This is a genomic window from Sediminispirochaeta bajacaliforniensis DSM 16054, assembly GCF_000378205.1.
GTDB classification, from domain to species: Bacteria; Spirochaetota; Spirochaetia; order DSM-16054; family Sediminispirochaetaceae; genus Sediminispirochaeta; species Sediminispirochaeta bajacaliforniensis.
The window spans coordinates 1-57,671 of record NZ_KB899419.1 but is presented as its reverse complement, the minus strand read 5'-3'; the positions used below and the strand labels follow the sequence as shown (position 1 = coordinate 57,671).

General features: G+C 47.9%; 55 protein-coding genes, 2 tRNA genes, 1 other RNA gene and 1 pseudogene (1 of these 59 running past the window's edge). 42 read left to right on the top strand and 17 right to left on the bottom strand.

What is annotated here, in order from left to right; genetic code table 11:
* On the top strand, positions 1–296 hold the 3' end of the coding sequence (locus F459_RS0114070; protein WP_020613356.1) for a hypothetical protein. It extends 373 nt beyond the left edge of the window; 296 of the gene's 669 nt are visible here — the last part of the coding sequence; its start codon lies off the left edge, out of view; its stop codon occupies positions 294–296.
* Here F459_RS0114070 and F459_RS0114065 read toward each other — a convergent pair.
* On the bottom strand, positions 293–1,942 hold the full coding sequence (locus F459_RS0114065; protein ID WP_020613355.1) for a putative bifunctional diguanylate cyclase/phosphodiesterase: 1,650 nt from the start codon (positions 1,940–1,942) through the stop codon (positions 293–295). The genes F459_RS0114070 and F459_RS0114065 overlap by 4 nt on opposite strands.
* A gap of 134 nt (positions 1,943–2,076) precedes the next feature.
* On the opposite strand from F459_RS0114065, the gene F459_RS0114060 reads away from it, so the two are divergent.
* From F459_RS0114060 to fusA (F459_RS0114045), 4 genes are all read left to right on the top strand, one after another.
* Positions 2,077–2,406 carry a thioredoxin family protein gene (locus tag F459_RS0114060; RefSeq protein WP_020613354.1) on the top strand — a complete coding sequence of 110 codons (330 nt, stop codon included), beginning with the start codon at positions 2,077–2,079 and terminating at the stop codon, positions 2,404–2,406.
* Between the two features lie 61 nt (positions 2,407–2,467).
* On the top strand, positions 2,468–4,504 hold the full coding sequence (fusA, locus tag F459_RS0114055; RefSeq protein ID WP_020613353.1) for an elongation factor G: 2,037 nt from the start codon (positions 2,468–2,470) through the stop codon (positions 4,502–4,504).
* A 12-nt stretch (positions 4,505–4,516) separates the two neighbouring features.
* Entirely contained in the window at positions 4,517–5,479 is a 963-nt protein-coding gene (locus tag F459_RS0114050) for an AEC family transporter (RefSeq protein ID WP_020613352.1), read from the top strand.
* 95 nt (positions 5,480–5,574) lie between these two features.
* Positions 5,575–7,656, top strand: coding sequence for an elongation factor G (fusA, locus tag F459_RS0114045; RefSeq protein WP_020613351.1), 2,082 nt, complete (start codon positions 5,575–5,577; stop codon positions 7,654–7,656).
* Between the two features lie 47 nt (positions 7,657–7,703).
* Here fusA (F459_RS0114045) and F459_RS0114040 read toward each other — a convergent pair whose 3' ends face one another.
* The 4 genes from F459_RS0114040 to mfd form a co-directional block, all read right to left on the bottom strand.
* Complete coding sequence (locus F459_RS0114040) at positions 7,704–9,056, bottom strand: citrate/2-methylcitrate synthase (RefSeq protein WP_020613350.1); 1,353 nt, start codon at positions 9,054–9,056, stop codon at positions 7,704–7,706.
* A gap of 84 nt (positions 9,057–9,140) precedes the next feature.
* Positions 9,141–9,818 (bottom strand): tRNA (guanosine(46)-N7)-methyltransferase TrmB, encoded by a 678-nt coding sequence (gene trmB, locus F459_RS0114035; RefSeq protein ID WP_020613349.1) that lies wholly within the window; start codon positions 9,816–9,818, stop codon positions 9,141–9,143.
* A gap of 13 nt (positions 9,819–9,831) precedes the next feature.
* A complete protein-coding gene (ptsP, locus tag F459_RS0114030) occupies positions 9,832–12,036 on the bottom strand; it encodes a phosphoenolpyruvate--protein phosphotransferase (protein WP_020613348.1) in 2,205 nt (734 codons plus the stop codon).
* Positions 12,037–12,052: 16 nt separating this feature from the next.
* Positions 12,053–15,439, bottom strand: coding sequence for a transcription-repair coupling factor (gene mfd, locus F459_RS0114025; protein WP_020613347.1), 3,387 nt, complete (start codon positions 15,437–15,439; stop codon positions 12,053–12,055).
* A gap of 41 nt (positions 15,440–15,480) precedes the next feature.
* On the opposite strand from mfd, the gene F459_RS0114020 reads away from it, so the two are divergent.
* The 12 genes from F459_RS0114020 to F459_RS0113965 all read left to right on the top strand — a co-directional run bounded on the left by F459_RS0114020 (position 15,481) and on the right by F459_RS0113965 (position 25,452).
* A complete protein-coding gene (locus tag F459_RS0114020) occupies positions 15,481–16,422 on the top strand; it encodes a hypothetical protein (RefSeq protein ID WP_020613346.1) in 942 nt (313 codons plus the stop codon).
* 1 nt (position 16,423) lies between these two features.
* Positions 16,424–17,155 (top strand): PilZ domain-containing protein, encoded by a 732-nt coding sequence (locus tag F459_RS0114015; protein ID WP_020613345.1) that lies wholly within the window; start codon positions 16,424–16,426, stop codon positions 17,153–17,155.
* Positions 17,156–17,217: 62 nt separating this feature from the next.
* Positions 17,218–17,598: a hypothetical protein gene (locus F459_RS0114010; protein WP_020613344.1), complete on the top strand. Its 381-nt coding sequence runs from the start codon at positions 17,218–17,220 to the stop codon at positions 17,596–17,598.
* A complete protein-coding gene (gene amrS, locus F459_RS0114005; RefSeq protein WP_020613343.1) occupies positions 17,582–18,601 on the top strand; it encodes an AmmeMemoRadiSam system radical SAM enzyme in 1,020 nt (339 codons plus the stop codon). Before F459_RS0114010 ends, amrS begins: the two co-directional genes overlap by 17 nt.
* Before the next feature lie 58 nt (positions 18,602–18,659).
* A tRNA-Asn gene (locus tag F459_RS0114000) sits at positions 18,660–18,732 on the top strand.
* A 12-nt stretch (positions 18,733–18,744) separates the two neighbouring features.
* Positions 18,745–18,816 (top strand) — tRNA-Val (locus tag F459_RS0113995).
* 338 nt (positions 18,817–19,154) lie between these two features.
* Complete coding sequence (locus F459_RS0113990) at positions 19,155–20,375, top strand: ROK family transcriptional regulator (protein WP_020613342.1); 1,221 nt, start codon at positions 19,155–19,157, stop codon at positions 20,373–20,375.
* Positions 20,376–20,551: 176 nt separating this feature from the next.
* On the top strand, positions 20,552–21,565 hold the full coding sequence (locus tag F459_RS0113985; protein WP_020613341.1) for a Gfo/Idh/MocA family protein: 1,014 nt from the start codon (positions 20,552–20,554) through the stop codon (positions 21,563–21,565).
* Positions 21,566–21,579: 14 nt separating this feature from the next.
* Positions 21,580–22,833 (top strand): ABC transporter substrate-binding protein, encoded by a 1,254-nt coding sequence (locus tag F459_RS0113980; RefSeq protein WP_020613340.1) that lies wholly within the window; start codon positions 21,580–21,582, stop codon positions 22,831–22,833.
* A gap of 73 nt (positions 22,834–22,906) precedes the next feature.
* Entirely contained in the window at positions 22,907–23,785 is an 879-nt protein-coding gene (locus F459_RS0113975) for a carbohydrate ABC transporter permease (protein WP_020613339.1), read from the top strand.
* A gap of 77 nt (positions 23,786–23,862) precedes the next feature.
* Positions 23,863–24,612 (top strand): carbohydrate ABC transporter permease, encoded by a 750-nt coding sequence (locus tag F459_RS0113970; protein WP_081623743.1) that lies wholly within the window; start codon positions 23,863–23,865, stop codon positions 24,610–24,612.
* An 18-nt stretch (positions 24,613–24,630) separates the two neighbouring features.
* Positions 24,631–25,452, top strand: a complete 822-nt coding sequence (locus F459_RS0113965; protein ID WP_020613337.1) for a sugar phosphate isomerase/epimerase family protein — start codon at positions 24,631–24,633, stop codon at positions 25,450–25,452.
* A 138-nt stretch (positions 25,453–25,590) separates the two neighbouring features.
* On the opposite strand, the gene F459_RS0113960 is transcribed toward F459_RS0113965, so the two are convergent.
* Both F459_RS0113960 and F459_RS0113955 read right to left on the bottom strand, forming a co-directional pair.
* The gene (locus tag F459_RS0113960; protein WP_020613336.1) at positions 25,591–26,601 is read right to left on the bottom strand and encodes a Gfo/Idh/MocA family protein; all 1,011 of its coding nucleotides are present in this window, start codon (positions 26,599–26,601) and stop codon (positions 25,591–25,593) included.
* Between the two features lies 1 nt (position 26,602).
* Entirely contained in the window at positions 26,603–27,400 is a 798-nt protein-coding gene (locus F459_RS0113955) for a TIM barrel protein (protein ID WP_020613335.1), read from the bottom strand.
* A gap of 284 nt (positions 27,401–27,684) precedes the next feature.
* Between F459_RS0113955 and F459_RS0113950 the strand changes: the two genes are divergently transcribed.
* The 3 genes from F459_RS0113950 (at position 27,685) to F459_RS0113930 (ending at position 30,961) form a co-directional block, all read left to right on the top strand.
* Positions 27,685–28,698 carry a LacI family DNA-binding transcriptional regulator gene (locus F459_RS0113950; protein ID WP_020613334.1) on the top strand — a complete coding sequence of 338 codons (1,014 nt, stop codon included), beginning with the start codon at positions 27,685–27,687 and terminating at the stop codon, positions 28,696–28,698.
* Between the two features lies 1 nt (position 28,699).
* Entirely contained in the window at positions 28,700–29,635 is a 936-nt protein-coding gene (locus tag F459_RS0113945) for a DMT family transporter (protein ID WP_020613333.1), read from the top strand.
* Positions 29,636–30,100: 465 nt separating this feature from the next.
* Entirely contained in the window at positions 30,101–30,961 is an 861-nt protein-coding gene (locus F459_RS0113930) for a sensor histidine kinase (RefSeq protein WP_020613332.1), read from the top strand.
* Positions 30,962–31,028: 67 nt separating this feature from the next.
* Here the strand turns inward: F459_RS0113930 and F459_RS0113925 are convergent, their stop codons facing one another.
* The 3 genes from F459_RS0113925 to F459_RS0113915 all read right to left on the bottom strand — a co-directional run bounded on the left by F459_RS0113925 (position 31,029) and on the right by F459_RS0113915 (position 33,794).
* Positions 31,029–32,183 (bottom strand): OmpA family protein, encoded by a 1,155-nt coding sequence (locus F459_RS0113925; protein WP_020613331.1) that lies wholly within the window; start codon positions 32,181–32,183, stop codon positions 31,029–31,031.
* A 133-nt stretch (positions 32,184–32,316) separates the two neighbouring features.
* The gene (locus tag F459_RS0113920) at positions 32,317–33,060 is read right to left on the bottom strand and encodes a flagellar filament outer layer protein FlaA (protein ID WP_020613330.1); all 744 of its coding nucleotides are present in this window, start codon (positions 33,058–33,060) and stop codon (positions 32,317–32,319) included.
* A 2-nt stretch (positions 33,061–33,062) separates the two neighbouring features.
* Entirely contained in the window at positions 33,063–33,794 is a 732-nt protein-coding gene (locus F459_RS0113915) for a flagellar filament outer layer protein FlaA (RefSeq protein ID WP_020613329.1), read from the bottom strand.
* 207 nt (positions 33,795–34,001) lie between these two features.
* Here F459_RS0113915 and F459_RS0113910 point away from each other — a divergent pair, with 207 nt between their 5' ends.
* Complete coding sequence (locus F459_RS0113910; protein ID WP_020613328.1) at positions 34,002–35,000, top strand: class II fructose-bisphosphate aldolase; 999 nt, start codon at positions 34,002–34,004, stop codon at positions 34,998–35,000.
* Positions 35,001–35,112: 112 nt separating this feature from the next.
* On the opposite strand, the gene F459_RS0113905 is transcribed toward F459_RS0113910, so the two are convergent.
* Positions 35,113–35,808, bottom strand: coding sequence for a hypothetical protein (locus F459_RS0113905; protein ID WP_245540178.1), 696 nt, complete (start codon positions 35,806–35,808; stop codon positions 35,113–35,115).
* Between the two features lie 176 nt (positions 35,809–35,984).
* Here F459_RS0113905 and infC point away from each other — a divergent pair, with 176 nt between their 5' ends.
* The 18 genes from infC (at position 35,985) to F459_RS0113815 (ending at position 49,240) form a co-directional block, all read left to right on the top strand.
* A complete protein-coding gene (gene infC / locus F459_RS0113900) occupies positions 35,985–36,515 on the top strand; it encodes a translation initiation factor IF-3 (RefSeq protein WP_020613326.1) in 531 nt (176 codons plus the stop codon).
* Between the two features lie 23 nt (positions 36,516–36,538).
* The gene (gene rpmI, locus F459_RS0113895; protein ID WP_013255163.1) at positions 36,539–36,739 is read left to right on the top strand and encodes a 50S ribosomal protein L35; all 201 of its coding nucleotides are present in this window, start codon (positions 36,539–36,541) and stop codon (positions 36,737–36,739) included.
* 14 nt (positions 36,740–36,753) lie between these two features.
* Positions 36,754–37,113, top strand: coding sequence for a 50S ribosomal protein L20 (gene rplT / locus F459_RS0113890; protein ID WP_020613325.1), 360 nt, complete (start codon positions 36,754–36,756; stop codon positions 37,111–37,113).
* A 3-nt stretch (positions 37,114–37,116) separates the two neighbouring features.
* Positions 37,117–37,515, top strand: coding sequence for a cell division protein ZapB (gene zapB / locus F459_RS0113885; RefSeq protein WP_020613324.1), 399 nt, complete (start codon positions 37,117–37,119; stop codon positions 37,513–37,515).
* Between the two features lie 7 nt (positions 37,516–37,522).
* The gene (locus F459_RS0113880; RefSeq protein ID WP_245540177.1) at positions 37,523–37,795 is read left to right on the top strand and encodes a cell division protein ZapA; all 273 of its coding nucleotides are present in this window, start codon (positions 37,523–37,525) and stop codon (positions 37,793–37,795) included.
* A gap of 9 nt (positions 37,796–37,804) precedes the next feature.
* A non-coding RNA gene (gene ssrS / locus F459_RS23470) (6S RNA) lies at positions 37,805–37,985 on the top strand.
* Positions 37,986–38,014: 29 nt separating this feature from the next.
* A complete protein-coding gene (locus F459_RS0113875; protein WP_245540176.1) occupies positions 38,015–38,839 on the top strand; it encodes a PilZ domain-containing protein in 825 nt (274 codons plus the stop codon).
* The gene (locus tag F459_RS0113870) at positions 38,840–39,949 is read left to right on the top strand and encodes a tetratricopeptide repeat protein (RefSeq protein WP_020613321.1); all 1,110 of its coding nucleotides are present in this window, start codon (positions 38,840–38,842) and stop codon (positions 39,947–39,949) included.
* A gap of 290 nt (positions 39,950–40,239) precedes the next feature.
* A complete protein-coding gene (locus tag F459_RS0113865) occupies positions 40,240–41,100 on the top strand; it encodes a flagellin N-terminal helical domain-containing protein (RefSeq protein ID WP_013255169.1) in 861 nt (286 codons plus the stop codon).
* Positions 41,101–41,338: 238 nt separating this feature from the next.
* Positions 41,339–42,184: a flagellin N-terminal helical domain-containing protein gene (locus tag F459_RS0113855; RefSeq protein ID WP_020613319.1), complete on the top strand. Its 846-nt coding sequence runs from the start codon at positions 41,339–41,341 to the stop codon at positions 42,182–42,184.
* A gap of 107 nt (positions 42,185–42,291) precedes the next feature.
* Positions 42,292–42,669, top strand: a complete 378-nt coding sequence (locus F459_RS0113850; protein WP_020613318.1) for a flagellar protein FlaG — start codon at positions 42,292–42,294, stop codon at positions 42,667–42,669.
* A 34-nt stretch (positions 42,670–42,703) separates the two neighbouring features.
* On the top strand, positions 42,704–44,641 hold the full coding sequence (fliD, locus tag F459_RS0113845; protein ID WP_026295034.1) for a flagellar filament capping protein FliD: 1,938 nt from the start codon (positions 42,704–42,706) through the stop codon (positions 44,639–44,641).
* A 25-nt stretch (positions 44,642–44,666) separates the two neighbouring features.
* The gene (locus tag F459_RS0113840) at positions 44,667–45,578 is read left to right on the top strand and encodes a hypothetical protein (protein WP_020613316.1); all 912 of its coding nucleotides are present in this window, start codon (positions 44,667–44,669) and stop codon (positions 45,576–45,578) included.
* Positions 45,575–46,693, top strand: coding sequence for a PilZ domain-containing protein (locus tag F459_RS0113835; protein ID WP_020613315.1), 1,119 nt, complete (start codon positions 45,575–45,577; stop codon positions 46,691–46,693). Before F459_RS0113840 ends, F459_RS0113835 begins: the two co-directional genes overlap by 4 nt.
* A gap of 45 nt (positions 46,694–46,738) precedes the next feature.
* A complete protein-coding gene (locus F459_RS0113830) occupies positions 46,739–47,002 on the top strand; it encodes a hypothetical protein (RefSeq protein ID WP_013255175.1) in 264 nt (87 codons plus the stop codon).
* A 12-nt stretch (positions 47,003–47,014) separates the two neighbouring features.
* On the top strand, positions 47,015–47,443 hold the full coding sequence (tsaE, locus tag F459_RS0113825; protein ID WP_020613314.1) for a tRNA (adenosine(37)-N6)-threonylcarbamoyltransferase complex ATPase subunit type 1 TsaE: 429 nt from the start codon (positions 47,015–47,017) through the stop codon (positions 47,441–47,443).
* A complete protein-coding gene (gene tsaB, locus F459_RS0113820; protein WP_020613313.1) occupies positions 47,440–48,117 on the top strand; it encodes a tRNA (adenosine(37)-N6)-threonylcarbamoyltransferase complex dimerization subunit type 1 TsaB in 678 nt (225 codons plus the stop codon). Before tsaE ends, tsaB begins: the two co-directional genes overlap by 4 nt.
* A complete protein-coding gene (locus tag F459_RS0113815) occupies positions 48,089–49,240 on the top strand; it encodes an HD-GYP domain-containing protein (RefSeq protein ID WP_020613312.1) in 1,152 nt (383 codons plus the stop codon). Before tsaB ends, F459_RS0113815 begins: the two co-directional genes overlap by 29 nt.
* On the opposite strand, the gene csrA is transcribed toward F459_RS0113815, so the two are convergent.
* The 5 genes from csrA to F459_RS0113790 are packed head-to-tail and all read right to left on the bottom strand — an operon-like array spanning position 49,237 to position 53,615.
* On the bottom strand, positions 49,237–49,488 hold the full coding sequence (gene csrA, locus F459_RS0113810; protein WP_013255179.1) for a carbon storage regulator CsrA: 252 nt from the start codon (positions 49,486–49,488) through the stop codon (positions 49,237–49,239). The genes F459_RS0113815 and csrA overlap by 4 nt on opposite strands.
* Positions 49,482–49,940: a flagellar assembly protein FliW gene (locus F459_RS0113805; protein ID WP_020613311.1), complete on the bottom strand. Its 459-nt coding sequence runs from the start codon at positions 49,938–49,940 to the stop codon at positions 49,482–49,484. The genes csrA and F459_RS0113805 overlap by 7 nt, the downstream gene beginning before the upstream one ends.
* Positions 49,941–49,971: 31 nt before the next feature.
* Entirely contained in the window at positions 49,972–51,216 is a 1,245-nt protein-coding gene (locus tag F459_RS0113800; RefSeq protein ID WP_020613310.1) for a flagellar hook-associated protein 3, read from the bottom strand.
* Between the two features lie 11 nt (positions 51,217–51,227).
* On the bottom strand, positions 51,228–53,111 hold the full coding sequence (flgK, locus tag F459_RS0113795; protein WP_020613309.1) for a flagellar hook-associated protein FlgK: 1,884 nt from the start codon (positions 53,109–53,111) through the stop codon (positions 51,228–51,230).
* Positions 53,112–53,120: 9 nt separating this feature from the next.
* Positions 53,121–53,615, bottom strand: coding sequence for a hypothetical protein (locus F459_RS0113790; RefSeq protein ID WP_020613308.1), 495 nt, complete (start codon positions 53,613–53,615; stop codon positions 53,121–53,123).
* Positions 53,616–53,767: 152 nt separating this feature from the next.
* Here F459_RS0113790 and trxB point away from each other — a divergent pair, with 152 nt between their 5' ends.
* The 3 genes from trxB to F459_RS0113775 are packed head-to-tail and all read left to right on the top strand — an operon-like array spanning position 53,768 to position 57,311.
* Positions 53,768–54,733: a thioredoxin-disulfide reductase gene (gene trxB / locus F459_RS0113785; RefSeq protein WP_081623741.1), complete on the top strand. Its 966-nt coding sequence runs from the start codon at positions 53,768–53,770 to the stop codon at positions 54,731–54,733.
* 5 nt (positions 54,734–54,738) lie between these two features.
* Positions 54,739–56,415 (top strand): glycoside hydrolase family 3 protein, encoded by a 1,677-nt coding sequence (locus F459_RS0113780; protein ID WP_020613306.1) that lies wholly within the window; start codon positions 54,739–54,741, stop codon positions 56,413–56,415.
* Positions 56,412–57,311, top strand: coding sequence for a GNAT family N-acetyltransferase (locus F459_RS0113775; RefSeq protein WP_020613305.1), 900 nt, complete (start codon positions 56,412–56,414; stop codon positions 57,309–57,311). Before F459_RS0113780 ends, F459_RS0113775 begins: the two co-directional genes overlap by 4 nt.
* Positions 57,312–57,348: 37 nt before the next feature.
* Here F459_RS0113775 and F459_RS24160 read toward each other — a convergent pair.
* Positions 57,349–57,671, bottom strand: a pseudogene (locus F459_RS24160) (hypothetical protein); the annotation flags it as partial.

Below are 57,671 nucleotides of genomic sequence, written 5' to 3'. Positions count from 1 at the left end.
AACCTCAGTTATTCTCCGTATGTGTAAGAAAGGGATCTTCATATAGGATTTTCTGGGAAGACAGCTGGCAGTCAAGTTCGGATGCCTGTTTTAATGGAGCCATAGAGATATCCGCTTATAAAGCTGACAAAGAACATGCCTATTTTACATCGGTCGACAGCAGAAAAAAGCGACCGCAATTCGTTGTTGCAATAGGAAATAGTATCTATTTTATCATTCATCCCCTCTTTCTGCTCAACGCCTATACAGGAACATACGCTCTTACGATTACGGAAACGGAGTCTACTCAGGCTTAGGATTCCGAGCACATATAGACTCCGTTACATCTCTCATACCAGCTTCTGAACGCATCAGGCGCCAAGGGCTGCGTAATGGCATATCCCTGAGCCATATCGCAGCCTATTGAATGAAGAAATGCATAAACCTTTTCATCCTCCACTCCTTCTGCAATTGCTTTTATCCCCATTTTATGGGCCAGATCAACCGCCACTTCAAGGATAACAGCGGCTCCCTTGTCAGCCGGGGAACGCATAACAAAAGATTGATCGATTTTTATGAAAGAGATGGGAAGTTTATGCAAGTATTGTAACGATGAATAGCCGGTTCCGAAGTCATCAACAGACATGATGATCTTCAAACCGGCAAGTTTCATCATCTCGGCAACCGTCTGCTCCATATCCACCATTAATGATCCTTCCGTTACCTCCAGTTCCAGCAATTCGGCACGTATACCGTATTGATCGATAAGCTTCGCAATAAAGTCGCTAAAATCGGGCTGAAGGAGGTTCCTGGTCGATATGTTTACCGCTATCGGAATCTGAATGCCACAGCGCTCCCATACGACGATCTGTTCCATCGTCTGCTTCAGAGCAAATTCCGTAATCATTTGAATTAATGTGCTTTGCTCTGCACGGGGGATAAACATGCCAGGAGGAATATTCCCGCGTGTGGGATGCGTCCATCGCATCAAGGCCTCGGCACCACAGACCATTCCGTCGGCAATACGAACCTTCGGTTGATAATGTAAAGAAAGCTCACAATGCTCAATTGCCTTCTTCAGTTCTCCAAGGGTGACAAGATTTTCCGTCGTGGCTGCCATAATCTCCGGGCTGTATGGGACGCTATCTTGCAACTTCTCTTCCGCAATGGTCAAAGCGGCCTCAGCCTCCTGGAGGTAGCGCTCCGGTGGTTCAAACACATTTTCACCTATTTCGGTAATCCCCATCCGGGAATCAACATGAATGGAAATCCCATTATATAGTATAGGTTCCCGTGAGGCAGAGATCAGGGTTCGCAGTGCCGCATCTTTATCCTCCATGTCCCCTGGAAACAGAAGAATTGCAAGCTGCCTCGTCTCAATTCGAAAGAGTTCTTTCCCCATGTCCATTTTCGAAAAACGAGACGCCAACTGCCGTACCGCCTCATCGATAACCGAAAAACCCAGGGTAGATTTCAGTTCCATGACATTTTCCAATGAGATAACGATAAGCAGAGCATTGGGTTCCAGTCGATCGAGCAATGCCTTGCGATTAGGTAATTTCGTTGAACAATCATGCAGAGAAAGCCATCGGAGATGCTTGATATAGGACGTTGCACTATCAGCGGCCAAGCCGCTAAGAATCCCAAACAAGAGGAAGAATCCACTTCGATAAAGCCAGTTTATCGCCAGCTGCTGTTCCCCTGTCGCCACCTCAATCGGCATAAAGGGACCGAGAGCAAGCCCTCCGACAAGAGCCGTTACAATCCCCCCTTTGATTCCGAAAACGAAACCGGCAATCAGTATAGGTAGGTACATAGAGTGTGAATACACGAATTTTATTCCACCGGTAACATAGACGAGTAAATACACCGATGCAACAAGCATTGCCAAGATCGGAACCATCCAAATCTTTATTGCATGCTGCCGTTTTTCAATCCATTCAAACAGGCATTTCATATCCATTACATACCACAAGAATCTAGTATAATGGTTCCGGAGGCCATCGCAAGCTTTCCCACCAGATCAAATAAAAAAGTAAATTTGCCATAGTATATATATTTTTATATATTACAGTACATTCAAAGATGGAGATGCAGATGCTTGAATCAGTTACGACACTCACGGAGTATTCGAAGCGAGTCGAAACCTCCCCCCTTTTCCTCGCCTATTTTACCGCCCCCGGTTGTGGCGTTTGCACCTCCATACGACCTAAAATCGAAGGATTACTGGCAGCACATCCCTCAATCGAATCCTGTATCATAGATATCTCGACTCAACAGAAAATTTCGGCCCAGCTTTCCGTCTTTTCCATCCCCGCCGTCCTTTTTTATGCCCAGGGTAAAGAAACGATCAGAGAGGCCCGCTATTTCAGCGTCGAGCAACTTGAAGAAAAGATAGAGCGTTATCAGGCCCTTTTAGAAGAATAAGTCTCATTGAATCCGATTCCCGTTTTATGGTATTATTGTCCATCGAATAGGATGGAGACGTATGGAAACAAGGCAAATGCGCAATATCGGCATCATGGCACATATCGATGCGGGAAAGACAACAACCACCGAAAGGATCTTGTTTTATACCGGGAAAAGCCACAAGATCGGCGAGGTCGACGACGGCGAAGCCATCATGGACTGGATGGAACAGGAGCAGGACCGCGGAATCACCATCACGTCCGCGGCAACCACGTGTTTCTGGAAAGAAACCCAGATCAACATCATTGATACACCGGGACATGTCGACTTCACAGCCGAAGTCGAACGCTCTTTACGTGTTCTCGATTCTGCCATTGCCATCTTCTGTGCAGTAGGGGGGGTGGAACCTCAGTCCGAAACGGTCTGGCACCAGGCCGATCATTATAAAATCCCAAGAATCGCTTATATCAATAAAATGGATCGCCTCGGAGCCGACTTTTTCGGTGTCATTGAAGAGATTAAAGAAAAATTAAAGGCAAACCCTGTCCCTCTCTATCTTCCTATCGGTAAGGAATCCGATTTCACCGGTATCATCGATCTCATTGAAGAGCAGGAAATAAGCTTCGAGCCGACGAACTACGGAAGTGAAATGCACCATAGTCCACTCTCGGAGGAGCACAAGGAACTCTGTGCACAGTGGAGGGAACACCTGATTGATCAGCTCTCCGCTTTTTCCGATGAAATAACAGAGCGCTATCTCGAGGGTGAAGATGTTCCCAAAGAAATGATCAAAGCGGCCATTAGGAAGGGAACTATCTCCAGAGAGATCATTCCCATTTTCGTCGGTGCGTCACTAAAGAATGTGGGTGTTCAGCCCCTTCTCGACGGCGTCGTTGATTATCTGCCCTCTCCCTGGGAAGCGCCTCCTATCGAAGGGCTCCATCTGAAACACGATAAAATGGTGACCGTTGCGATCGACGAGCAACAGCAGCCCCTGGGTTTGGTCTTTAAGATTCAATTCGATCGCGAAATGGGAGCTCTCAGCTTTGTCAGAATGTACAGCGGAACCCTGAAAAAGGGGCAGACCGTGTATAACATCACAAAACGAAAACGGGAACGAATTAATCGTATCTTGAGAATGCACTCGAATCGAAGTGAAGCGATGGATTCGATAAGTGCAGGGGATATTGCGGTCATCGTAGGGTTCAAACTTGCCCAAACGGGAGATACCATTGGTTCTGAAGGATACCAGGTTTCTCTTGAGCCGATGCAGTTCCCCGAGCCGGTCATCTCGGTCGCCATCGAACCGAAAACGGCGAGTGACCAGGAAAAGCTTCATAAGGTGCTCGATCAGCTGCATCGAGAAGATCCGACCTTTACGGTGCGGGAGAATGTGGATACGGGACAGCTTCTCATATCCGGGATGGGTGAACTTCACCTTGATGTGTTGGTGACTCGGGTCATAAAGGACTTTAATGTTGATGCGCGCATTGGAAATCCGCAGGTTACCTATCGTGAGTCAATTTCCAAAGAGCATATTCATACGGAACATTTCCATAAGGTTGTTTCGGGCAAGGAAACAAATGCAGTCATCACACTTAAGGTCCAACCTGTTAAGCAGGGGGCGGGAAACGTCTTTGAATGTCTTGTTGACGAAAAGGAATTCCCACGTGAATTTCGTGATGCTGTCCAGCGGGGAGTAATGAACGCCTTCGGTGGCGGTATCATGTACGGCTATCCCGTTTTCGATGTTAAAGTCACGCTCTTGTCTGTCGAGTTTGATGAAATGACTGCAACGGCCGCCGCATACGAGGCTGTAGGCTCTCTCGGCTTCGATGCTGCATGCCGTGACGCCGACCCGATCCTCCTTGAACCGGTTATGAAGGTTGATGTCATGTGCCCCAAGGAGTTCGTTGGAGAGGTCATGAGTCAGATAACCAGCAGAGGTGGTATGATTGAGAGTCTTGAAAGTAAGCAGTCAATCGAACATATCCGCGCCGAGGTTCCCATGATAAAGATGTTTGGCTACTCCACCAATCTTCGCTCCGTCACCCAGGGACGCGGAACCTTCGCAATGGAATTCAGTCATTTTCAGCCAAAGGAAGGCGGGATCTAGGAGATTCCACACATGTACACTATTCTCTTCGCCGCTCTTGCACGTCTTGTGCTGTTCGTAGTCGGCGGTTTTTTACTCTTCAGATTCACCCCCCTGAAGGACAAGCATTTGCAGTCCGTACTTTGGCTTACCATGAATGTTTTACTTCCCATCTATTTCGTTCGTAACTTCATCGTCGGATGGTCCAGCGCCGAGGGGTCGGGTTACCCCTTTATGGTCGGCTTCTTTGTTTGCAGCATTCTTTTGCTGCTTTTCCAGATGTGGCTGGGCCGCCTGCTCTCCCCTTTGGCCGTTTCCGAAAGAGCGCATCGTCGAGATTTTGTCCTTCTCTTTGCATTTCAAAATGCAGGCTATGTGGCACTTCCTATTATGGAATCCTTTGCACCTCCTGAACTGATGATTTTCATGTTTTTCTGGATCTTCGGATTCAACACCCTTTTCTGGACGCTCACCATTTCCCTCCTCAATTCCGACAGAGCGGCCTTCACCTTCAAAGTAAGCGGACCGCTGGTCGGAATTCTCATCGGCTTTTCTCTTTCTGTCTTCGGACTCGATAAACCTCTGTACGATTTTGCCCATAACGTGCTCACGCTTCCAGCAAAGCTTAGTATGGATCTCATTCTTGTCGCCCTGGGGGGGATCCTCGCTCTTATTCCAAAGGGCTCTTTTAAATTCCGCAAGGATTACCTTTTTTTTGTTATTGTAAAACTCTTACTCTATCCGTTCCTCATGTTAATCATCCTCTTCCATCTGCATCCGGCCTGGATTCCGAAACCCCTTTTGGCTCCCATGAAGCTGGCCCTCATCTTGCAGACGGCGGTTCCTCCTTCAACAAATCTGATGATCGCCACGAAAAAGTACGGAACAGAGCAGCAGGTTGCCTACATTGCCGGAGGAGAGATCATTACCTACCCTGCCTCGGTGCTTACCATGCCCATCATTTTGGTAATTTCCTTTTATTTTCTCCTCCCATAACCCTTTTCAATCATTAGAGCTCTATGAGCTTTTTGTTGACAACAGAAAATTCACCTCGTATAGTAAATCAAACAGAAAGCAAAAAGGAGACTGTTATGAGTTTTACCTCTGCCGACATCAGGAATTTAGCGATCGTGGGTCACAACGGCACCGGAAAAACCACCTTATTAGAACAGATTCTCTATAACGGTGGTGTCATTCCGAAAGCCGAAGGTGTCGATTCGGGAAAATCGGTAAGTGATTTTACCGATGAAGAACAGGAGCGGGGAATGTCCATCCATACGTCCCTTGCATCGCTCGAGTGGAAAGGCCATCAGATCAACTTGCTGGATACTCCCGGAACTGCCGATTTTATAGGAGAGGTGGTTTGTGCGTTTCGAGCGACCGAATCGGCAGTTATGGTGGTATCGGGTAGATCCGGGGTACAAATTGAAACAATAAAGCTGTGGCGGAGGCTAAACGGTAGAAATATGCCGAGGATAGTCTTCATCAACGAACTTGATAAGGAACATTCCAGTTTTCAAAAGAGCTTCGACGATTTAAAAGAAAAGTTTGAGAAAACCTTCGTTCCCGTGACCATCCCTATTGGTGACGGAACGGATTTCAAGGGAATTGTGAACCTTATCGAAAATAAGGCCTATCTCATCCATGAAGCGGCAGAAAAGGATGAGCCAATCGATATTCCCGCCGATATGAACGCTATGGTCGAGGAATATCGGCTTCAGATGATCGAATCGGCAGCCGAAGGCGACGATGATCTGATGGAAAAATACTTTGCCGAAGGTACCCTGACCGAAGATGAGATTCGTCTGGGACTTCGCGAAGGACTTCGCGACAATAAAATTGTACCGGTCTTATGCGGCAGTGCCGTACATAACAATGGTATAGCAAGCCTCCTTAATTTTATTGCAAATAACGCACCCAGCCCCGAGCATGTCAACGAAAAGGCCGACGATGCCGACGGGAAAGAGGTCGAGGTAGAAATCAATAAAGAAAAGCCGATGAGTTGCATGGTCTTCAAAACGACGATCGACCAGTTCAGCGGTAAGCTCAGCTACGTCAAAGTTGTCACGGGGGAGCTTAATTCCGATAGTGAGCTATATAATCCGAGGGAAAAGCGTAAGGAAAAAGGATCAAAGGTCTACCGGGCGATAGGGAAAAAGCTCATCGAGGTTCCGGAACTTACCGCCGGAGATATCGGCATCATAACGAAACTCGACGGTGTCAGGACCAACGATACCCTCTGCAGCAGTAATGAGATTCTAACCTACCATAAACTTGCCCTTCCCCAGCCGGTGTTCGCGCTCACCGTAAATGCTGCCAGCAAAAAGGCAGAAGACAAGCTCAACGAGTTTTTACACAGGGCAAGTGAAGAAGATCCCACCTTTGATGTTTCCTTCAATAAAGAGACAAAAGAAAGTGTTATCAGCGGGATGGGAGAGCTGCATATCACGATCATCCTGGATAAAATCCGCAACAAACAAAAGATAGAGGTCGAAACAAAAACTCCTAAAGTTGCTTACCGGGAAACTATTACCAAGCCGGCAAGCGCAGAATACACACATAAAAAGCAAACCGGTGGTCATGGTCAGTACGGTAAAGTGGCAATGGAGATAAAACCCCTTACCCGGGGAGAAAAGTTTACCTTCGAAAATGCCATCAAGGGCGGATCGATCAGCAAGGGGTACATGCCCGGAATCGAAAAAGGGCTCATTGAAGGAATGGAAGAAGGCTACCTGGCCCACTACCCCATCGTCGATCTCGGCGCGGTCATTATCGACGGTAAGGAACACCCCGTGGATAGTTCAGAAATGGCCTTTAAAATGGCGGCCAAGGGAGCCCTTCGGGCCTGCCTTGAAAAAGCGGGGGTTATGCTGCTTGAGCCGATCATGAAGCTGCGGGTCTTTGCCGATGAGCAATACCTCGGTGATATTCTTTCCGACCTTTCGGGAAAACGCGGCCGAGTACTTGGCCAGGAAAATCTTGGAGGAGGGATTGTGGAAATCGATGCCGAGGTGCCTCAGGCAGAAATGCTGCGCTATGCCATCGATCTTCGTTCGATCACGAGCGGAACAGGCAGTTTCGAACTCGACTTCGACCACTATGCCACCCTGACGGGCAAGAACGCCGAACAGGTCATAGCCGAATCAAAGGCGATGGTCACCGAAGAAGAATAGCCTAAAAAGAATGATATAGAAACGGTCGGATTCCTCCGGCCGTTTTTTTACGCCCGCTCATGTAGGGGAAGATACTCCCGTTGTACGGTCCTGATATGCTTATAAGCGGGGCGCATGATTCTTCCGCCGTTGATGATCTCCTCGATCCGATGTGCACACCATCCGGCGATCCTTGCAACAGCAAAAATAGGGGTATACAGGTCTTTCGGAATACCCAACATCGCATAGACAAATCCCGAGTAGAAATCGACATTGGCACAGATCACCTTGTCCACTCCCTTCAGCCTGCCAATCACCGCAGGAGAAAGGCGTTCAATCATTTGATACAATTCGAATTCCTCAAGCAGCCCCTTCTCTTTTGCCAGAATCCGGGCTTTTTCCTTAAGCAGAACAGCCCGGGGATCGCTGTAGGTATACACCGCATGGCCCATTCCATAGACCAAACCGCTCTTATCGTATGCCTCTTTTCGAACGATCTTTTCGATATAGGCGCTTATCTCCTCTTCATCCTTCCAGTCGCCGACATTGGCCTTAAAATCCTCGATCATCTCCCTAACCTTGATGTTTGCCCCGCCATGCTTTGCTCCCTTCAGAGAACCGACTGCGGCGGCAACGGCCGAATAGGTGTCAGTATCGCTTGAAGAAACGACATGGATGGTAAAGGCGGAGTTGTTTCCTCCTCCATGCTCGGCATGAAGGACCAAGGCAAGATCGAGGAGTTCCGCCTCAAGTTTCGTGTATTTTGCATCTGACCGAATCAGCCGGAGAAGATTCTCCGCGGTTCCAAGCTTTGGGTCGGGAGAGTGAATGAAAAGGGTCTTATTTGCATGGTAGTGCTGTTTTGCCTGAAATCCATAAGAGACAAAGACCGGGAAGCGAGCGATCAGACCCACCGCCTGCCGCAGCACGTTTTCAATGCTGGAATCCTCGGCGTTATCATCATAGGAATAGGAAGCAAGAACACTCCTGGCCAGCTTGTTCATGATATTGGAACTCGGAGCCGTGAGAATCATATCCTCGGTAAAGCCGTCCGGCAACAAACGTCTGCTGCCGAGAACCGTCTTGAACTCCTCCAGCTCGGCCTCATTCGGAAGCTGCCCGAAGAGCAGCAGGTAGACAGTCTCCTCATAGCCGAAACGCCGCTCTTTCTGAAAACCGTTCACAAGGTCGGCCACATCGATCCCGCGGTAACGAAGCCGTCCTTCCACCGGAACCTTCTCTTTCTCATCGACTATATATCCATGAACATCACCAATCTGAGTAAGGCCGACAAGAACACCGGTACCATCGTTATTCCGAAGGCCCCGCTTTACATCGTAACGGCTGAAAAAAGAGGGATCAATCTGATTATTTTTTAATATGATAGCAGAAAGTTTTTGCATATCGATGCTATGTGCCATAGATGTGGTACCCCTCCAGGTGAGAAATGAATATTATTGCAACAATAGTGCTATAAAATCGATTTTTATGCAAGAGAAGATAAACTATCGCTTTTGAAGCCAGATTTCCCGGATCAAGTGCATCTTATCGCGACCCTTTTTTTCGAAACGAGTTTCCGGTCTCCAGGGGATAGAAGACGCATAGCCTTTGTATGGATTTTCCAATTCCGGCACCTTTTCCGACTCGGCGAGGATCCACTGCGCATAATCTTCCCAATCCGTTACCATATAGATATACCCCTCAGGCTTCAGTACGGGCAGCAGCGATCGCAGGAAGGGGGCTTGAATCAAGCGACGCTTATGGTGCCGTTTTTTCGGCCATGGATCAGAAAAAAAGATATGGACCCCCGAAAGGAAAAGCTTTGGGAGCATTGTACGGATCAGAATATCCGCATCTCCTTGAACGACCCTGATGTTCTTTATCCCTCGCCGATCAATCTCATTCAGAAGGCGTCCGATTCCAGGCTTGTGGACCTCCACACCAAGGAAGAAATGATTGGGAAACTTCTCGGCGATCTCGACGGTGGCTTCCCCCATACCAAAGCCGATCTCCAAAACGATTCGGCCATCTTCGGGAAACCATTGCGACAAGGGCAGCGGCCTTTCTACTGAAAGGGTGCCCCCATAACGAGGCAATAGCTCGGCAAGAGCCCGCTCCTGCGAAGAGCTGAGTCTGCCGCTTCTTCTGCTGTAGCTTCTGATTCTTCTTTCCGGTTCTTCCACAATACCACGCTTCTTATTCGATCATTTCATCGGCAATTTTCTGAAGCACGGCGCGCACGTCGGAAAAGGACCGAGGATCAACACTAAAGGAATAGATACCTGACTTAATGAAAAAATGCAACATCTGGGGATCGGTAGCACTGTTACCGCAGACACTAATAGGACACCTCTTTCGCTCCGCCCCTTCGGCAACCATCCTCAGCAATCTAAGAACGGCGGGATGTTGCTGATCATAGAGGTGGGCGATCTGCTGGTTCGTTCGATCCACCCCAAGGACATACTGAACCAGATCGTTGGTTCCCACAGAGAGAAAATCGGCATGTTCGGCTATCTCTTCAACAAGCAAAGCTGCGGAAGGCAACTCGATCATCGCACCGATCTGGGGATTGGCATTATGCTCGATCCCCTCGGCCTCCAGCGCTCCGGCCGCCTCGTATACCACCTCCCGGGCCTCAAGAAAATCATCGGGGCCGGCCACCAGCGGGAAAAGAATCTTAATCGTTTTCCCCTTTCCCGCACGGAGAATCGACCGCAGTTGTATCTTGAACAAGTCCCGATTCTTCATTGCGTAGCGAAGCGACCGCAACCCCATAAAAGGATTTTTCTCATTTGAGGAGGAGGCCGACCGCAGAATCTTATCGCCTCCCAGATCAAAGGTACGAAACACCACATTATCGATCTGGTTCAATAATTTCTCATAAATAACGACCTGTTCTTCTTCCGTAGGGAAACTGTTACGGATCAGATAGAGAAACTCACTTCGATAGAGCCCGACCCCCCTGGCCCCCGACCTTTTGGCGGAATGGACATCACTGAGAATGTTGATATTCGCAAGAAGTTCCACATTCCTACCGTTCGGCAAGGCAATGGGCTCAAAGGGTTCCGCATAATCCTCACTTCGTCTGTCGGTTTCACGGCGATCGGTTTCAAGATAGCGATCAATAACCTCTTCGGCGGGGTCGACCATGATCGTTCCCTGATAGGCATCGAGGATAAGGAGTCGATTTTCCACATACTGGAAGAAATTTTTATCGCCTAAAAGAATAACAGGAACCTCAAGAGAACGGGAGAGAATCGAGATGTGGCTCGTCATTCCCGCCCCAAAGAGCACAAATCCTTCGGTATTCTGAACCCCCAATTTCACCAGCTCGGAAGGCAGGAGGTTCTGAGCAATCACAATCTGCCCCGAATAATCACCATCTTCGGTCTCATTAACCAGAAGATTTTTCAGAAGCCGGTGGCCGAGGTCTTTTACATCATGAACCTTTTCCTGGATGTTCTGATTTCTACTGTTGATGAAGAGCAGTACATACTCGTTGACAACCTTAACAACGGCCTGCTGCGGCGCCATTCCCTCCCGTATACTCTTACGCATTGAACCGGAAAAATCCTCATCGCTGAGCATGAGAAGATGGCTTCCAAAAATGAGGGAACCGACCTCCGACAGCGCATCTTCCATATGCTGCTGCAAGAGCTCCAGCTGGCGTTTTGTTTTTTCCAGAGCCTCTTCAAAGGCTGACTCTCCCTGTCGGTATTCTTCATGGCCGGCGCTCAAAAGGAGGTCTCCCCCGCTGCCGCTGACCAGCACGGCCCGCCCCAGGGCAATCCCGCCGGAAGCGGCCTCGCCCCGATAAAAATCCTTCAGGGGAAGCCGGCCATCGTTTTTTTCATCCTCTGCCTCTTCCGGGCCTCTGTTTTTCTGATTCCGAAGCTCAAGCAGAAGTTTTGCGTTTTCCAAAAACGCGGCAAGCTGACTTGCAATCGTTCCAAGGGCTCGCTGATCTCTTTCCGTATAATAGTCGGGTCTACTATCTTCAAGGACAATAACGCCGAGACGATGCTTGGAATGGAGAATCGGAACGGCGAGAAAGCTCTCGTAGCTCTCTTCAAAAATACCTTCGATATATTTAAAATGGGGGTCCTTTGAGCCCCTGGGAACATTAATGGCACGGGATTCCTTGAGGCTCGTGCCGGTAATACCTTCTCCCGGAGCAAGGGAAAGGATACCGATCATATCGGGATTGAGACCTACCGAAGCACGGAGGACCAGATTCCCCGATGTATTGTCAAGGAGAAAAATTGAACACGCTTCGGTCTCCATATGTTTGGCAACCAACTTTACCACAATATGCAGTAAACCATTTATGTTCGTCTTTTTATGGAAAATGCCGGTCAGCTCTCCGACGCTGCAAATAAGATCAAAGGTCTTCTTTTTCATGTTTCCCCCGGCATTATTATACTAAAGCCTGGAGCTTTTCTCTAATAAATTCCGATTTCTCTTTCAGGCCGATTGCTGTTGTATCCATATGTAAGATATTGGGCCGCTTCGGGTCGATCCGTACGGCACCCTTGCTCTCGGCTATCATCCTGACAACCTTTTGGGCCGATATCTTCGAAACCCTTCCGAACTCTATCTCAACATGTCCGCGCCGTTCTTTGAGAGAAACAATGGACATACGTTTGCAGAAAATTCTGATCTCACTGATGGCAAGAAGGCTCAGTACCTCATCAGGTATGGGCCCAAAGCGGTCATGCAACTCCGCAACTACCATCTGCAGATCTTCATCAACCTGGATGGCGGCGATCTTTTTGTAGACCTCCATCTTTTCGGTGGGATCGGTGATGTAGGAGTCGGGAATATAACCGGAATAATCGAGCTCAAGATAGACCTCGACAGAAATTTCTTCGCCGTCGCCTCTGCTCATTTCGGCCACGGCCTCATCAAGGATACGAAGATACATATCGAAGCCGACCGAAAGAATCTCGCCATGCTGCTGGCGGCCGAGAAGATTACCGGCGCCACGGACTTCCATATCCTTCATGGCAATCTTGAAGCCCGATCCCAGCTCGGTATAATCGCTGATGATCTGCAGACGCTTCATGGCAATCTCGGAGAGGGCGCGCTGTTCCGGGTAGAAAAGATAGGCGTAGGAACTGCGGTCCGAACGCCCGACCCTTCCCCTCAGCTGGTATAGCTGACTGATCCCATACATGTCGGCTCTGTCTATGATGATGGTATTGACGTTGGGAATATCGATCCCGTTTTCGATAATTGTTGTGGCAAGCAACACCTGAAAGGAGCCATGGATAAAACGATGCATGATATCCTCCAGCTGGCTGCTGGACATCTGTCCATGGGCGATCTCGACAAAGACCTCAGGGATAAGGCGTTCAAGAAATCTTCGCACCTGAGGGAGGGTTTCCACTCGATTATGAAGGAAAAAGACCTGACCGCCACGTTCCATCTCCCTTCTAATGGCCTTTGCTACAAGCTCTTCGTCAAATTCCTGAATAGTTGTCTCAATGGGACGCCTGTTGTTCGGGGCGGTGGTGAGCAGAGAGATATCACGAATTTTCAACAAAGACATGTGCAAGGTCCTGGGAATAGGAGTGGCGGAAAGAGAAAGACTGTCCACCGATGTTCGCAGCTCCTTAAGCCGCTCCTTATCTTTAACCCCGAAGCGCTGCTCTTCGTCTATGACGATGAGGCCGAGGTTTTTAAACAGAACATCCTTCTGAAGGATCCTGTGTGTTCCGATAAGAAGGTCCACGGAGCCCTCGGTCAGGGCCGAGAGGACCTGATGTTGCTTTTTCTTGGGAACAAAACGGCTTACCATATCAATCTTGACAGGATATCGCTTAAACCGTTCGCAAAAGTTCTCATAATGCTGCTCAGCAAGGATTGTCGTCGGTGCAAGAAATGCAACCTGCTTTCCTGCGACAACGGCCTTGAAGGCGGCCCTCATGGCAACCTCGGTTTTTCCGTAACCTACATCTCCGCAGATAAGCCGATCCATGGGACGGGCGCTCTCCATATCGGCCTTAACCTCTTCGATGCAGCGAAGCTGATCTACAGTCTCTTGATAGGGAAACTCAGCCTCAAACTCCACCTGCCAATCGGTATCCTCGGGGAAAGAAAATCCCCGGGCCTCTTTTCGCTTTGCATAAAGTTTGATAAGGCGATCGGCAAGGTCCTCCACGGATTTTCTAACCCGGGCCTTGCGACTCTCCCACCCCTTGCCGCCGAGCTTATCGAGTCTGGGGCTCTGCCCTTCCTGACCGATATAGCGCTGAACGAGGTTTACCTGCTCGATAGGGATAAAAATCATCTCCTGGTCGGCATATTCGAGCTTGATATAATCCCTCTCCGTACCGGCGGCGGTGATCCTGTCGATACCGAGGAATCGTCCGATTCCATAATTCACATGGACCACGAGATCGCCGGGATTGAGCTCGACAAAGGTATCGATAATCGCAGTCTTCGACCGCTTGACCGATGCAGGGATACGCTTTCTTCTTCCGAAGATCTCGTTCTCCTGAATTGCCATGAATTTAAGCTCGGGAAGGGAAAAACCCGATGAAATGGGCGCCGCAACGATGGATATCTCCTCATCTCCGACAAGCTGGCGGACCCTTGCGGCCTGACTGTCCGATTCTGCAAAGATGGTGATCCGATAGCCGGAATCCTTAAGATTCTCAAGCTCGCTTCGAAGGTATTGCATGTTTCCAAAAAAACTGCGGGGGCCTGTGACAGGAAAACGCATCCGGCCATCGGCCTGGGCATCCTTGATGGCAGGAATAACAAGCTTCTTTGCATGGCCGGAGCTGAGGCTTTCATAATCGAGAAGGATAGTCTCGGGCTTCGGCGCAGGAACCCCTTCCGAACGGGCCTTTCTGTAAAGCTCCCGATACTCCTTGCCCAATGTCTGGGCCCCTGAAATCAGCCGCTCCTCCTGGAAAAGCAGTAACATGGCGTCATCGTCAAGGTAATTAAGGAGGGTCCCCGGTGGATTGAAGCTGGCGGCAAAAAAATTCTCCTCATCCCTGCATCCTCCTTTTGCTGTCAACTCCTCAAGAAAGGCTTTTTTCTGTTGGCTTGGGGGCAAATTGGCATCAAGCATGCGTATACGCTCATCGCTCCAGATCAATTCATGAAAAGGATACAAGGTTATACGCTTCAGCTCTTCCGTAGACTTTTGGGTATCCGCATCAAAACGGGTAATCTTCTCTACCTCCTCCCATTCAAAAACGATGCGGACGGGCTCATCTTCTCCGCCGAGAAAGATATCAAGCACCTCACCACGGAGGGCAAACTCCCCTCTAACCGTAACCTTGGGAACCTTCGTATAGCCGTAGGATACCAGACGGTCCCGCAGGGAAATGGGATCGAAAGCCCCGCCGATGGTAATGGGAACAAGGGTCTGCTTAATCGATTCGGGAGGCGGGACCGGAGTGAGAAAGGCGCGCAAACTTGCTACAAGGATGACATGATCCCCTTTCAGCATCTGCACAAGGTAGTGGAGGCGCTCTGCTGCCACATGCGTATGAATGTGGTTACCGCTGTAGGCAACCTTTTCCCACCAGGGAAAGGCGTACGCCTTATCTGTAATGAGAGAAAGGTCCCCTACAAGCTGTGAAGCCTCTTGTTCCGTGGGAGTCACCACCAAAATCGTGCTCTTTCGCTCACGGAAAAACGATTCGATCAGATATGCAAGAAAAAACCCCTCCGGTCCTTCAAGAACCACAGGAAAACGGTCGGAACGGATCTGCTCGAAGAGTTCGTTTTTCGCACGATAGGCTTTTAGAAGATCGTTTAATTGATTTAGGAATAATGTTATCATCGTTTTAACCGAAAATAGGAATGATGCGACGGGGGAAATTCATGGCAACGAAACTTAAGATCCTTTTCTGCATACAGCTTCTTGCAATTCCGCTCAGCCACAGCTGGGGGATGGAATTAATGGTACAGCTATACGACCGCACAGTCTATACACCTAAAAGCACAATCACCGTACACATTACCGTAAAAAACAACGAATCGGAACCATTTCGTTTCCATGCCGCCGAAAAAAGATTATTCAACATCGACTTTGATGTTCGTAATCTGCGAAACCTTCCCATTGAACATTCTGAACACTTTAAAATAGAGCGGAATTCCAGTCAACGGGTTTTCTATCGAGAGATGGTCCTTCTTCCCGGAGAAGAATACTCTTTTCTTGCCGATTTGACCGATTTCGTCACCATAGATGTACCGGGGGTCTATACGGTCCAGGCAAGTTTCTATCCCGATCTTCAGACCTCGGAGGCAGCACAGAAAATCACCTCAAACACCTTGACGATTCAAATACATCCCGACCTATCAAATGTCCCCGCCTACCAGGAAAAGCTTGATGCCGAAACAGGACGAATCCTTACGAAGGAGAAGTTGCCGCCGGACGAAGTGGTTACCTATATGCTCAAAGCCCGGCAAAAGGGTGAATGGCCAAAGTTTTTCCTCTACCTTGATGTGGAACAGCTGATGCTTCAGGATCCACGGTTGAGGGTGGAATATCGTAATAAATCGGACGAAGAACGTTTTCAGATGGTGAATCAATACAGAGAAGCACTCCAGCAGCGGCAGGTCGATACCGATATTTTGGTCGTTCCCAGCAGCTTTTCTATCGTCAACACCTCCTATACGCCCACAGATGCAACGGTCGAGGTGGTCCAAACCTTTGAGTACAGCGATTTTTCAGAGAAACGAAAATACACCTATCTCCTGCATCGGGATAAAGGCTTCTGGATGATTCACGACTACTATGTAAGGAACCTGGGAACAGAATAATATGAAAGCAATGCTCGTTATCGAAAAAGATTCAATTAAGCATAAAGTAGTTGAACACCTTGCACCGCAGGGATTCGTCTTTATCCACTATACGAACCCACTAAAGGCGATGGACAACATCGATGAAGTAGCACCCGAGATTGTTCTGTTCAGTGCCGCCGATTACCCGCGGCACTGGAAGCCGTTCCTTCAGCTTTTCAGACAGGGAAGCGATGCAGAGGAAAAGCCCTTCATCCTTCTTCGGGGGGAACATTTCGATGAGGAAGAAGGAACGAAGGCAGGTATCCTCGGTGTAAACGCCATCGTAAAGGAAGATTTCGCAAATCCTGAGGATTTGGCCCTTCTGGAAGATATTCTGGCCCGCTATGCCGTCTGGGATGATAAGCGTTACGACAGACGCTACGTTCCCTCTTCGAAACACGATCTCGAATTTATGTTTACCCATCCTCAGAGCCTACGTATCATCACCGGCAGAGTCGAGGACTTTTCGGCCGGAGGGCTTCTTTTCCTGCCGGAACCCGGCATATCGCTTCTCGATCTTCAGATCGGGACGACCATCGATCTGTGTACCCTCAATGTCTCGGGAGCTTATTTCGAAATCAGCGCAAAGATCATTCACAACAGCGGCCCCATATCATTCAAATTCATCGATCTGCCTGATGACTGCCGTATTGCTCTTAATGAGCTATTTGAAGCGGAACGGCAGGAGGCTCTGAAAAGGCACCTGAGTTAAAGGTTCCAAGGGGCTCCTCGTCCCTTCTTTTTTTTTGAGGAAAAATCGGCTATACTATTAACATGAGTATCCGTAAATATCTTGAAGCACAGCCGATTTTTCAGATGGCTTCCTATGATTTTCGGGAAGAGCGAACAAGAGACTCGGTCATCTTCAGCGGTTCACCCAGACGCCATCCCTATGATCAGGAAAAGATGCTCCTGATCGTTGATCCGTCGGGAGAGACAACTCATTTTCTTGAATTCCTCATCGCCGATATCGCCTTTTTTGAGGCTCTGCCCAACATCGTTACCGGTGACGGGAAAGCGATACCCATGGCACGCATCTGGATCCCTAAAGGACGTCTCGGTATCGAATACACCCCTTTCGAAGTAGCCGATCCGCCCAAACATTTCTCTTCCATCGACCGCCTGAACGAAATAGTCAATGGATATGACCGGTAAGGCACGGTTCTACGAACTGTCGCCTTCCGTTTCCGGAGGCGATTCAATCCTAACCTGTCGGTTATGCCCCAATAATTGTCGCATAATCGATGGCAGGACAGGGCGATGCAAGGCGCGCATCCGCAAAGGGGCCCACCTCGAAATACCACTGTATGGACGTATCTCATCTTTTGGAATCGATCCGGTCGAAAAAAAACCCCTTTACCACTTTATGCCGGGAACGGAAACATTCTCCATCGGCTTTTTCGGTTGTTCCCTTAGCTGTCCCTTTTGCCAAAACCACCGCATCAGTACAAGTTACGGCGAGAGAGACGTAGAAGCAAGCCCCGTGATCCTTGCCGACGAACTCGTAGACAAGGCGATCGCGGCTGGCATGAAATCCCTGGCCTTTACCTACTCGGAACCGACAATTCATATCGAATATCTGCTTGAAGCGGCAACGATTGCCAGGAAGCAGGGCCTCAAAACAATACTGGTGACAAACGGCTATCTCCAAGCCGACCCCAGTAATGAAATATTGGAACTCATAGATGCGGTCAATGTAGATCTGAAGGCCCATGACGATGAATTGTACCGGCGGGAACTTGGGGGTGCGATAGAACCCGTACGTACGTTTATCACGCGTTCCGTCGAAAAGGGGGTCCATACCGAGGTTACCACCTTAATCATTCCAGGCAAGAACGATGATATTGAAGGTATTAGAAGCTCGGCCCGGTTCCTCTCGACCCTCGATCCCGATATCCCCTGGCATCTTTCTGCATATTATCCCTCTTTTCTTTATAAAACTCCGGCCACCCCTACCCTAAGCATAGACAAGGCTGTGGCCGTCGGCAGGGAATACCTGCATTTCGTCTATCCGGGTAATACACGGGCCGACGGAAATACTCGCTGTCCGGAATGTGGCTCAACGGTCATTCGGCGACAAGGATATACAACGACGGTGCTATTGGATGATGCTGGAAATTGCCCTTCTTGCGGAAGAAGGATTGCAAAGATTTTTTGAGAAAGCCGTTGACACACTACGCTACTTTTGTGTAGATTACACTCGTTCGAGAGAACATTCCCCTGTAGCTCAGTTGGTAGAGCGGGTGGCTGTTAACCACTAGGTCGGCAGTTCGAGTCTGTCCGGGGGAGTCATTTTCCTTCGGGCGATTAACTCAGTGGGAGAGTGCTACCTTCACACGGTAGAAGTCACTGGTTCAAATCCAGTATCGCCCATGAGTAAATCGTTTCAATGCAAAGAAATAACACTATTCCTTGAAAGCGAGGGGATAGTGTTTTTTTATTTTCTTTTCTTTTTACCTGATTTGTACCATTTTATAAGCATCTCTCTTTCATGGCTATAAGCTATAAAAGCAGAATTGGGAAATTATTTTAAGCATCGTTGCGCTTTCCTCACCGTGCAGGCAGAAGACCATAGGGAACTCAATTGCCTGGAGCCATTGCAGGCGAGAATATGCTATAATCTTTCGATACATGTGGTTTTATTACCGACAAAAAAGGTTGTATTAAGGTAATTATCACTACTATAGTTTCCATATAAGGATTCCATCTGGATGAGTATGCAATTGCCACTGCTAAACCAACAACTGATAAAAGCAAAAAACCTAAAGACCGTATTTTCCATCATCCTCGATGAGGGCGGCATTTCCCGGGCCGAAATTGCTAAAAGAACAGCCTTAAGCAAACCCACCATCTCCTCTTTGGTCGAAGAGCTCATACAAAAAAACTTTATTGTTGATTCGGGAAAACAACAAGTATCAAATTCAGTTGGCCGAAGACCCAATACACTTTTTGCACTGGAGAAGCAACATTTCATACCAGTTGTTACCTGGACCAAGGACAAAGTAATCGCAACACTCCTCGATATCTTCGGTACCGCTATAGACTCGCAAGAACTTATGGTCACGGGAAAAGAGGAGTATACAGCGGCAACAAAAAAGCTTTTCACATTGGTCTGTAATCGTAAGACCGTAAACGGCACCATCCTTGGCTGCTGCCTTATACTGCCGGGCATGATCGATTCCGCCCACAACACCTTTTATTCGCATCCATTGGGAATCCACGATACGAATGCCATGAGTACCTATGAAAAAATCCATGAGTGCTGCAGCGATTATCCCCTGGCAGTCCTGCAGGATACTGCTTGCTATGCGTATGCGGAAAAGGTGTTTGCCAATATTACGGAAGAAAATTTTGCCTTCATTAATTTCAATCAAGGGATTGGAGCCTCTTTGTTCATCGAAGGAAGGATGTTGGGAAAAGCAAACGGTGCCTTTACCCAGTTTGGCCATTACTCCATAAATCCGGAAGGCGATTTGTGCACCTGCGGTAACAGGGGCTGCCTCGAAAATGAGATTGGCGAGGGTAGCTTGGAGCACCGTGTCCCGAAGGTGCCCGGCTGCAAGGGAAATCGTATTGAACAGTTTGGCAGTTACAAGGCCCTTGGAACTGCGGTACGCGATGGTGACACTATTGCCCAACAGGTTCTGAATAGCCTTGCCAGTGATTTTGCTCAGGCCCTGCGGAATCTGATAAGTATCGTCAACCCTTCCCTCATTATTCTTGGTGGGAGGTGCCAAAACCTAGGAGCATCATTTCTCGCTTCGGTCCAAAGCTCCATCGACGCTCAGGGCTTTGGCCAAATGACCTCGCATACAACAATCCAATACACTAGTCTCGATTCGGATTCCTATCTGAAAGGCGCCGTACGATATTTCTTCGACATGTATTACGAATTTTCCGACGCCCTTGGTAATCCGATCTATATTGGATAAGCCTAAAAGACGCCTATTTTTTCTTCAAGCCAGATCTTCCGCCGTCTCATGGCGGTGTGCGCTGATCACCATTATTCGCAACAGTAGTAGAATATTTTATTGACAGCCATACGAAAGAGACTTATAATTTTTTGTGTTAGTTAAGTAACTTAACTTACTTATAAAAGGAGAACATCATGTTGCACATCGGAATAATCGGGTGCGGAGGAATGGGAAGCACCCACAACAAAGCATATAAATCGGCAGCACAGAAACATGACGTCGCTGTCGTCGCCCTTGCCGACTGCAGACAGGAGTTTCTGGACCAAGCGCAACTCACCTGGCCGCAGGCAGAAACCTACACGAATGGCATCGACTTGATCAATAAAGCACATGTCGATGCCGTGAACATCTGCCTGCCAAGCCATATGCATACCGATCATGCGGTACGTGCAATGGAGAAAGGCATAGCGGTCCTCATAGAAAAACCCGTCTGTATCACGGAAGATGAGTGTAAGCGTTTACTTGAAACCCAAGCAAAAATTGGAACTCCCGTAATGGTCGGTCATGTACTCCGTTTCTTCGATGAATATGCATTCCTTAAGAAGGCCTTTGATAAGCAGCTCTACGGAGAATTGTTGTCAATTGATATGAAGAGGCTGGGAGGCGACGTGCTATGGGGATTTGAAGATTGGTTCCACGACGAGAAAAAAAGTGGATCGGTTATGCTTGATCTACATATTCACGATGTGGACTTTCTCCATTATCTCTTGGGAAATCCAGATGTTATGGAAATCGAAACAGAAGCATTTCCCTCGGGGTTGATCAACCATGTCGTTGCACACTATCGCTTCGCTTCGGTGAGGGCCTCTGCGGAAGGATTGTGGGATCCGTCACCGAATCGTCCTTTTGAAGCCTCATTTACAGCGGTATTCGAAAAGGGAAAACTCTCTTTTTGCAGCTCGAAAAACCCTAGCCTAACCCTCACCCTACCGGTCGAAAACGACAATCCACAACCGCTTATGCGGTTTGCCCCCCTCCATAGTGACATCACAGATGTCACTATGACAGGTCTGGATCCTTACTGCAAAGAGATTAACTACTTCACGGAATGCCTGATAGAGGGGAAGCCTATTGAACAAGCAACACTCCAGGACGGCGTAGATGCCGTGCGCTTAGTCCTGAAGGAACAGAACTATAGAAAATCGTAATATAAGGAGGAATTATGAAACGATTTATTGCAACGAGTCTCGCATTGGTGGTCACCTTGACCGGGGCATGGGCAAACGGACAACAGGAAAAAGGATCATCCCGGTCAGATGAGATAGTCCTGTATGTTTTCGATGCCCATGCATACGGCTTAGAGCAATATGCCGAGATGGTCGATAAATTCGAAGCGGAGCATCCCGGGGTAAAGATTGAGGTCCAGCATGCAGCAAATGATTCCCAGTCATTACTACGCTCCCGAATCAATTCCAATGATATTCCCGATGTCTTTGATGTCGAATCGGGTACGCTGGCGTTGAGCTACTATGAATATGCATACAACTGGTCGGACGACGCCTCAGTATTAGCAAAATTCAAACAATCGGCGATTGATACGGGAAAAGACAGCGATGGAAATGTTATGTCGCTACCATGGACCTATGAGAATATGGGCCTTATCTATAACAAAGACCTGTTTGCAAGAGCAGGCATCACGAAATTGCCGTCAACCATGGATGAATTGGAGGCTGCATGTAAAAAGCTGGACGCAAAAGGTATTCCGGCATTTGCCCTAGCAGGAAAAGAAACATGGGTACTTGCCCAGACGGCAACTCATTTTATGATGGACAAGGGACTTGATGCTGAAGGGGTCACTGAACAGCTGAACAACGGGCAATTGAAATTCAAAGAGATGAAGAATTTTCGAAATCTGTTCCGCTTCCTCGATTTGGTTATGAAGTATGGCGTCAAAAAACCTCTCGAGGTTGATTGGGAAACCTCAGAAAACAAGATTGCGAATAACCAAGCCGCCATTATTCATATGGGTGACTGGTGTCAATCAACCTTGGATTCTTTCAATCCTGACGCGCACCTTGCGTTTCTCCCCTTTCCGGTCGGCAATGATCCCAAGGAAACGACGCTTCTGTCTTCCTGTAACTGGACCTATATTGTTAATAAGGATTCTGACCATCTGGAGCTCGCAAAAGAATATGCCGAGTATATTTTGTCATCGGATATGGGTCAGTACTGGATGTGTGAAGGGGTCGGTGCCGTTCCAGGATGTAAGACCCAGAAAAACATTAGGGGTTACCTTGCAAACGATGCAAAGACATATATTGCCGAAGCTAAGACCAACGGTTGGATTCATACGAGGGCTCCCCTGGGCTTCAACAATGCGCTGGGTGGATACCTTCAAGCATATATGATCGGACAAATGAGTGCAGAGCAGGTAATTGCTGCGGCACAGGATTTCTGGGACAAGGCAAAAAACTGATCAATGCCAACCCAAACGGGCCGTTTCAAAAAAGTTTTTTTGGGACGGCTTCAACTATTATTAATGAGAGAATATGAATAACAACGCTTCGGAAAAACTCATTTTCGGTATCTTTGTGCTTCCTTCCCTTGCATTCGTTTTGTTTGCAACAGACATTCCCTTTCTCTTGAATCTTTATTACTCGGTCTTCGATTGGAACGGCATCAGCAAATCGATGAGCTTTATCGGCATGGGAAACTTCGTTAAAACCTTTACCGATGATGCCCTCTTCTGGCAATCGGTATCTTTCACCCTACGTTTTACCCTCTTTTATGTCGTATTGGTGAATATAACATCTTTGATGGCCGCCTTAGCGCTGCAGAAAGGTTCCACTGTTTCCATACTGGGAAGGGCATTTTTCTATATCCCCTACATCATCAGCCTTACGGCAATCGGTCTCATCTGGAAATTCCTTTTGGGACCGGGCTTTGATGCCCTTTATCAACTATCAGGAAACGAATTTTTCGGTATCAGTTGGTTAGGAGAGCCCAAATACGCTTTCATCATCGTTGTGGTCATGTCCGTCTGGCAAACCCTCGGATTTTATATGATCAACTACATAACAGGTTTAATTGCGGTGCCAACCGATCTCTTAGAAGCAGCAACCATAGATGGGGCCAATGCAATACAACGTTTTTTTCATGTTACATTACCGATGATTATGCCAGCCATCTCTATCTGTCTCCTTACCTCCCTCACCTTCGCATTTAAGCTCTTTGACATCATTCTGGTGTTTACCAAGGGAGGACCAGCAAACTCAACAGTAACGGTTACCTACGACATCTATAAAGAGGCATTTATCAATAGCAACTATGGGCTGGCCACGGCAAAATCATTAATCTTTGTTGCTTTTGTATTAATCGTAACCCTGTTCCAAACGAAACTCACCAAGAAGCAGGAGGTCGAAATATAGTGGCCCGAAAAAAATATGGTACAATAGGAAAATTTGTGGCATTGGCTATTTCCATCTTTTGGCTTTTCCCGCTGGTAATGATCTTTATCAACTCATTCAAGCCTTATAATGATATGCTGCAACACTTTTTGTCCTTACCAAAGCAGTGGTCGTTAGATAAATATATCGAAACGTGGCAAATCTTTCATTTGTCCCGCTTAATGGGAAACACCTTATTCTATACCTTCTGTACGGTTTCTCTCGTTTTAATTATGGCGCCCATGGCGGCATATAAACTTTCCAGAACAAAAAGTACGACAAGTCGCGTATGTTTTGTTCTTATCATCCTTCCCATGATGGTACCGTTTCAATCGTATATGATTTCCCTTACCAGGTTTATCGCAGGCCTGCATCTATCAGGTACGCGTATTGGTTATATCTTGGTTTCCGCAGGTTTGTGTGTGCCCCTGGCAGTTTTTATGATTCATGGATTCGTAAAAGGCGTTCCCCTGGAATTGGAAGAATCGGCACGTATCGACGGGGCAGGGAGAATAAGAACCTACCTGCAAATCGTGTTACCGCTCCTTCAACCGATTATAGTGACCGTCATTGTTTTAGATACCTTGGCAACCTGGAATGACATCATTATCAACCAATTGATCGTGGGAGGAAAGAGTGTCGCAATGAATATTCAGAATGCTTTGTATATGAGATTCTCGGCACAAACAGCCGATTGGGAACATGCTCTTCCCGGAATCGTCATCTCTATGATACCCAGTTTGATTTTCTTTGCCTTCATGCAAGGCAAGATCATTAACGGCGTTACGGCCGGAGCAGTAAAAGGATAAAGAAACAAGGAGAAACATATGTACATTGGTGTAACCATCCCAATAGAACACTCTTCCAATATTGAAGTATTATTTTCCCAGGCACAAGAACTTGGCATTCGTTCCTGCCAGATAGTATGCTGGGACGAAGAGGCAATGACTTCTGAAAAGGCCGAAGAGATTCAAAATGCACGAAGGGTAACCGGTATGGCCATTAGCGGATTTTGGTGTGGCTGGAATGGCCCTAGGGTTTGGGATTTTCAGCAGGGCCCCATCACTTTGGGGCTGGTCCCTGCCGCTTATCGTTTTCAACGCATACAAACACTTCTTGCCGGCTGTTCATTTGCCTGTGAAATTGGTGTAAAAAATCTCATCACCCATGCAGGATTTCTACCGGAAAATCCCGCAGCAAGCGAATATGCCGAGGTGTGTGCTGCCTTACAGATAGTAGTCGATGCCTGTAAAGCCAAAGATATAAATTTTCTGTTCGAAACAGGACAGGAAACACCAGTTACGTTGAAACGAACCATTCAGGATCTGGGGGAGGACCATATCGGAATCAATCTGGATCCGGCAAATCTTATCATGTACGGTAAGGCCAACCCCGTAGATGCGCTCGAAGTTTTCGGGGAGTATGTCATGGACGTGCACGGCAAGGACGGCATGTATCCTACTGACGGACATCAGCTGGGCAAGGAGGTACCCCTGGGAGAAGGAAAGGTTGACTATCCCCGTTTCATCGCAAAGCTGAAAGAAATCGGCTATGACGGAGCCATCACGATCGAACGTGAAATCTCGGGAGAACAACAGATCAAAGATATTATCTCAGCAAAAAAATTACTGGAACCACTATTGTGGTAAGAGCGTATGAAAACGACGATTTTTTTGATAATGATGATGCTCTGGGAAATATGATAGTTTTGTACAGGCAGTATTTTAGCCAGGTGATCTCTGCTCCCTTTCGGGGAGAGAGATCACCTAAATTCGTGCACGCCTTTCTCATTTTTTTCGATAAAAATCTGGACATTCCATATGGGAAATAGGAACTCTCTCCCCCGTGTCACGAGCCTGCGATAGGGCTTCGGTTACAACTGCAGTGATATAACCATCCCAGGCCGACGGTCCTCCGACCCGGCCCTGCTTTACCGCAGAGACCCACTCTTGAAATTCAACTTCGTAGGCCTCTTTGAAACGTGCCTTCCAGTCGGAAGAAATGGCGCTCGCCTTTTTACCGTTGTTTTTTACCAGAACCTCAGGAGGAGAAGGGAGAGATACAATTCCGTCTTCACATACAACCTCGCAATTGATATCATATCCATATTGACAATTTATAAAGATTTCGACAGTTATCAGGATTCCTGTCTCGGTACGAAGAATAAGAAATTGCGGATCATGGAGATCACTTCCGCTATGTCTGCTGTTTTTTGCCATAAGAACTTCACATGATACATATTCCTCTCCAAGCAGCCAGCGGCAAATATCAATTTCGTGCGAGGCACTGCTTTGGATTGCCATGGGAGTAGTGAAACCGGGGATGGCGGCATTTCGGTGTGAGCAGTGGAGGACCAATGGAGCTCCATAGGTACCCGATTGCAAAAGAGTCTGTACGGCCCGATATCCCGGATCATATCTCCGCATAAATCCGACCTGGACAAGCTGTTTTCCTCCTGCAATCTCCGCATCGAGGATATGTCGACCATCGGTTGATTTTGGGGTCAGAGGCTTTTCGCAGAACACAAATTTTTTCTCTTCGATGGCCTTAAGCACGTAGCGCGCATGGGTTTCATCCGAAGAGGAGACAACAACGGCATCTACTTCACTCGATTCGATGAGCTGCTCCCCACTGGAAAAAACGTTTACGCCAAAACTTTCGCCCAAGGATCTGGAAACTTTTTCATTAATCTCAAAAATTCCGGTTACCGTCGCGCCCTGGACCTTTTCATTAATACGCTTCAAATGATCCTGGCCAATTGCCCCACAGCCAATAATTCCGATACGTAAATCACTCATCTTAAAAAACTCCTTCACACGCTTTCAGAATTGCCGTCACCGCATTCTTTGTCCCATTCTGAGGATATAATTCAAAACCAATTACACCGCTATAGCCGACCTTAGCCAAATGCTTGAAGACATTATGATAGTTGATGGCTCCTGTCCCGGGCTCGCCTCTTCCCGGAGCATCGGCAACATGAATGTAACCCACCGTATCAATATATTTTGAAAGGGTTTCGCAGATTTTCCCCTCGTTAAGGTACATGTGGTACGCATCGTAAAGGATCTTCATGTGAGAAGATCCGGTGGCTTTGACCAATTCGGCTGCCGTCTGCGTTTTCGTTAAAAAGTTTCCGATGTGATCGACAACTACATTGAGAGCCTCAAGGAGAAAGGTAATCCCCGCCTTTTCAGCAAGAAGCGATATTACTTTCAAGTTATCAAACATCGTCAATAGCTTTACCGTATCGGAATACTCTTCAAAGAAATCAGCAGCCCATTGAGGTTCGTCCGCCAGTTCATTCGAATGGATCACCAGTCTCGGAGAACCAAGAAATTTTGCTGCGTCAATTGATTTTTTGATATAATCAATATATTCCTTTTTTTTCATAGGATCACACATCGAAAAGGGACCATCACCACTCATTGTTGAAAGTGACAAGTCACTCTCTTGTAAGAGAGCTTTCACGCGAGGTAAGTCCTTATCCTCCCAGCCCCAGAACTCAATATAATTGAAGCCATCCTGCTTTGCTGCAACAAAACGTTTTTCCCATGGAAGCTCCGTATACAACACTTCAATATTGGCTGATTTTTGCATTCTTATCCTCCTATGTATGACTCAACGTGCATAAAATAGAGCATCAATACATAATATACTGCATTATAATGCATCAAAAATAAATCCACACAATAGATTTCCTATATAATTATTGATACTATAAGGATTTTTTGTACTTGTCAATAATTTTATTACGCATCATTACGCATCATTGCTAAGTAAACATCTAGTATTGTGACATGTGATGCGTATTCATTGACATATGACAATAGCGCGTTTACAATGAAGAATCACTAACTGCTTGGAGCTGTATTCTGATTTCAATGAGAGAATTGGCGAAACTGGCCGGAGTAAATCAATCGACTATTTCAAGAAGTCTCAACAATCATCCCGGTGTCTCTTCGGAAACCAGAAATCGAATAATTGAACTGGCCAAGGAACATGGATACTACACAGATCAGGACTCACCGATAAAACAAACAAAAGAGAAAAATGTTATTGCCGTTCTGCTGGCCGACAATTTTTTTACGAACTACAACGACCACTTTCTTGAATCGCTTTTTATTGCTGTCTTTGAGGAAATTGATAACGCAAATTATCTTCCAATAATTGTTTACGATCAATATAAAAGCAAAGGGATAAAAAAAGTTGAGAAGCTCTTGTCGATTGGTAATATAGCAGGAGTCATCATCATAAATCGCGAGTATTGCACCGAGATCGACGAGTATCTAAAAAAAGAGCATGTTCCACATATCTATATGCATTACTTTGACAGGACATCGTCCGCAGAAATTAATATTATTGATATGAACCATTTTCTGGGAGGATATATAGCAGCGAAGTATCTACTGGAATTAGGTCATACAAATATCCTTACAGCAACTTCATACGGCCGGGAGTTCGAAGAGCGCAGTTCTGGTTTTGCAAAGGCCATGAATGATGCCGGTATAACAGTCTCAAAAAATGATGTTATGTATGTAGATCATAATTTTGATGCAGGCTATCGTTTCGGCCTCAATTATAAAGAAAAGCTTAGAGAATACAGCGCATTATTCATACAAAATGATTTAGCCGCCATCGGATGTATTAGGGCCCTGTGCGACGAGGGGATACGTATTCCCCAAGATCTTTCCGTTATCGGATATGATGATATCGATGCCGGAAGGTTTTGTCGACCTACCCTCTCAACTGTACGTCAGTCTGTTCGGGAACTTGCAAAGGCAGGAGTTAATCGCATCACCCATCTTATTTCATCACAGGAGACGAGCCTCATGCAGGTCTTTTTGCAACCAAAACTTATCGTAAGGGAATCTACAACGCAAAAGCGAAAGTCATAACATGAATAAAAAACAAATCAAGACACGAAAGGAAAATATCTATCTCTGGTCGATCGCCTTAATCGCTTGCACCATCGCATGGGGAGGAATTCACCCTGCAACAAAAAGCCTCCTTATCAATAGAGTCAACCCATTTCTTGTAGCCTTCCTCAGATTTCTTGTCGCTTTGTTGACTACTCTTCCATTCTTCATAGCCGATTCGGGAAAGCGTCCGCGACCATCCTTAAAAGATACCTTAATACTCTCGGGAATCGGTATCTTCGGGGTAGGATTCTTCTCTCTCCTTCTTTCTTTTGGGTTGGAATTAACAAACGCCACAAGCAGTTCCATCCTTATAAACTCCCAGCCAATCTATGCTGCCATCCTTTCCGTCATATTCCTTAAAGAAAGATTCACCTTGCGGCACCTATTTGGGATCATTCTAGGATCGATAGGCATCCTCTTCGTTGCGACCAGGGGAACGTTTTCCTCAATTGGAATTGGAAACGACTATATTATGGGGAACATACTGTGCATCCTCGGTTCTCTTTGTATAAGTGTATACTATGTAGCTCTTAAGAACTATATACGCACATTCGGCAGTATTATTCCAACCTTTATCTCTACCGCATCGGGAACTGTGGTACTTCTCGTCGTTGCCATTGCAGGAAAGAGCGACTTCCATGAAGTAATGCGGTTGGGATGTACCAACTGGATGTTGATTCTTTTCGTTGGTGTTATAGCAACGGGGTTTGCGAATATTGTCTTCAATCAGTCACTCCATGCAATAGGCGTCATCAGAGCTACAGGCTTCAAATTCATGGTTCCCGTATTCGGAGTCATCCTTTCGGTTTTTCTGTTGGGGGAACGGGCGAATATTTGGGTCTATACCGGTATCGCCATCGTCCTCGCCGCCATTTATTTTCTTCAAACAGGAAATCTAAAAAGATCTCGGTAGGGTTATTGGCATTACTGCCTTTCAGATGGGCGTGATTCAATCAGTCCGGGAGATTCCGGGTTTCCTCACCTTTTTCGTGATCTATCTGCTGATATTCTGCAGTGAACATCGTTTTGCCGCCATTTCTGCCGCTGCATGATCTTTTTTATATCATCGGAGGATTATTAATCCTCGTAAGTTTGTTTGCATTAACACAGAAGCCGGTAGAGACAATTCTTTATCCACAAAAAAAGCACCTTCTATTCCGAAAACGTTATTGGCTTTTTTACCTTCTCAATTTTTTTAATGGAGCTCGCCGTCAGATATTCGTGGTGTTTGCGGTCTTTATCATGGTTGAAAAGTATCACCTTATTGTTGGTTCGGAATTGCTCTGTGTTCTCTTGTTTTGGCACAATTCATAAAAAATCAGTAACAATTTGCTGCAAAAGCGAAAAGTCGCTATCATATATATGAAGAGGTACATAATTGCTTTTCAAAACCAAAGCCTTTATTGGACTAATGGGGGCACTCTGCGGTGCCTTTTTCCTCTCATTCCTCTCTGTTTTTCAAAAAATCCTTATTCATGCCCCCATCTCCCTTCAAGGCTTTATTGTTCCGACATTATTCGGCGGTTTCACCGGAACATTGATCTTACTTTGGGCACAACGCTTAAAAGAAGCAAACATCACCCTCCAAGCTTCCAATAACGAAAAAGAACTTCTCTTGAGAGAACTGCATCATCGTGTAAAAAACAATTTACAACTAATATCAAGTATCATTCATCTCTCCTCTTGCTACCCCGGGGGTCGGCAGGGAAAAGAACAAACTTCCAAAATAGAATCGCGTATACTCATGATATCGCATATTCAGGAATCAATGTATCAGAAAGAATCCTTGAGCCAGGTATCAATAGTCCAATTAATAGATACCGTTATTAGCTTTTGCACCATGAGTGTTTGCAGGAAAGATATTTGTATAACAAAACAGATACCGGTTGAAGAAGTCTGTCCCACTCCTCTTCCCTTAGGCTTACTTATATATGAACTCTTCTCCAACTCGGTTACACACGCTTTTCAGGCATCGACACCTTCGCCCAGCATCACAATAGCAGTAACGCGGGAAACGATTTCGACGCTATTACTGCGGTTTAGCGATAATGGGCAGGGGTTTTCATTCGACCCCCAATTTTCTCAGAAGGAAGCAGGTATAGGTCTGCAGCTGATCACGGCTTTGAGTCGACAACTCAATGGAACGTTTGCTATTTGTTCAACACCTCGTAACGGAATGAATTTCACACTGCGCTTCCCTACTGTTCCGAATCCCGGTGAGCTCATGATAGACGCCTAATGTGATCGACAAGGGTAAAACAGAAAATAAAAGGATATCCATTCACCACCGGCTTTACAAACAGTAGCTATTCCAACAGAAAAATTTCAACGCGCCTGTTTTGCCTCCGACCTTCCTCGCTATCATTAGAAGCAACAGGCTGACTTCCCCCAACCCCGTCATAAAGAAATCGGCTTTCATCGAGGCCTCGCTGGGACAATTCAGAGATAATACGTCTGGCCCGATCTACAGAAAGTTCTTTCTGACTCTCTTTCGTTCCAACATCGGCTGTGTGTCCGACGACAAGAAAAGATGTGTCACGAATTTGTGATAAAACCCGAGCGAGTTCATCGAGACGAGAAATCTCTTGAGGAAGGATTTCCGCCTCATCAGGCTTAAAATGGATGTTGGGAAGCGTAAACACAACCCCCTCCGAACGCTCCTCAACAAGGATGGAGGTATCATCATCTCGGCCACTACCATCGGAAGCTGCTTCATGGACGGCAGTGTTCCCATCACTCAGGTCCGCGATCATTCGATTGATGGATGCCCCATCAACTCCCGTATACCAAATAAGCCGAAAGCCTTCTTCATCACTTGTCGTTCCATCATCCGCAACCGTACGCCGTATAATTCGTTCTTTCGAGAAAAGCCCCCCCTCCTGATCAAGATACAGGAGCATCTCGCCCTTTACTGTTCCAAAGAGCTCATGGAGGGAAGTGACATCCTGCATTCCAGAAATCTGGTAGGGCTTCAGCCTGAGAGAATATTCATAACTAATAGCCATGACAGGCCTCTCTTCGTACGATCGGTTTCCCGTTATGCGATATGTAACCATAGTGGGCACAGAAATCTGTTTTCCTTCCCAGAAAAGAGAATCCTGGGCAGGGGCCGACCATGTAGAAACCTGATCTTCATTATCTTTTGGAAAACAGGGGATATTCATTCTAACGGGGGGGAGTGCGCCGCTTAGAATCCGCATTTCCCCCGAATCATCAATAGTAAAAGCCGTTCGATAGTTGATCTCAAGAGGTACGGCCTGATAGGTTTGCTCACGTCTCAGAGCTCCTGTCCCAAAATAGACGCCCTCATACTGAGGCGGGTAAGAAGCCTCCGATCTAAAAAAACTTCCGTGAATCTCCCTGCTGAGAAATCCCTTATATGCCCCATCCGTACGTACCGAATAATCCTCTCGAATGGTGACGGTATAGCGGTTTGAACGCTGGAATCCTCCCGTCTGCATGGATTGTCCATATAGGCAGAGCAAAGAGTGCGGCCACAAAAAGATAAAGAGTAAAAAAAGAGGGCCTTTCCAAGAGAAAAACCCTCTCAACATGGTACCTTCGTATCGAGACATACGAACCGGCTTTCAGAACTTACCAGTTATCCTGCATATCATCGATATCCCGATGTTCTTCGGCAAAAAGATCAGTGGTTGCACGAAGGTCATCGAAATAGATGTAGTAAGAACCGTAGGCTTCCTTTGGATCACAGTCAATGGTAAAACCTTCGATCTTTATCCCCATCTTATTATTGTAGTGATAATCCCGCTGAACAATAGAAGTCGGAATTGCAACAGTAAGCTTCTTCCAACCGGTAAAGTTCAATTTACCCATGGTCACTTCAGCTCTATTCCCGAAATGATCAGAGAGGAGCATCTTTAAAACGTGAGGGCTGTTTCGTCCCACAACCCAGACACTTACGGTCTTACAGATTCCTTCTACAGGCATCGGACGAACAGGGGTAAGCGTAAACTGGCTGTTACCACGCTTAAAATACTCAACCTTGATACCAAGGACATTACTGTCGTCTTCGGTAATTCCGGCCTGAGCTTCCGCCTCAAGCGGCTCTTTATCGATAGGAGATCCGGCGAGTCTTCTCAAGGTTACAAGTCCCTCATCCTTTGACATCGAAGCAGACCAGAAACCGGCATCCTCGAATTTGGAAATAGAAACTTCTTTCAACTTCTGCTGCGCCGTATCAACCCCGATCTCGGTAGGATTCGGTTCTCCGACAGCTGCTGGAGTTGCCGACTGTGCAACGACAACCATCGGAACGACGGCTACCGCTATCAGCATGAAAAGCAATTTTCCTGCTAATCTCGTTTTTCTGGTCCTCATTATTACTCTACCCCTCCCCAAACTTCATCGACTTTTTCGGGATCGGTCAACTCATCACCGTCAAAGCGCGAAACAAAAACATCGGTAAGCACTTTTATCTGATCAAGATAGAAGTAACAATCATTCACGGATTCAAGCGGCTTTGTCCAAAGAACAACCTTAACAAGCTGTAACCCCTCAAGATAGGGAGCATAATTTCGCGACTGAGGGATGTAAGAAGGAATATTCACAGTTAAGTTCTTCCATCCGGTATAATTAAGACTACCGAGATTCAAAACATGAACCACTCCCCGCGGATCCATGATATGAACCTCGAGGTAGTAATCGAAATCAGAGCCCCATGCCCACAAATCGATATTCTTCACACGGCCGGGGATGGGAATCGGATTAGGAACCGTATCCCCATTCTCATCTTGGGTAACAGGAATAAACTCTATGTAGTTATATCCCTTCCTATCAAACTTAAAATAAGCGCCAAGGGCCTGCAGATCCAAACCCTCCCGATTCGCTCCGTAAAGCGCTTCAGGCCACGCTTTCACATAGGTCTGCTTCGGGAACCCTTCGGTGACGAACTTACTTCCCTGAACTAACCAATCCGTGGTCCTCGTTTCCGGATCAAAAGATTCCAGAACGTGAGAAACCAGGTTTTCTGTCTGCTCATCAGCACAAAGCAGGGAGGGCGCAAGAAAAATTAACGCCGAAAGGCACAGAAACAGCAGGACGCCTCGTTTCATTCCTAACTCCTTTTTATCTAGCAAAAAATCATCGCATATCAGTAAGCAGAATTATATTTCTTCACATATTCTTTGTCAAACCATTTTCCCGAAAGGAAAAATCAACGGAGTAAGGCCAGTTATGGGGTCCCTACTTCTTGACCCCAATGCATCTCCTTGATTAGAGTAATATCATAAGTCTAATTGAATTTATATGAGGAGCGTATCATGATTTCCTACAAAACATTGGGTCTGTCGAACACGAAAGCGATGTTTGCCGGAGCCATCGACGGCGGTTATGCCATTCCCGCCTACAATTTCAACAACATGGAGCAGCTGCAAGCTATTATAGCTGCTTGCGTCGAAACGAAATCGCCGGTAATCCTGCAGGTTTCTTCCGGTGCCAGAAAATATGCAAACTCCACCTTGCTGAGATTTATGGCACAGGGTGCCGTCGAGTATTCCAAGGAACTCGGTTATGAGGTACCAGTAGCACTACATCTCGACCATGGCGATAGTTTTGAACTCTGCAAAGATTGTATCGATAGTGGATTCTCTTCCGTCATGATCGACGGCAGCCACCTTCCCTATGATGAAAACGTCGCTCTTACCCGTAAGGTTGTTGAATATGCTCATAAGCAGGCCGACTATGTTACCGTAGAAGGCGAGCTTGGCGTCCTTGCAGGCATCGAAGATGCGGTTGTAGCGGAAAAATCAACCTACACCCGTCCCGAAGAGGTGATCGACTTTGTCAAAAAAACCGGAGTTGACAGCCTTGCAATCAGTATCGGTACCAGCCACGGAGCAAATAAGTTCACACCGGAGCAGTGTACCAGGAATGCGGATGGGGTCCTTGTCCCCCCTCCCCTTCGCTTCGATATCCTTGAAGAGATTGAAAAGAAACTTCCCGGTTTCCCCATTGTGCTTCACGGCTCTTCTTCTGTTCCTGTCGAATACGTAAAACAGATCAACCAGTACGGTGGTGCACTGAAAGATGCGGTGGGAATTCCGGAAGAACAGTTGCGTAAGGCTGCAAAATCCGCCGTATGTAAAATCAATATCGATTCCGACGGGCGTCTCGCCATGACGGCGGCGGTGCGAAAGGTTTTAGCGGAAAAACCTGCGGAATTTGATCCGAGAAAGTATCTTGGACCTGGCCGTGACGAATTGAAGACAATGTACAAACGAAAGAACATCGAGGTTCTTGGCTCGGCAGGCCACGCCTGATCGATTTTCACTGACGAATAAAAAGGGACTGCTCTAAGGCAGTCCCTTTTTTTACAGCACCGTTTATATTGTCATAGTGCCGATGTTGGAAAGCGTTTATATCAACACAGTATTAAAGCACCGTATCAACCGATGATTCATCGTCCTCCACAGGAAGAGGCCGAAGCCGAAAAGAGGGCAAGGCTGCCCCGATCGCAAATTTTAGCATAAGGAGCGAAGCCGCCAGAACAAGGAGGGCAAGTATCGATGCAAAAAGATGCTGATTGATCAAAACGAAAGCGGGGCCCAAGGCGATGAAAAAAGAAACGCCGAGAACGCCTATAGAGGAAAGGACCCATCGATTTCCGCCCTCAGGCTGGACGAAGAGAAGCGAAAAGGCCCAAAGAAACATCATACGGGCAACAAGTGCAAGAGGAAGGAAAAAGAGTGCGAAAGCGTTATACTGCTTAAACCAAAAAATCGCTTCAACACATCCCGAAAACATCGAAACAACGACGGCATAAAGCAAAGAGCCAAACAAGAGCCTTTCACCGGACAGAATTCGTTCCCTGGCTGATCTCCACAAAGAAAAACCGATAAAAGCCGCCGCCATCGGAGGGAGATCGAAAAACAGCCACCGGTGCAGGAGATAAGGAGCAAATGCATACGTCTTAATCCCCCCGATACCCCAAAAAAGAGTGATGGCCGTACCTATCCAGAACCACAGGAAGGCCCGAATCCCGGCAGGGAAAAAGAGTTTGTCCCGATACCAGCCGGGGAAAAGCCAGAACAATAGCATACAGCCGATAATCGGAACAGCAAAAATCAAAAATATTACCATAACTTCTCGAGGCTATCATAAACCAGCATCGGCTGCAACGGTTCGCTATCACCCTTTGACTCTTTTTGATGTGAATGTTATAGTAGTTTCCACTTTGAGTTGACCGGTTTTCATGTATTCCAAACGGATATGTGGAAGGGCCGGATTAGTCATGAGGAGGAAGATTGGCTGCGAAAGATTTACGAGTGAACAAGGAGATTCGGGTCCGCGAAGTCCGCCTGATCGATGAAAAAGGAGAACAGCGGGGAATCATTCCGACGATTGAGGCCCTGGAGCTTGCACACCATGCAAATGCAGACCTTGTCGAAGTATCACCGAATGCGGATCCGCCGGTATGTAAGATCCTTGATTACGGGAAGTATAAGTTTGATCAGGAAAAACGGCGCAAAGAATCAAAAAAGAAACAAAAGCAGATCAAGCTGAAAGAGATTCGCATGCAGCCAAAGATCGAAACTCACGATTTGGAGTTCAAGACCAAACATATCAAGACTTTTCTTGAAGAGGGAAATAAGGTAAAGGTAACCATTCGTTTCCGAGGTCGTGAGCTTGCACATACCGAATTGGGGAGAGATGTCCTCATGAAGGTAAATGAAATTTTGGAAGAGCTGGAAACCGATTTTTCCATGGATAGGAAGCCCATCATGGAAGGTCGGTTCATGTCTATGATCTTGAGCCCGAAAACGGGAAAGAAATAAACGAGCACAGGTGAGGAATTGATATGCCGAAAATGAAAACCCGCAAGTCCGCGGCAAAACGGTACTCGGTTACCGGGTCTGGCAAAGTCAAGTATAAAAAACAGGGACTTCGCCATATTCTAACAAAAAAATCCACAAAACGGAAAAGAAACCTTCGTCATGCCGGCGTTCTCAGCAAGGCAGAAACCGAAAAGGCGAAGGGCCTTCTTCCATATAACTTCTAAAGGAGTTTTTCGCCATGCCCAGAGCAGTTGATGGAACACGAAGACATGACCGACGCAAAAAGATAACGCGTCAGGCAAAGGGTTACTGGGGTCGCCGAAGCACCAACTTTCGGACCGCCAAGGATGCGGTTGAGAAAGCGGGTCAATATGCATATCGTGACCGCAGAAGAAAGAAACGGGATTTTCGCAAGCTTTGGATTGCCAGGATTTCCGCCGCTTGCAGGAACGAAGGGATCACCTACTCTCGCTTTATAAACGGTCTCATTAAAGCTGAAGTCAGAATCAACAGGAAAGCCCTTTCCAATATGGCTATTGAAGACAAGACGGCGTTCTCCGAGCTTGTAAAGAAAGCGAAAGCGGAGCTGGAGGCATAAGAAATGGTTACCTTCGAGCAGATTCAGCTTCTCGAAAGCAAAGTGCGGCAGGCTGTTGATCTCATTGCTTCTCTGCGGGAAGAAAATGGTGCGCTGAGGAAGACCCTCTCCAGCTATGAAAAGCGTATCGAAGAGCTCGAGGTTCTCATCGATTCATTCAAACGCGATCAGGGAAAAATCGAAGAAGGCATCATCAGTGCTTTGCAGCAGCTGGATGCGCTGGAAAGCAGTGCCGTCGAAGTGCAGCAGCATGACGGCGAGGCTACTTCGACGGCAGAAGCCCCCATCGAGGAAACTGAAGGAGAATCCCTTCAGCCGGATATCGCAGAACCGGACATCGCAGAAAGCGAAGATGCTGAAGAACCCGCTCCCGACCGCAACGGGGAGCTTGATATCTTTTAATCATCGAATGAACAAGGAACCGTTTCACATTTCCATGTTGGGGTCTTCGTTCGCCGTCAGGACGGATGAAGACCCTCGTTATTTGCGTCAACTCGTCTCTTTCGTCGAAGAGAGGATACAGCGCATAGAAGAAAACATGGGAAGCAGAGAACCTTTACGTAGCGCCATTCTTTCCAGTATACTAATAGCAGATGAGCTCTTTCAGGAACGAATGAAATCGGAACGGGCCGAAGAGGCAACCGATCGTTTGATCCAATTTCTGAACGAAGAGCTCCCCTAAAAGAGAATACTTTTCCTGCGATGTACGGGAGGGGATCGTCAATCTCTTGGGACAAAAATACAAAACGGGATTCCTTCATTTCGTGGTTGAATTGCCCGTCTTCAGGATGGACAGGATTCCACGTTGCGGAAACCCACTTGAACCATTGGGTTCAAGAGATTTTTTCCCCAAGCGGCATCGCGGGTTTTACTATAGGGGATTGGAACTATTATGGCATTGATGACAAGCCAACAGATAAATCGATTTTATCAGCATTACAGGGAGATCGATGTAACCTTTAATAAGGATGTTATCAGAGCTACAGGACTGCTGGCAAAACACATTTTCCTGAAATTTCTGGGATCGCAAATTCCCTGTATTGTCTTTTCCGCATCCATGACCGGTGCCAAGGTCATTGCAAACGTCTCAAGTGAGACATTTGAACGGCTTCGACAGGCAAACAATCTTGTGTCGTTACGTCTTTCCTTTCAGGAAAACGATAAAAACGACCCCCTTGCCTTTTTCGTCGCATCAAAAATAAGCGGGTTTAACCCTTATAACAAAGAACATCCCACACTTAATTTTGTCAATCTCGAATTTACCCAACGGCCGCCGGACGATTTAATAGGAATTCTGGGAACCTTGTTGGAAGCCAGCGTTAATTCAAAGAAACGCAAAGAAGAACGTATTCAGATCGATGCCAACAGCATCCGGAAATTGGGCCTGACCTCAAAGGCTGGCCAGCTTCGGGTGGAAAGCATCCCCCGCCCCTGCATTATCAGAGATCTCTCATTTTCCGGAGCAAAGGTCGTCGTTTCCGGTGTTGCAAAATTCCTTTTGGGCAAGGAATGCCATCTTCATCTTGAAACCGTCGAACAACGGGCCTTCAATCTTCCGGCAACCATCGTTAGAAGCGAGGAGGTCGAAGGCAGAAAGGATCTTACAGCGGTTGCCATCCAATTTATAGAGGACCAGACTCCCATTGAATATAAAGTCATGCTGAATGATTATATGAAAGCCCGTCCACTCTCATCGGCTGTCGCCAAGAATCCGAAAGAGGCATAGATGGGCGGAAAAGAAGAAATAGATCGCTTATTGTATATCTCTTTACCTGAGGACTTTCATCGTTCCATTGGAGACTTTTCCATAGATCCGTCCATCATGCTTCCCGTCGAAGTGCCTCCCGGCATGGGGAAAGTCGTGGACTTTGCCGATCTCTCCTGGGAGATGATCATTTCGGCCATGTTGAAGATATTGGCATGGAATCCCGAGCATAGCCATGCCGACTACTTCCGAAGTTTCATCCTTGCCCTTCAGCCCGACATTGTTTCCACAATGACGGAGGCGGCCATTGTAAAAGCAAAGAGGCTCGATTTCGACCTTGCCGAGGAACTTTTTCTTGCGCTCTCCCGTCTCGATCCACAGGAAGAGAAAACACCCCTTAACCTTGCCCTTCTATATGAACAGCAGCTTGATCTCTATGTCGATCAGGGACGTATTTCCCTGGCAGAAGACGCCGCAATCAGGGCGATCAATACCTATGAAAAGGCCATCGTCTCCTTTCCGCAAAGTCCGGGAGTACATTTCAATGCCGGCTATTTTTTCCTCAAACTGCGCAAGCTTGGAAGGGCAAAAATGCTTTTGAGCGACTTTCTCTCCCTTGCTGAGGATAATGATCCCCGTATACCCAAGGTGGAAAAGGCGCTTGATGAGCTTGAAAGCAATGAACAACTCGACCGGCTTTTTCATGAGGCATTCGAAGCCATAAAAGAAAAACACGAGAAGGAAGGCATAGAGAAAATCAAGAGCTTTCTCTCTGTGCGTCCCGAAGTTTGGAGTGGCTGGTTCTTGCTGGGCTGGGCGCTCAGACGGAGTGGCGACTATACAGCAGGCAAAAAAGCGCTTTATAGGGCCTTGGAATTGGAAGAAAAGGAAGTAGACATCTATAACGAACTTGCCATCTGCCTCATGGAGCTCGGAGAATATGACCAATGCAGGGTCGTGTTGGAAAAGGCCAGGGCCATAGAACCGAAGAATGTCAAAATCATATCGAATATTGCAATCCTCGAGTTAAAAAAAGACAACTATGAAGAGGCCCAGCGCTGTTTCCGTGAGATCCTGAAAATTGATCCGCAAGATCCTCTTGCCCTTTACTATGCGAAAGATATCGAATAGATTTCACGCGCCTTTGCGGCGATGGATGATCATGCACAGAAGCGATTACCACCAATATTCCTAACACTACGGAATTTTCTTCATCTTTTTTTCAAAAAAGCTAAAGTTTGACCTTCTCCATGCCGAAGCTTTAGACTGAGGAAAGGTCAAACCGCGGTAAACTGGCCAGTACCCACCTTCCCTCTTCATGTAAAGCATCGGCGGATACTGAAAGGGGCTTAAGAAAATCTTTTTCAAATTCGCCGAAAAGGAAGCAAGGATGCTTCCGTAACATTCAAGGAGGATGTCATATGATCATTAATCACAACATGAGTGCTGTCTTTTCACAAAATCGCCTCAAGATTAGTAACAACGCAGTAAGCAAAAACATGGAAAAGCTCTCTTCAGGTCTTCGCATCAACCGTGCAGGCGATGATGCATCGGGTCTGGCAGTATCAGAAAAGATGAGGTCTCAGATTAGAGGCTTGAATCAGGCAAGCAGAAACGCCTCCAACGGCATCAGCTTTATCCAGTCGACCGAAGGATATCTTCAGGAGACTCAGGATATTCTGCACCGCATGAGGGAGCTTTCGGTACAGTCCGCCAACGGTATCTACTCCGACGAGGACAGAATGCAGATCCAGGTTGAAATTAGTCAGTTGGTTGATGAGGTCGACCGAATTGCCAGCCATGCACAGTTTAACGGGATGAACATGCTTACCGGCCGTTTTGCCCGGGAATCGGGAGAAAACACCGTTACAGCCAGTATGTGGTTCCACATCGGGGCCAATATGGATCAGAGGGAACGGGTCTTTATCGGTACCATGACCAGTGCCGCACTCGGTGTGAGAAATATCGGGACTAACGAAATTTTAACCATCGAGACCCCCGAAGATGCAAACCGGGCCATCGGTACCCTGGATTCCGCTCTCAAGAGCGTAAACAAGCAGCGGGCCGATCTCGGGGCTTATCAGAACAGGCTCGAACATGCGGTGAAAGGCATCGATGTCGCGTCCGAAAACCTCCAGGCGGCGGAAAGCAGGATTAGAGACACCGACATGGCCGATGAGATGGTGAAATACACCAAGAACCAGATCCTTGTTCAGGCAGGAACGGCTATGCTGTCCCAGGCAAACATGAAAACACAGTCAGTCTTGCAACTTTTCGGATAGAGGACTACACTATAAGCAGTAATCCTATCCCGTAGGATCTTTGAAAACAATCCCTCCGGGTGTCGGAGCGTAGAGTTACCCGATCTCCTTTTAGGAGGTCGGGATTACTCCTCGTTTTTCTGCATGAAGGAAGCGAACGGGGCAGAAGAGGCGCGAACTTATTCTTCTGTTTTCCTTCTCAAACGACACCGAATCGTTGAAGGCAAAGGATGCCTTCGTTAGATATCAAGGAGGGTTTATGATTATTAACCACAACATGAGCGCCATGTACGCAAACAGAAGTCTTAGCGTACGTAACAATGAGGTGCAAAGCAACATCGAAAAGCTCAGCTCCGGCATGCGTATCAACAGGGCCGGCGACGATGCTTCAGGTCTTGCGGTATCCGAAAAAATGCGGGGCCAGATCAAGGGGCTTAATCAGGCTACACGGAACATCGAAAATGGTGTCTCCTTCATCCAGGCAACGGAAGGATACCTGCAGGAAACTCAGGATATACTTCATAGGCTGAGAGAACTCTCGGTACAGTCGGCAAACGGCATCTATACAGACGAAGACAGAATGCAGATTCAGGTCGAAGTCAGTCAGTTGGTCGACGAAGTCAACAGAATCGCCAGCCATGCACAGTTCAATGGTATGAACATGCTTACCGGTCGTTTTGCACAGAATGGAGAACAGGTCATGCAGTTCCAGGTCGGGGCCAATATGGACCAGAGTGAAAGAATTTTTATCGGAACCATGACTGCACAGGCGCTCGGACTTCAGGGGTCGCAGGGAACCGAAGAGATGATTTCGATCACCTCGGTAGACTCTGCAAATATGGCTATCGGCCAACTTGATACCGCCCTCCGTCAGGTCTCGCGTCAGCGAGCCGATCTTGGCGCATATCAGAACCGCTTTGAGACAGCCAGCCAGGGTGTATCTATCGCGGCCGAAAATCTTCAGGCTGCCGAAAGTCGAATCAGAGATGTCGACATGGCTTCGGAAATGGTTGACTACATGAAAAACCAGATCCTTACGCAGGCCGGCACCGCGATGCTTGCTCAGGCAAATACAAAGACCCAGTCGGTACTTCAGCTTTTTTAAGTATACCGTTCTTTTCCGGATGAGATTCCTGGACGTTTTCTCATCCATTTTTCGGACAGGGGAGGCCGCGCCCCTTCCCTGTCTTTTTTTCTAAAGAGGTGGTTCTTATGGAACTCGACATACAGAATCTATCGAATAACGCTGCTCGAATGGAAACGGTCCGTAGAAACAGTGAAGTAGCCCAGGCCATCAAGGCTAAGGCGAAAGCTCAGCGTATTGCAGAAGAGCAAAGCAAAAAGGAAGCTGCTGCCGCGCCAATTTCTGAAAAAGATGCGGAAGGTTATTTGAAAGATATTCTCCGGATGACGAGTTTATTCGATCGTAAACTTAAATTTATTCTCAACCGTGATCTCGGTACCATAGTAGTAAAGGTGGTGGACCGGCAAACCGATAAGGTGATCAAGGAGATACCCCCGGAGGAACTTCAGCGGCTTCATCGCAGGATGAAGGAGGCCATAGGCCTTCTGATCGACGAGGAGATCTGAAAGGTCCCCGTTATTTCGGGGGCTTTTACAAGGCATGTCTGATTTATCGATACCGGGCGTAAATAGTAAATACAAGACAGATGAAATGATCAAGGCGATCATGGATGCCGAGCGTATCCCCCTCAATCGCCTTGAAGATCGAAAAGAAGAGTATAAGCAGCAAAAAGACGCCTGGCAGGTGATCAATAGAACCATTGATCGATTTCGGGATAGTGCGAAAAAACTCTACGGATTCCAAAACCCCTTTCAAAATCTGGTTGCCGATTCTTCTCAGGAAAATGCACTCACGGCAACGGCGGGTCGTCAGGCCGAAGAAGCGACAAGCGCCGTGGAGGTCATACAAGTGGCTTCCGCCGATCGTTTCGCTAGCGCTTCACTACCGAATGACTATCATGTTCCGGAGGGTACATATAGATTTCGGGTAGGAGACGAAGAGGTATCAGTAAAATTCCGAGGTGGCGACCTTGATTCTTTTGCCCAGGCGATAAACCGCCGTGGAACAGGTCTTCTTGCGGCTTCGGTGGTACGGGACACCTTCGATACAAAGGTAATGGTGATCAGCAGCTTGAAAACCGGCGAAGAAAACAAGCTGTTCTTTGATGATGCGACAAAAGCCCTTGCCCTTGATATGGGAATGCTGGAAGAAGCAGTAGAAGATAGCTTCTCGCTGACACCCAATAAAACAGCAGAGCCGGGGGAGCGTCAGACAGTAGATATCAACCATGCGCTAACGGGTAAGCAGCAGCTATCGGTCACCTATACGGTCGAAAATCTGCCGAAAGAGGCGTACTCACCCCCATCGCCACCCAGCGGACCATCACTCTCTCCTCCCGAGGGGGTTACCTACGAAGGAATTACCATCCAGAACAGCGAAAGCCAGGTTGAAGTACCCCCGTGGCAGCCTCCGCCTCCCCCACCCTACAGCGAATCAAAGGACATTTTTTCGATTGACGGAAACGCTTTATCACCGATCTCCGGTGAGGATACCGAAGCAACAATCGTCCTGGGGAGAAACGAACTTTCCGATTTTCCGAAAAAACTGGAAATCAACAACGGGGGAAACACCAATCGGAGGATTACTGTAAAAAAGATGGCCATCACCGATCCCGAGGTTAGAGGGGATGCATCCCCGGCGCATGCAATATCTGCCGCTTCGGATTCGATCATCAAAATCGAAGGGATCGAGGTCAGGCGGCCGGATAACGAGATTGATGATGTGATACCCGGTATCACGCTTCATGTAAAGGCCCCTTCCGACGGGCCTGTGGATATTCATATAGAACCCGACCGTGAAACGATTAAAAACGACATCATAGCCTTTGTCGGCAGCTACAACCAGCTTCTAACCCGCATCAATATCATGACCGATACAAATGAATCGATCATAGATGAAATCGAATATTTCACCGATGACGAACGGAAAGCGGCACAGGACCAGCTTGGAATCTTTCAGGGAGACACCACCTTTATGCAGTTGAAAAACAGACTGCAGCAGTTGATCATCACCCCCTACAAAACCAGTGCGGACAATCGACTTTCCATGCTCAATCAGATTGGGATATCGACCAACAGTTCAGGTTTCGGCGGCGGGGTGGATCAAAAAAGGCTGCGCGGTTACCTTGAGATCAACGAAGCGAAGCTTGATGAGGTATTGAAATCCGACCTCTTACCCGCGATCAAGGAACTTTTCGGAAGGGACAGTGACGGGGATCTTGTCGTGGACTCCGGTGTCGGTTATGCTATGGATCAATATACCTCCTACTATACCCAGACAGGAGGCTTAATTGCGACCAGAGTATCGGGGCTAAATGAACGAATAGATGATACCGATAATGATATTAAGGAAATGGAAGACGATTTAGAACGCAAAGAGCAGCAGCTCAAGGTGAAATACGGACAGATGGAGAGTGCCCTGAGTACCATGCAGGAAAACAGCCGCGCCCTGAATAATCTAAACAACTCCGGGCAGTAAGGCACTATACATGAAGGAGAATGGGGTGCAAATTCTGGTTAACAGTGTTCCTTTCGATGTGACGATTGAAGACGAACAGACGATAGGGGAAGTTGTCGCCGGCATATCAGGGTGGCTAAAGAATAATGAGTATTCAATAACGGGAATTGAGATCGACGGGAAACGTGCGGACCTATTGGATAAAGAGAGCTGGAAGGATATCTCCATCCACTCATCAAAGACCATCAATCTCGTGGCTTCATCCTTTCTGGAACAGAGGAATGAACACCTAACGATTCTCCTGGATTACATTATCATGTTTAAGCAGGCTCTTGCTTCGGCAAACCTTGAGGTGGTCCGGCAATTGCTTGCCGAATACGGTCCCGTTAGGGGTTCTGTCGATCCTCTTATCAATCCGGGAGAATCGGGTGAACCACTTGCCGCTCGATTTGATCAACTCCTCGCCGCATCGGGTCTTGCTCTGGGTAAACCCGGACCTCAGGCTCTTGCTTTGATCGATTTTTTCAGAAATCTGGAAATACTCATCAGAGACCGTCTCGACGAAGTTCAGAATCCCAGAAAGGAACTTGACAATGCGGTTGCTGCACTTCGGGAAATCGTTCCCGTCCTGGAAGATCTTCCTATATTACTTCAGACGGGAAAGGACTCCGAGGCCATGCAGCAGATTGTCACCTTTACAGAATTGTACGGAAAGTTGACGCGCCTCTTCCCCTATCTAAAGGCTTGCTGCGATATCGACCTGCTTGGAGAAGGTGATTCTCCACAAATCGGTACGCTTTATCAGGAACTTAATCCCATTCTTGCAGAACTTACCGATGCCTTCGATTCTTCGGATGCCGTGCTCATCGGTGATCTGGTCGAATATGAAATAGCTCCTCGTATCTCCACCCTCTGTACGGAGATAGAATCCGCTCTTAAGGAGAGCGAAGCGGGATGATGTGGGAAACAGCACTTCCACTTTTGCAATTTGTTCCCACAATCAAAAAAAGCGACCCCAGAACGACCATTATCGGGGTCATCGTTGTTGTAGTTTTTTTTGGAATTCTGCTTCTTGTCGGCGGCAAAGGCGGCGGCGGAACCAGATCACGGACCGCAAGCAGGGGAAGCAAACGTACATTCAAGCGGCATGCACAGGCTCGAGGTCTCAGTAAAAGAGAAAGCACGCTTCTCATGCAGATAGCACAGGGGGCAAACATCCCTCCCTTACGCTTATTACAAAGCGGTCAGAGCCTTGATTCTGCATTAAAAAGGACATTTTCCAGTATTGAAACGGATCCGCATCCAGGTGTGGATAAGGAAGCAAGAAAGCTGGAGCTCTACAGGATCAAGCAGAAACTCGAACGCTCCGGAGGCGGAGGGACGGGCAATTACGGCTCATCAAAGCAGATTCCACTGGGCCAGGCTCTCACAATTCAAGACGAGGTCGGAAATCGATTTCAATCCAAGATAAACGGCAATCTCCAAAAAAATCTCAGCCTGACGGTTCCTGTTGATAATCGTGGTAACCAGATACGCTGGAAAAAATGGACCAAGGTAAAGGTTTTTTTCTGGCGCTCGAACGGACAAGGCTACAGCTTCGAGAGCAAGGTCCTCGGCTATAACCAGTTGAGAGGAGTTTCAAGCCTCTTCATTCAGCATGCAGGAAAAATCAAGAAAGAGCAGCAACGGCGCTACCGCAGGCGAGAAATGAGTCGACCGGCCTACTTTTATCCCATCAGGGTCCTGGCAGCAGGAAGCGGAAAAACTATGGAAAAGAAGGCGGTTGTCGAACATAAGCGGGGTACCCTCGGCACGATCAACGACATCTCCGCCGGAGGCTGCGCAATGAAGAGCAATTATCCCCTTGGAACGGGAGAATTGATTAAACTCGAATTTGAGACAGGCCGGGGATCAAACCAAGTCGTGGTGTATGGGAAGGTGCGGAGCCTTTCAAGACTTCGACCCATCGGAGGCATTATGCACATCCAATTCACCCGGATGAGCAGAAAGCATCTCAATCGAATCAACTCCTACGTCTACGGACTTGAAGATTCCATCGCGAAAAAACGTTAACCGATAATTGACCAAGACCGGTGATTTCTCCTACAGTATAGCACTATGCAGGTGTTAGGACTAAAAGAGATCCGCAAAAAGGATTTAGCCATCCTTTATCGACGGGAATTTACCGCAGTAGCTTCAATTAAGCATATAGGGACAGAGGTGCAGGATAAACGTGTCAGCTTTAGTATAGAACACCTTCCCACAGGCGGAACTCATATAGCTGTTTCCTTCCTCGATCACATTGATTACCCTCTTCTGCCGGCAATCAAAAGCATGAAGGCGTATATTGCCGAACAGGAACGTGAGGGAAGACTCTCCTGAACGGAAAAACAGATGAAAGAGCATAAAACATCAAGTGGCGAACAGACGCAAGCCTTGGGGGCGGACTTTGCGGCAGGCCTTAGCCCCGGGGCTGTCGTTTGTATGCACGGCCCTCTCGGCGCAGGAAAAACAACCTTCATACAGGGCGTTGCCTCCTTTCTGGGGATACAAGAAGCGGTGACGAGCCCGACATTCACCATTGCCTCTGCGTACGAAGGAACCCTGCCCCTTTATCACATCGACGTCTATCGTATTGATTCGACAGAAGAGTTCGAACTGTTGGGGCTCGAAGAGTATATCTACGGCAAGGGTGTCACCTTTATTGAATGGAGCGAAAAAGTGGAAGAAGCCCTTCCCCCGAGGCTCATCCATATCACTATCAGCATCAATGACGATGGGACACGTACTATCGTCATAGACGAACCTGAGGAGGAGCCGTGAACATCCTTGCCTTCGATACAAGTGGAGAGGTCCTGTCTGTCAGACTGGAAACCTCCCGGACCATACGAAACCTTGTCATAGACGGTGCCCTTCACCACGCGGAACGGCTCATGCCGGAAATCGACGAGATGCTTAAGAAGGAAGAACTCTCCGCCGACAAGCTCGACCTCATTGTCACCTCCAGGGGTCCCGGGTCCTTTACTGGTCTACGTATCGGCATGGCGACCGCAAAAGGGATAGCTGTGGGAGCACATGTTCCCCTCGTTTCGGTTTCCACCCTCGATGCCATGGCCTGGGGCAAAAAAGATATTGCCACGGCAGTCTTACCGCTTATCGATGCCAGAAAGGGGCGTTTTTATTGTGCGCTCTACCTCTCTGGAGAACGGGTTACCGACTACCTGGACCTTGATGCTGAAGAGATACAGGCTATCATTCGGGAAAGGATGGAGAAAAGAGAAAGCGAGCTTCTGCTCACCGGCCCCGGGGCGGATCTGTTCCTTGAACAGATTAGCTCCTCTCCTCTTTGGATGCTCGATCCTTATCGGAGAGAAGGCGTCGGCCTTGCCCTGGCGCGCTGTGGTGAAAACCACTATAATCAGAGGGGAGCCGACAAGGAAGGGACAGGCCCCTTCTATCTCCGCCAAAGTGAGGCGGAGTTGTCGCGTAAAAAATAGACAGAAGAGGGGGCTCGTCACGAACGGCAGTGATATCCGACAGGCAGAGAGTATCGGAGATCTCGAAGAGCTTACAGAAGTCGAAGAGGTAGATGAGATAGCCTCTTCCTCTTCCGCTTCCCCTCACCTCGACATTTCTGATCTGAATACCTCGTCAATGCTGGCGCATACTGTTTTGCCCTGTGCAGTAATCGACGAAACCCTCCATGTCAGGTGGGCAAATTCCGCCTTTTTTTCCTTCTTTACCGACTGCAGCCCCGGTGTGGGATTGGGGAAGCTCCTTTCTCCGACGCTTTCGGCCGAGGCCGCCACACTCCTTCTCTCCGAACTGCGAAGCAAAGAACTGCATTATTCCACCAAAAAAGGGCTCTATCTTCCGAGCAAGCTGAAACTCCCGGTGGAGTTAAACCTCCTTTTCTCTCCTGTCAGAAAAAAGGAGTCAAAAGAAGTGCCGGAATTCTGGATAATGATGGTGGATGATGTGACCCATGAACATCGAACACTGCTTAGGGGTACCTTTCTCAGCCTTCTGGAGGCGTCGAAGCTGAAGGATAACGACACGGGATACCATATTCAGCGTGTCGGTGAATATGCCAGACTACTTGCCACGTCCATGGGGGATGATTCTGCTTTTTCGGAGCAGGTCACTCCCGGATTCATCGATGATATCTACTTTCTTGCACCTATGCATGATGTAGGGAAAATCGGTACGCCCGACGATATTTTAAACAAGGAAGGCCCCCTGGATGCCCGGGAATGGATAATCATGAAAGAGCATACCATCAACGGTGCCTATATTCTCAACTCGTATCCCAATATCATGGCAAAACAGATTGCTCTTCACCATCACGAACGCTGGGATGGCAATGGATACCCCTATAGCCTTGCTGGGGATATGATACCTCTTGCTGCGAGAATCGTAACAGTCTGCGATGTCTACGATGCGCTGCGCATGAAGAGGAGCTACAAAGATCCCATTCCTCACGAAACATCTTGTTCAATTATTTTGCAGGGTGCAGGAACTCAATTCGATCCTGCGATTATAGCACACTTTAAAAAACTGCGTGATCGCTTTGCCAAGGTGCATGACCGCTTTGATGATGAGTTTTCTGAAGATTCTTAGGACTTATCGGAAGGATTCTTTTTTTTCCCGGCAAAAAGATCGATTTCAGGGAGGTCCGTAACATTCGATGTAGCGGCAGCCCGGTTTTCTTCCTGTATGGCTTCAAAGACCTCATGGCGATACACCTTGACGTTCCGAGGGGCCTCTATGCCGAGCTTAACCTGATCACCACGAATATCGACAACCGATATCTCAATTGAGTCTCCGATGATAATCCGCTCGTTGACCTTCCGTGCGAGGATCAGCATGCCGCATTCCTTTGCCCGGCAAACTCATCCATGATCAGATGCTTGGTACGCCAGTTTGTGTCGCCCGCGATTGCCTGCCGTGCGACCCTAGTCTTTCTGTTGATAATGACAGGCCCCTGAAGATTCGCCGTCATACCGCTGTGATTGTTCGGTGGTATGGTAACGATGGTGAAAAGCAATAGATCATCGTCATCGCTTCCTTCAAGCCCAATCTCATGGTACTCATCGCTGGAAAGGACAGGATCGTAATCGGGACGAAAAATGAAGGGACTAATCAGGACAAAGGCAATTTCCGGGACATCGATCGACTGAAGCCAATAAAAAGGTTGCTGGATGGCATCGAGCAACACATAACGATTGAGGGTTTCAAAGCCGAATATACCCGAGGGAAAACTGATCAATTGCCGTGCATCAACATCGATAAGGCCGTAAGGCTTGGTTTGTACTTTCATGTTACCGTCTCCTTTCTTTCACCGCTTCAGGCTATCTGAGGAAATCAAGCAAGGTCGGCTGAAGTATCTTTCCGGCAGTCTGGAGCGCTGCTTTATGGCTCTGTTCCAGAGCTGTAAGATCGGTAATAGCTTCGGCCAAATCAACATCGTTTTCCTGACTGTCCCTGTTTACTATTTCAGGTTTTTCCTGAGCAATCCTCTGACGGATCAGCTGAAGACGCTCATCCCTGGAACCAAGACCCGACATTGTTTCAATCAAATTGTCCTGAGCCATGGAGATACCCTTTAAAGCACTTCCCCCGATTTCAATGGTATCACCTTTCAAAAGAGAATCCCGCAGATTCATGACCATATCAAAAAGTGAGCCGCCGGAAAGGCTTGCTCCCCGGGCAAGATTGTAGGGAGCCTTCCCTATCTCTGCGATAACCCCCAAATCCTTCAAAACCCGTCCGTCTCCGACATCCTCAAGCCAAAGCTGATGTGGCGAAGTAGTAGAGAGCACAAGACTATTTTCCACCGGATCGAGAGAAGCCTTTACAGCGGCTGCCGAATCATTGATCTTTGCAATGATTGCATGAATATTATCCCCGGCAGAAAGCTTGACATATTCATTATCGATACGAACGAGAGAATCTTCCGTCAAGGTATAGGACGAAGCATCCCGTCCGGAAAAGAGCTGCTGCTGTTCCGCCCAGAACAGATTGTTACCGGAAAACCCGGCCTGAATATAGTTACCGGAACCTACTTCAGCCTTCGGAGGGGTAATGGTCCCTATATATTCAACATCTGTGACCCCGTAGCTCCTTCCCCCGTCAAGACTTCCCTGGATGACTCGATAGGCGGGACTCATGGTCCGGTCACCGGCGAAAAAACTGGTCCCGTCAGGGCCTCGGGCATTGGCGATTTCGACTAATTCCTTGAGGAGCTGATCAATCTCGCCGCCTATCATCCGCTTATCGTCCTTGTTCAAGGTATCGTTTGCTCCCTTGACGGCGAGTTCACGGACCTGGTGGAGTATATCGTTGGCACTCTTGAGGTAACTCTCGGCAATTCTTCCCTCATCAAGAACCATTGCAGCATTCTGATCGAACTGAGAAAGCCTGTCGACCGCCGATTTGTAACGGACCGAATGTGCGGCGGCAATGGGATCGTCCCGGAGATTGGTAATCCTGCTCTGACTACCAATCTGGTTCTGGACCCTGCTCATCTCGTTGTTACGCCGCCTGAGATAGTACTGCATATCGTAATTGGGTTGATAGGTACTAACGCGTTTCATCTACTCCACCTTTATGCACCCATGCGGTTGATAATGACGTCGAGCATCTCGTCGACCGCTGTAATAAAACGGCTTGCCGCAGCATAGCCGTGCTGAAATTTGATCATGTTTGCAAGCTCTTCATCAAGGTTGACTCCGGCAATCGACTCCCGTTTATCCGAAAGATCCTTCATAATGGCCTCTTCGGTTTCCAATGACCGCTGGGCGGTTTCACCCTTTAACCCGACCCTTGCAACGGCACTGGAAAAGTATTCATCAAAACTGCGGTAACTGCCGACCATGACGTCTCGATCTCGAAGGGCGGCGATAGCCAGAGCGGCTGAGCCATCTCCAGGCTGAGCGGGACGCCCGTTTTCTCCGAGACCTGCCGCTATGGTTGCAGGCTCGGCCTTAACCTGGCGATTGATCTCAATCCAGCCGGAAGGATGGCTTAAGGGAGCGACCGCATACCCTGCCCCATCCTCTCCGCCCCGAAGCGCGAGAACACCATCGGCTCCGTCCCAGCTATACGCACCTTCTTGTCCACTTGCCTCTAAGATCCCGGCATATCCGACAAGGAACTGTCCGCTATCCTCGATGCCGCGGATCACAAAATCCGGGTTTTCTGTACCGGCTGCCGGAGTTCCTTTTAGAGAAAGACTGCCAAGGCGATCGAAACGGGCAACAACTTCGGAACCTGAAGCGTTAATGCGTTTTACAATATCATCCACCGTATCGGTGGGCTCATAATCGATTTCCACCGCACCATCGCTACCGGACAAGCGAAGGGTTCCGCTTATTCCCACCTGTTCCTGAGGATTCAGGCTGTTGCTTCCGTTGATCCGGTAGATGTAGGTCGAATCAAAGGCTCCGTCGCCGTTTCGGTCGTAATTTCCATTGGCATTGGCCACAAAGGGATACTCGGTAAAGAAATCTATACCCGTCTTCCCGTTAAGACCGTAGCCAGCCCGGTGGACTTCATTCACCATATCCACAAAATTGACGGTCATGGTGTCGAGTTCCTGGATCTCTTTGCGAATATCGCCATCCCGAAGCTCAACCATCGCTGCAAGGCGTCCGTTTTTCGGCCGAAAATCCTCTCCGGAAGCCTCCCATACGACCCTGCTGTAGCCTTCGTTTCGGGGATCAGGATCGGCGGCGATCTTCGTTACCACATCCCCCTGGACCAGATGCATTCCCCCAGAATGAACGGTAAATTCATCGGGATCCCGGTCATCCACGCTGATGTCGATGATATCCGCAAGTTTTCTTACAAGGAGATCACGACGATCCAAAAGATCATTTGGCTCGTCGCCCATCGCCTTTACCTTGATGATTTCACGATTAAGGTCGGCGATATCGCTGGTGATGTTATTAACACGATCCACCGTTACCTGGATATCCTGTTCGAGCATCTCTCTGATATCCTTGAGTCCCTCATAGCGCCGGTGAATCCCATCCATAAGGGAGTCGCCGCGTTCAATGATTGCAAGCCTGGAGGCATTATCCTCCGGATGCAGGGAAAGATCCTGCCAGGACTCCCAGAATTTATCCATGAGGCCCCTCACAGAGAGCTCTGAAGGCTCGTTGTAGACCTGTTCAGCCATCAAAATATAGGAATCTCTCACATCCCAATATCCTTTTCCCGAGGATTGAGAGACGATCCGTTTTTCCAAAATGGAATCATGGGCACGGCTGATCCTCTCTGCAACAACCCCTTGCCCCATCTGACCTGCAGTCTCCTCTCGATTGAGGCCGGGGACATAGATCGGTTCGTAGGGAGACATCTCGACCCGCTGTCTGCTGTACCCCTCGGTTGCGGCGTTGGTAATATTATGACCGACCGTGGATAGGCCCTGGGCATGAGCTACGACACTCCGTTTTCCCATCTCAATTCCGGTAAAGGTTGACTGCATACAAGGCTCCTATAACTGCCGATTCAGAATCAGGGGCCCGGCCTCACTCTGGCGAGCTCCGCCGTTCTTCGCATAGATTGTTCCGCGTCGCATTGGACTCATCTCTCCGATGATACCCTTTAGCGTCCCCTGAACGGCCCGCACGTAGGCATCGATTCCCCAAACAATCCCGCGCAAATTCACAACCGCCATTTTCAGTTCACGAAACAGAGCAGAAAGGCGCTCTCGTTCTTCTGCCGGAAGATGAACAGCCACCTGATAAAACCCCGCATCAGGAAGCTCCCCAACCGCATCCCGTAGCTGAGCGAAAACTTCACATCTCATCTGCTCCTGTTTATCAAGCTCATCGGAAAGCGCTTCGGCACTCGCCATCACCTTCTGAAGTTTTTTCCAGTCTCGCTTGCAAACATGTTGATTCAAGTCCCGCTCCCAGAGAGAAAACTGCAAAATCAGGTCCCGCTCCTGCTCCATACTCTTTTCCAGTTTTTCCGTCAATGACTGCATACGAACACTCCTCATCCTTTATCATCGGCATTTTTATGCGACTGTTAAGAAGAGTTTCACCAGGATTCGAAACACTACAAAAGTCACAGGTTGTCTTTATATAGTATTTTTAATATATTTACCTGTAGTTCACATTTTTTGCATCTTATGCTATGCTGAAGGTGCTTTTAGGAGGATTGCGCATGAATACCGATTACGATGTAGCGATTATCGGTGGAGGGGCAGCGGGACTCACCGCAGCACAATATGCTGCCAGGGCCAATTTGAAAGTGGTCGTCATCGAAGAAATGGCGCCAGGAGGCCAATGCCTGATAATAGCCGACTTGGAAAATTATCCCGGCTTCCCCGAACCGATTTCAGGTATAGAATTCTCACAACGTTTTGAACAGCAAGCCCGAAACTTCGGTGCCGAGTTCTTAACGGCAACGGTGAGATCACTTAAAAAAGAGGATAATATCTTCAACATCGAGACATCCAAGGGCACTATTACCTCCCTTACGATTATCGTTGCAACGGGAGCTAAGCACCGTCATCTTGGTATTTCCGGAGAAAAAGAGTTTACCGGCCGGGGGGTGAGCTACTGTGCAACCTGCGACGGGCCCTTTTTCCGTAACAAGAAGATTCTCGTAGTCGGCGGCGGTGATGCTGCCTGTGATGAATCGATGTTCCTGGCGAATTTGACCGATAAGGTCATCCTCATCCATCGACGAGACCGATTTCGGGCCCAAAAGGCACTTGCCGATAGGGTCGTGGCAAATAAGAATATTGAAGTACGATTCAACACCGAACTGAAAGAGATAAAGGGATCCATGAAGGTTGAGAAAGGAGTCTTTTTTAACAACAAAAACGGTGAGGAGTATGAAGAAGAAGTCGATGCCGTCTTTGTTTTCATCGGATCTGACCCACAGACCGCTATTCTTCCTGAAATAAAGAAGGACGAGGCAGGATACATCGTTACCAACCAGTGTATGGAAACGGAGATTTCCGGACTCTATGCTGTTGGTGATGTGAGAAATACCCCCTTCAGGCAGCTCGTTGTGGCCGCAAGCGATGGCGCAATCGCCACTCATTGTGCATCACAATATATTGACGACCTAAAGGGCCAGAGTTACACCTAACAGTGATGTCGAATCCCCGGGCCGTATTTCTCATTTTGCTCTGTTTCTGGCTTCTTCCCTGTTTCGGCCTTGGGGCGCTCGACTTTTATGACGATACTCCGGCGAAAGAACTTTCGAAGTCGATCGCCGATGCGATGAGCGATGAGGAACTTGTCGGACAGCTTATGCTTATCGGTTATTTCGGTGAGGATCCTTCCAAGGAAATCATCGAATGGGTGGACCGCTATGAGATCGGCGGTATCAAGATTTTCGGCTGGAACGCCGGTAATCTTCTGAAGCTGGGGAACACCGTTTCTACGCTTCAACATTTGAGTGAGGAAAATCGATTTTCCATCCCGCTTTTCGTGGCAACCGACCAGGAGGGGGGATGGGTTCGTCATGTAAAAGGGGATACCAGTGTAACTCCCGGGAATTTAGCCATCGGGGCTTCCGGGATTGCCTGGGACGCATATAAAACCGGGTATTACATCGGCAAAGAACTCCGGGTCCTCGGCATCAACATGAATTTTGCCCCTACCGTAGATGTCTATACAAATCCCAAGGCCGACGTTATCGGTCCCCGGGCCTTTTCTTCCGATCCCGTAAAAACCGCTCAGCTCTCTGTTGCCTATTTTCACGGCATGCAGGAAGCAGGCATTGTCTGTACGGCAAAACACTATCCCGGTCACGGCGCCACGGATAAGGACTCTCACGGGACCCTTCCGATCATCGATGCCGATTTTCAAACGATATGGGACAGGGAGCTTGTACCGTATCGATTTCTCGTTAAGGAGGGCCTGCCGGCGATCATGAGCGGGCATATCGCCTATCCGAAGATAACGGGCACGGACGAACCTGCTTCCTTGAGTAAAACCCTGCTTACCGGGCTTCTGAGGGAGAAGATAGGCTTCCAGGGGCTTATTATTACCGACGATATGCAGATGAACGGCGCTGCAGTCTACGGTGGAGTCCCCGCAGCATCGCTTCAGGCAATTCTTGCAGGTAATGACATGATCATGGTGAGTAGAGATACCGATACCTATCGTAAAATCCGTCAGCACATACTTTCGACAATGAGCCAGTCCCCCGAAACGACCGCAGTGGTACGGGAAGCTGCACGAAGGGTCATCGAGACCAAGCTTCGGTATCTGAGAGGAAAAGATGCGGTTCCTCTTCATCCCGACCCCCGTGAAATTGCCGAACAGATTCCCGATGCCGACGGCTCCGCTTTTTTTCTTTCCCAGGCACATCGAAGTGTCTCTCTTATTCGCGGTGAAACGATCCCGTTACAGCCACAGGAAGCAGGAAAGGTGCTTCTTGTCGGGCAGTTGAATGCCTTTCTCTCTATAGGCGCTACCTTTTTTCCCGGCGCCGACAGCTTCGATTACGATTATTCACCCTTTTTCAGCGCCGATCCGCAGGTTATAAAACGCTTAAAACAACGTATGGAAAATTACGATACCGTTGTTTTTTGTCTGGCAAATCCCAACAGCGCCCAGGTTCTCGAAGAACTCAAAGGCTTTGCCGATCGAATTTATGTCATCTCTGTCCTTACACCTATTTACCTAAAAGACATTCCCTGGGTTGAAAACGCCCTTGCGGTCTATGGAACAGGCAGGCAGTCCATAGAAGCGGGGTTTTCTGCCTTAACCGGGGCCTTTCAGCCAACAGGAACCGTACCGGTTTCTCTGAACACACAATGAACTGGAAAAAAGCGGGTCAGCAAGATCTTCCGCGCATCATGGAGTTTCTTGCCCCCAGAGAGTACCGTGCCGCAACCCTTGCCTCACGAATCCAGGAATACGGCATACCGAAACTGCCCCCTAAAAAGAATGGGTCGCTCTGGTATCTCCCGGAAGCGGAGGATAACAAAGGGATCAGAGGCCTCGTGTTGTTCTGTTCGAATGGCCTCTATCTCCCCCTTTTCCATGAAACGCATCCTCCCCGTTATGATGAATTACAGGATATCCTCCTGCGTTTCAGAAAAGAATATAGAGCAATCTACTGTCTATTGGGACGAGAAGAGGATGTAAGACTGAGCGAAGAAGCTCTTCGGTGTAGCGTTTCGGAAAGGAAGCTTTTTTACCTTATGACCCGCAAACTCGCGGAAGAGGAAAAGGGAGAAAAAGAAAAACGAATTACCATCCCCCGTCTTTCGGTTAGGCGCCTTTCCGCCGATGATGCGGAACGCTTTTTCCCCGTGGAGCGGGCCTACCAGATAGAAGAAGTGGTCACCGATCCCCAGCACTACAACGAGGAAGCCGGACTTATTCACTTTAGAAACCAATGCCGCAGACAGCTAATTTTCGGTGCCATGGTGGGAAATATTCCCGTAGCGAAGGCTGGTACAAACGCCATTGCCTTCCGTTATTGCCAAATTGGAGGGGTTTACACCAGACCGGAATATCGGGGAATGGGGATAGCATATCAAACCTTGAAAAGGGTGATGGCTGCGGTTGCATCTCGAGGTCAGTATGAAACGCTTTATGTCCGTCGTGATAATGAAGCCGCCGTTGCGCTCTACCGATCGCTTGGCTTTAGGACGCGTTGCAGTTATGCCATTACCTACCCTCTGATCCAAAGGTCGGCAGGGGCTTAGATGGATACTGTCCGGAATCGTGGTGATTCCTTTACCTTTAAGCCCATGCATAAGAAGGCAGATAGTCAATCATCCATCGTAAGGCCGTGGGAATGCACCGGACCCACAGCTCCCTCCCACTCCGATTCATGGGCTGGTTCCGTAAGAAAAACCTCCGCCTGGTATACAGACTCCTCAACTCGGATGCTATCCGCTTCCCTTCTATCCCAGCCACTACCCCATGTGTCAGCCCCCGCTTCTCATCCTTCCCTCCAACCCGATAGGGCTTCATAAAGTTGTGATAATATCGGTAGATCTCAAGCCGCTCCAGCATGTTCACCGTACTTCGGGCAAACTGTACCGTCTGCCTCACATGATCCG

Excerpts from the sequence above, each read along its gene's own strand:
- flgK (WP_020613309.1), bottom strand. The coding sequence starts at position 53,111 with ATGCAGTCAACCTTTACCGGAATTGAGATGGGAAAACGGAGTGTCGTA.
- F459_RS0113850 (WP_020613318.1), top strand. The coding sequence starts at position 42,292 with ATGGAACTCGACATACAGAATCTATCGAATAACGCTGCTCGAATGGAA.
- F459_RS0113990 (WP_020613342.1), top strand. The coding sequence starts at position 19,155 with ATGAGTATGCAATTGCCACTGCTAAACCAACAACTGATAAAAGCAAAA.
- F459_RS0113965 (WP_020613337.1), top strand. The coding sequence starts at position 24,631 with ATGTACATTGGTGTAACCATCCCAATAGAACACTCTTCCAATATTGAA.
- F459_RS0113985 (WP_020613341.1), top strand. The coding sequence starts at position 20,552 with ATGTTGCACATCGGAATAATCGGGTGCGGAGGAATGGGAAGCACCCAC.
- F459_RS0113835 (WP_020613315.1), top strand. The coding sequence starts at position 45,575 with ATGATGTGGGAAACAGCACTTCCACTTTTGCAATTTGTTCCCACAATC.
- mfd (WP_020613347.1), bottom strand. The coding sequence starts at position 15,439 with ATGATAACATTATTCCTAAATCAATTAAACGATCTTCTAAAAGCCTAT.
- amrS (WP_020613343.1), top strand. The coding sequence starts at position 17,582 with ATGGATATGACCGGTAAGGCACGGTTCTACGAACTGTCGCCTTCCGTT.
- F459_RS0113875 (WP_245540176.1), top strand. The coding sequence starts at position 38,015 with ATGACAAGCCAACAGATAAATCGATTTTATCAGCATTACAGGGAGATC.
- F459_RS0114010 (WP_020613344.1), top strand. The coding sequence starts at position 17,218 with ATGAGTATCCGTAAATATCTTGAAGCACAGCCGATTTTTCAGATGGCT.
- F459_RS0113950 (WP_020613334.1), top strand. The coding sequence starts at position 27,685 with ATGAGAGAATTGGCGAAACTGGCCGGAGTAAATCAATCGACTATTTCA.
- ptsP (WP_020613348.1), bottom strand. The coding sequence starts at position 12,036 with ATGAAAAAGAAGACCTTTGATCTTATTTGCAGCGTCGGAGAGCTGACC.
- F459_RS0113790 (WP_020613308.1), bottom strand. The coding sequence starts at position 53,615 with ATGCAGTCATTGACGGAAAAACTGGAAAAGAGTATGGAGCAGGAGCGG.
- fliD (WP_026295034.1), top strand. The coding sequence starts at position 42,704 with ATGTCTGATTTATCGATACCGGGCGTAAATAGTAAATACAAGACAGAT.
- F459_RS0113920 (WP_020613330.1), bottom strand. The coding sequence starts at position 33,060 with ATGAGGACCAGAAAAACGAGATTAGCAGGAAAATTGCTTTTCATGCTG.
- zapB (WP_020613324.1), top strand. The coding sequence starts at position 37,117 with ATGGTTACCTTCGAGCAGATTCAGCTTCTCGAAAGCAAAGTGCGGCAG.
- csrA (WP_013255179.1), bottom strand. The coding sequence starts at position 49,488 with ATGCTGATCCTCGCACGGAAGGTCAACGAGCGGATTATCATCGGAGAC.
- F459_RS0113915 (WP_020613329.1), bottom strand. The coding sequence starts at position 33,794 with ATGAAACGAGGCGTCCTGCTGTTTCTGTGCCTTTCGGCGTTAATTTTT.
- F459_RS0113975 (WP_020613339.1), top strand. The coding sequence starts at position 22,907 with ATGAATAACAACGCTTCGGAAAAACTCATTTTCGGTATCTTTGTGCTT.
- F459_RS0113800 (WP_020613310.1), bottom strand. The coding sequence starts at position 51,216 with ATGAAACGCGTTAGTACCTATCAACCCAATTACGATATGCAGTACTAT.
- trxB (WP_081623741.1), top strand. The coding sequence starts at position 53,768 with ATGCTGAAGGTGCTTTTAGGAGGATTGCGCATGAATACCGATTACGAT.
- F459_RS0113880 (WP_245540177.1), top strand. The coding sequence starts at position 37,523 with ATGAACAAGGAACCGTTTCACATTTCCATGTTGGGGTCTTCGTTCGCC.
- F459_RS0113970 (WP_081623743.1), top strand. The coding sequence starts at position 23,863 with ATGATCTTTATCAACTCATTCAAGCCTTATAATGATATGCTGCAACAC.
- F459_RS0114015 (WP_020613345.1), top strand. The coding sequence starts at position 16,424 with ATGAAAGCAATGCTCGTTATCGAAAAAGATTCAATTAAGCATAAAGTA.
- F459_RS0113855 (WP_020613319.1), top strand. The coding sequence starts at position 41,339 with ATGATTATTAACCACAACATGAGCGCCATGTACGCAAACAGAAGTCTT.
- rpmI (WP_013255163.1), top strand. The coding sequence starts at position 36,539 with ATGCCGAAAATGAAAACCCGCAAGTCCGCGGCAAAACGGTACTCGGTT.
- fusA (WP_020613351.1), top strand. The coding sequence starts at position 5,575 with ATGAGTTTTACCTCTGCCGACATCAGGAATTTAGCGATCGTGGGTCAC.
- F459_RS0114040 (WP_020613350.1), bottom strand. The coding sequence starts at position 9,056 with ATGGCACATAGCATCGATATGCAAAAACTTTCTGCTATCATATTAAAA.
- rplT (WP_020613325.1), top strand. The coding sequence starts at position 36,754 with ATGCCCAGAGCAGTTGATGGAACACGAAGACATGACCGACGCAAAAAG.
- tsaE (WP_020613314.1), top strand. The coding sequence starts at position 47,015 with ATGAAAGAGCATAAAACATCAAGTGGCGAACAGACGCAAGCCTTGGGG.
- F459_RS0114020 (WP_020613346.1), top strand. The coding sequence starts at position 15,481 with ATGGCAACGAAACTTAAGATCCTTTTCTGCATACAGCTTCTTGCAATT.
- F459_RS0114060 (WP_020613354.1), top strand. The coding sequence starts at position 2,077 with ATGCTTGAATCAGTTACGACACTCACGGAGTATTCGAAGCGAGTCGAA.
- F459_RS0113780 (WP_020613306.1), top strand. The coding sequence starts at position 54,739 with ATGTCGAATCCCCGGGCCGTATTTCTCATTTTGCTCTGTTTCTGGCTT.
- F459_RS0114065 (WP_020613355.1), bottom strand. The coding sequence starts at position 1,942 with ATGGATATGAAATGCCTGTTTGAATGGATTGAAAAACGGCAGCATGCA.
- F459_RS0113980 (WP_020613340.1), top strand. The coding sequence starts at position 21,580 with ATGAAACGATTTATTGCAACGAGTCTCGCATTGGTGGTCACCTTGACC.
- F459_RS0113945 (WP_020613333.1), top strand. The coding sequence starts at position 28,700 with ATGAATAAAAAACAAATCAAGACACGAAAGGAAAATATCTATCTCTGG.
- F459_RS0113805 (WP_020613311.1), bottom strand. The coding sequence starts at position 49,940 with ATGAAAGTACAAACCAAGCCTTACGGCCTTATCGATGTTGATGCACGG.
- fusA (WP_020613353.1), top strand. The coding sequence starts at position 2,468 with ATGGAAACAAGGCAAATGCGCAATATCGGCATCATGGCACATATCGAT.
- F459_RS0114050 (WP_020613352.1), top strand. The coding sequence starts at position 4,517 with ATGTACACTATTCTCTTCGCCGCTCTTGCACGTCTTGTGCTGTTCGTA.
- F459_RS0113925 (WP_020613331.1), bottom strand. The coding sequence starts at position 32,183 with ATGCAGACGGGAGGATTCCAGCGTTCAAACCGCTATACCGTCACCATT.
- F459_RS0113865 (WP_013255169.1), top strand. The coding sequence starts at position 40,240 with ATGATCATTAATCACAACATGAGTGCTGTCTTTTCACAAAATCGCCTC.
- F459_RS0113960 (WP_020613336.1), bottom strand. The coding sequence starts at position 26,601 with ATGAGTGATTTACGTATCGGAATTATTGGCTGTGGGGCAATTGGCCAG.
- F459_RS0113775 (WP_020613305.1), top strand. The coding sequence starts at position 56,412 with ATGAACTGGAAAAAAGCGGGTCAGCAAGATCTTCCGCGCATCATGGAG.
- F459_RS0113955 (WP_020613335.1), bottom strand. The coding sequence starts at position 27,400 with ATGCAAAAATCAGCCAATATTGAAGTGTTGTATACGGAGCTTCCATGG.
- F459_RS0113910 (WP_020613328.1), top strand. The coding sequence starts at position 34,002 with ATGATTTCCTACAAAACATTGGGTCTGTCGAACACGAAAGCGATGTTT.
- F459_RS0113830 (WP_013255175.1), top strand. The coding sequence starts at position 46,739 with ATGCAGGTGTTAGGACTAAAAGAGATCCGCAAAAAGGATTTAGCCATC.
- F459_RS0113870 (WP_020613321.1), top strand. The coding sequence starts at position 38,840 with ATGGGCGGAAAAGAAGAAATAGATCGCTTATTGTATATCTCTTTACCT.